This window comes from Pseudomonas sp. B3(2017) (genome assembly GCF_002113595.1).
Classification (GTDB): domain Bacteria; phylum Pseudomonadota; class Gammaproteobacteria; order Pseudomonadales; family Pseudomonadaceae; genus Aquipseudomonas; species Aquipseudomonas ekonensis.
Genome location: NZ_NEIU01000032.1, coordinates 1 through 42,035 on the forward strand (window position 1 = coordinate 1; position 42,035 = coordinate 42,035).

The window sequence follows — 42,035 nt, forward strand, 5'->3', positions numbered from 1 at the left end:
GAAATCTCCCACGGGTCTGTACTGCGTCAACAGTCAGAATCCAGCCTAGTCCCTCCTCCTCCCTTCAAGTACCAGCATACAAGCCAGCCTGCTGGCGATGGCGACAGCCAAGGCACCGCCTCCCCCCAACGAAAAAGGCCCGTCGTGTTCAACGACGGGCCTTTTTCATTCAGCGCAGATGCAGCAGCGAATCAGAACGGAATGTCGTCATCGAAGCTGTCGAAGTCCGGAGCCGGCTGCGGTGCGGCCTGCTGCGGCGCCGGGCGCTGCTGCGGAGCCGACTGCTGAGGACGCGGAGCCTGCTGGCGCGGGGCCGACTGCTGGTAGTTGTTGCCGCCGCCCTGCTGGTAGTTGTTCTGGTCGCCCTGCTGCGGACGGCCACCCAGCAGCTGCATGGTGCCCTGCATGTCGACGATGATTTCGGTGGTGTAGCGCTTGATGCCGTCCTTTTCCCACTCGCGGGTCTGCAGCTTGCCTTCGATGTAGACCTGCGAACCTTTGCGCAGATACTCGCCGGCGATCTCGGCGACCTTGCCGAACATCGACACGCGGTGCCACTCGGTGCGCTCGACCTTCTGGCCGGTCTGCTTGTCGGTCCACTGCTCGCTGGTCGCCAGACTCAGGTTGGTCACGGCGTTACCGTTGGGCAGGTAGCGTACTTCGGGATCCTGGCCGCAAGTGCCGACCAAGATGACTTTGTTAACCCCACGGGCCATAACGTTCTCCTAGGCTTCGCAAGCCGCCTCGGCCGGGTTGTTCACCAGGCGTTCGAGGGTGGTGCGATCCACTAATTCTTTATCCAGTTTGATGTAGACCGCCGCTTCGTCGGCGACGATCACTGCATCTGTTACCCCTACGAGGGCCTTGAGGCGCTCGACCAGACCCGCTTCGCGGATCGCCTCGGGCGACAACGGCAAGCGCAGGCTCGTCACGTAGGGTGGTTCGCGCATGGTAACAGCAAAGGCCAGCCAAAGTGCAGCGAGGCCGGCACATCCGAGGAAGACAACCGACAGACCGCCATGCTGGAACAGCCAGCCGCCGAGGATCCCGCCCAGGGCGGAACCCAGGAACTGGCTGGTGGAGTACACGCCCATGGCCGTGCCCTTGCCGCCCGCCGGCGACACCTTGCTGATCAGCGACGGCAAGGACGCCTCCAGCAGGTTGAACGCGGTGAAGAACACCACCGTGCCGATCACCAGCGCCCGCAGGCTGTCGCCGAACTGCCAGAAGAATAGCTCAGTGAGCATCAGCGTCAGCACGGCGCCGAGCAAAACTCGTTTCATTTTGCGTCGCTTCTCGCCGTAGATGATGAACGGGATCATGGCGAAGAACGAGATCAGTAGCGCGGTGAGGTAGACCCACCAGTGCTGTTCCTTGGGCAGCCCGGCCTTTTCCACCAGGGCCAGGGGCAAGGCGACGAAGCTCGACATCAGCATCGCGTGCAGCACGAAGATGCCAAGGTCCAGGCGCAGCAGGTCCGGATGCTTGAGCGTCGGCAGCAGCGCCTGGCGGGCCACGCCGGACTCGCGGTGGCTCAACGGCCCGGTGGAGCGCGGCACCATGAACAGGATGATCGCGATGCCGACCAGCGCCATCGCGCCGGTGGCCAGGAACAGCCCGGACAGGCCGAACGCGCGGGTCAGCAGCGGCCCGACCACCATGGCCACGGCGAACGACAGGCCGATGGTCATGCCGATCATGGCCATGGCCTTGGTGCGGTGCTGTTCGCGGGTCAGGTCGGAGAGCAGCGCCATGACCGCCGCGGAAATCGCCCCGGCGCCCTGCAGGATCCGCCCGGCGATCACGCCCCAGATCGAATCGGCCTGGGCGGCCAGCACGCTGCCGAGGGCGAAGACCACCAGCCCCAGGTAGATCACCGGCCGGCGGCCGATGCGGTCGGAAATGATCCCGAACGGGATCTGGAAAAGCGCCTGGGTCAGGCCGTAAGCGCCGATCGCCAGCCCGATCAGGGCCGGGGTCGCTCCCGCCAGGTCCATGCCATAGGTCGCCAGCACCGGCAGCACCATGAACATGCCGAGCATACGGAAGGCGAACACCAGGGCCAGACCGCTCGCCGCGCGGGTCTCGCTGCCACTCATGCGTTCGCTGTGGGGATCGTGCATGGAAAAACCTCGTGTGAACCGGCGGCGATTCTACCAGTCCCACCGATTGACGGGATATATCGCGACGCTATGACGCGTGCAGATGAAATTCTCTTCATGCAAGGGAAAAATCCCTTCGCCCGATAGTGTGCATCCATCCAGTATTTAGCCTTATACTCCTGTGTTTTCGACGCCCGCCGAGCGAGGCCACTTTGGACAAGATCCTGATTCGTGGGGCCCGTACCCACAACCTGAAGAACATCGACCTGACCCTGCCGCGGGACAAGCTGATCGTCATCACCGGCCTGTCCGGATCCGGCAAGTCGTCCCTGGCCTTCGACACGCTGTACGCCGAAGGCCAGCGCCGCTATGTCGAGTCCCTGTCGGCCTACGCCCGGCAGTTCCTGTCGATGATGGAAAAACCCGACGTCGACACCATCGAAGGCCTGTCGCCGGCGATCTCCATCGAACAGAAGTCGACCTCGCACAACCCGCGCTCCACGGTCGGCACCATCACCGAAATCTACGACTACCTGCGCCTGCTCTACGCCCGTGTCGGCACGCCGCGCTGCCCGGACCACGACATCCCGCTGGAGGCGCAGACCGTCAGCCAGATGGTCGACCTGGTGCTGGCCGAGCCCGAAGGCAGCAAGCTGATGCTGCTGGCCCCGGTGATCCGCGAGCGCAAGGGCGAGCACCTGTCGGTGTTCGAAGAACTGCGCGCCCAGGGCTTCGTCCGGGCCCGGGTCAACGGCAAGCTCTTCGAGCTCGACGAGTTGCCGAAGCTGGACAAACAGAAGAAGCACACGATCGAGGTCGTGGTCGACCGCTTCAAGGTGCGCGCCGACCTGCAGCAGCGCCTGGCCGAGTCGTTCGAGACCGCACTGAAGCTCGCGGACGGCATCGCCCTGGTGGCGCCGATGGACGACGAACCGGGCGAGGAGATGATCTTCTCCGCGCGCTTCGCCTGCCCGGTCTGCGGCCACGCCATCAGCGAGCTGGAGCCGAAGCTGTTCTCCTTCAACAACCCGGCCGGCGCCTGCCCGACCTGCGACGGCCTGGGCGTGAAGCAGTTCTTCGACATCAAGCGCCTGGTCAACGGCGAACTGACCCTGGCCGAAGGCGCCATCCGCGGCTGGGACCGGCGCAACGTCTATTACTTCCAGATGCTGGGTTCCCTGGCGTCCCATTACGGGTTCAGCCTGGAGCAGCCGTTCAACCAGCTGTCCGCCGAGCACCAGAAGTACATCCTGCACGGCAGCGGCTCGCAGAACGTCGACTTCAAGTACCTCAACGACCGCGGCGACATCGTCAAGCGCTCGCACCCGTTCGAAGGCATCGTGCCGAACCTGGAGCGCCGCTACCGCGAGACCGAGTCGGCCAGCGTGCGCGAGGAGCTCGCCAAGTTCCTCAGCACCCAGGCTTGCCCGGATTGCCGCGGCACCCGCCTGCGCCGCGAAGCGCGGCACGTGTGGGTCGGCGAGAAGACCCTGCCGGCGGTGACCAACCTGCCGATCGGCGACGCCTGCGACTATTTCGGCGACCTGAAGATGACCGGCCGCCGCGGCGAGATCGCCGACAAGATCCTCAAGGAGATCCGCGAGCGCCTGCAGTTCCTGGTCAACGTCGGCCTCGACTACCTGTCGCTGGACCGCAGCGCCGACACCCTGTCCGGCGGCGAGGCCCAGCGGATCCGCCTGGCCAGCCAGATCGGCGCGGGCCTGGTCGGCGTCCTGTACATCCTCGACGAGCCGTCCATCGGCCTGCACCAGCGCGACAACGACCGGCTGCTGGGCACCCTCAAGCACCTGCGCGACATCGGCAACACGGTGATCGTGGTCGAACACGACGAAGACGCGATCCGCCTGGCCGACTACGTGGTGGACATCGGCCCGGGCGCCGGCGTCCATGGCGGGCAGATCGTGGCCGAGGGTTCGCCGGACGAAGTCATGGCGCATCCGGAGTCCCTGACCGGCAAGTACCTGTCGGGCCGGGTCAAGATTGAAGTGCCGGCCAAGCGCACACCGCGCAACAAGAAGCAGGTGCTGTCGCTCAAGGGCGCCCGCGGCAACAACCTGCGCAACGTCGACCTGGAAATCCCGATCGGCCTGCTGACCTGCGTGACCGGCGTGTCCGGCTCGGGCAAATCGACGCTGATCAACAACACGCTGTTCCCGCTGAGCGCCACCGCGCTGAACGGCGCCACCACCCTGGAAGCGGCGCCGCACGACAGCATCAAGGGCCTGGATCACCTCGACAAGGTGGTCGACATCGACCAGAGCCCCATCGGCCGGACGCCGCGCTCCAACCCGGCGACCTACACCGGGCTGTTCACGCCGATCCGCGAACTGTTCGCCGGCGTCCCCGAGTCCCGCTCCCGGGGCTACGGGCCGGGGCGCTTCTCGTTCAACGTCAAGGGCGGGCGCTGCGAGGCCTGCCAGGGCGACGGCCTGATCAAGGTGGAGATGCACTTCCTGCCGGACATCTACGTGCCGTGCGACGTGTGCAAGAGCAAGCGCTACAACCGCGAGACCCTTGAGATCAAATACAAGGGCAAGAGCATCCACGAAACCCTCGAAATGACCATCGAGGAAGCGCGGGAGTTCTTCGACGCGGTGCCGGCCCTGGCGCGCAAGCTGCAGACGCTGATGGACGTGGGGCTGTCGTACATCAAGCTCGGACAGTCGGCGACGACCCTGTCCGGCGGCGAGGCGCAACGGGTCAAGCTGTCCCGCGAGCTGTCCAAGCGCGACACCGGCAAGACCCTGTACATCCTCGACGAGCCGACCACAGGCCTGCACTTCGCCGACATCCAGCAACTGCTCGACGTGCTCCATCGCCTGCGCGACCACGGCAACACCGTGGTGGTGATCGAGCACAACCTGGATGTGATCAAGACGGCCGACTGGCTGGTGGACCTGGGGCCGGAAGGCGGATCGAAGGGCGGACAGATCATCGCCACCGGCACGCCGGAAGAAGTCGCCGAGATGCCGCAGTCGCACACCGGCCACTACCTCAAACCGTTGCTGATCCGCGACCGGGCCTGATCCCCGGGCATGAAAAAGCCCCGGTCACCGTGAGGTGGCCGGGGCTTTTTTACATCGCAACCCTCAAGCGTGGGATTGCAGGTAGTTCTCGAGACCGATCAGCTTGATCAGGCCCAACTGCTTTTCGAGCCAGTAGGTGTGGTCTTCTTCGGTGTCGTTGAGCTGAACCCGCAGGATCTCGCGGCTGACGTAGTCCTTGTGCTGCTCGCAGAGTTCGATGCCTTTGCACAGCGCGGCGCGAACCTTGTACTCCAGGCGCAGATCCGCTTCGAGCATTTCCGGCACGGTGGTGCCGACATCCAGGTCATCCGGGCGCATACGCGGAGTGCCTTCAAGCATCAGGATCCGGCGCATCAGCGCGTCTGCGTGACCGGCCTCTTCTTCCATCTCGTGGTTGATCCGTTCGTAGAGCTTGGTGAATCCCCAGTCCTCATACATCCGCGAGTGAACGAAATATTGGTCACGCGCGGCCAGTTCGCCGGTCAGCAACGTGTTGAGGTAATCGATAACGTCTGGGTGGCCTTGCATCGCCCTACATCTCCCTTCCTGAAAGTCTGTAGTTTGAACCAACCTGACTGGAAGGTCACCCGCTTCGCGCAATAAAAGCGAAGATATTCTTAGAAAACCAGCCTAAATAACGCAAAAACCGCCCTAATGAGGGCGGTTCTGCTTCTCGTTTAGACTTCGCTCAGCTGTACGTTGAGCAGCTTTGCGATCGCTTCTCCATACGCCGGGTCGGCCTTGAAGAAATGCTGCAGCTGGCGGTCGACGACATCGCTCGACACACCGGCCATTGCACCGGCGATGTTGCGGGTCAGCAACGCCTTCTGCTCGTCGCTCATCAGCCGGAACAGCGCACCGGCATGGCTGTAGTAGTCGGTGTCCTCACGGTGATCGTAGCGATCCGCAGCCCCACTGAGGACCAATGCCGGCTCCGCATAATGTGGTGCCTGCTTCGGCGACTCCACGTAGCTGTTCGGCTCGTAGTTGGGCGCAGCCCCGCCATTGCTGCCGAAGGCCATGGAACCGTCGCGCTGATAGGTGTTCACCGGGCTGCGCGGCGCATTCACCGGCAGTTGCTGGTGATTGGTGCCGACACGATAGCGGTGCGCATCAGCGTAGGCGAATACGCGACCTTGCAGCATGCGATCCGGCGACAGGCCGACGCCGGGCACCATGTTGCTTGGGCCGAACGCCGCTTGCTCGACCTCGGCGAAGTAGTTCAGCGGGTTGCGGTTAAGCTCGAGCTCGCCGACCTCGATCAACGGAAACTCCTTCTGCGACCAGGTCTTGGTGACATCGAACGGGTTCTCGTAATGCGCGGAGGCCTGGGCCTCGGTCATGATCTGAATGCACACGCGCCATTTCGGGAAATCACCGCGCTCGATGGCTTCGAACAGGTCACGCTGGGCGTAATCAGGATCGGTGCCGGCCAAACGGGCCGCGTCCGCCGGCGCCAGGTTCTTGATGCCTTGCAGGGTCTTGTAGTGCCACTTCACCCAATGACGCTCGCCGTTGGCATTGATCAAGCTGTAGGTGTGGCTGCCGAAACCGTGCATGTGACGGTATCCGTCAGGAATGCCGCGGTCGGAAAACAGGATCGTGACCTGGTGCAGCGCCTCCGGGGAATGCGACCAGAAATCCCACATGGCCTGTGCACTTTTCAGGTTGCTCTGCGGCAGGCGCTTTTGGGTGTGGATGAAGTCCGGGAACTTCAATGGGTCGCGAATGAAGAACACCGGCGTGTTGTTGCCGACGATGTCCCAGTTGCCTTCCTCGGTGTAGAACTTCAACGCGAAGCCGCGGGGATCGCGCTCGGTGTCCGCCGATCCGCGTTCACCGCCGACAGTGGAGAAGCGCAGGAATGTCGGGGTTTGCTTGCCGACCGCCGAGAACAGACTGGCCCGGGTGTACTGGGTGATGTCACGCGTGACCGTGAAGGTACCGTAAGCCCCCGAGCCTTTGGCGTGCACACGACGCTCCGGAATGTTTTCGCGGTTGAAGTGGGCAAGCTTCTCGATCAGATGAAAGTCATCCAACAGCAATGGGCCGCGCGGCCCGGCGGAACGGGAGTTCTGGTTGTCGGCGACAGGTGCGCCACTGGCGGTCGTAAGCGTCTTGCTCTGGCTCATGCGATCTTCTTCCTCTGTCAGTCTGGAACTGCCGGCTAATCGGCTTGGTGGGGAGTATTGACCATCACTTTGATAGCTACAAATTCATAAACTCGCAGGCAGCAATAGATATTTGCAATTACAAATCCCACGCCATAGTGACAACGGAAAGCAGCCATTGGCTTGTACGCAAGACGCATTTCTTGCGGGCACAAAAAAACCGGGCACCAGGCCCGGTTTTCTTGTTTCAGACTGACGTCTTACTCAGCGGATACAGCTTCGCCGCCGACAGCGCGATCAACCAGCTCGACGTACGCCATAGGAGCGTTGTCGCCAGCGCGGAAACCGCACTTGAGGATGCGCAGGTAGCCACCCTCACGGGTAGCGTAACGCTTGCCCAGATCGTTGAAGAGCTTGCCGACGATCGCTTTCGAACGAGTACGGTCGAAAGCCAGACGACGGTTAGCAACGCTGTCTGTCTTGGCCAGAGTGATCAGCGGCTCGGCAACGCGGCGCAGTTCTTTGGCTTTTGGCAGAGTAGTTTTGATCAGCTCGTGCTCGAACAGCGACACCGCCATGTTCTGGAACATAGCCTTACGGTGGGAGCTGGTGCGGCTCAGGTGACGACCACTTTTACGATGACGCATGGTTCATTCCTTACCAAACACAACGTTCGGTGATTACGACGATCAGGCAGTCGCCTTGTCGTCCTTCTTAAGACTTGCAGGCGGCCAGTTGTCGAGGCGCATGCCGAGGGACAGACCGCGGGAGGCCAGAACGTCCTTGATTTCGGTCAAGGATTTCTTGCCCAGGTTCGGAGTCTTCAACAGCTCTACTTCGGTGCGCTGAATCAGGTCGCCGATGTAGTAGATGTTTTCCGCCTTAAGGCAGTTGGCCGAACGTACAGTCAGTTCCAGATCGTCAACCGGGCGAAGCAGGATCGGATCGATCTCGTCTTCCTGCTCGACAACCACTGGCTCACTGTCACCTTTGAGGTCGACGAACGCAGCCAACTGCTGTTGCAGGATGGTTGCAGCACGACGGATGGCCTCTTCAGGATCCAGGGTACCGTTGGTTTCCAGATCAATAACCAGCTTGTCCAGGTTGGTGCGCTGCTCGACACGGGCGTTTTCCACCACGTATGCGATACGGCGAACCGGGCTGAACGAAGAGTCGAGCTGCAAGCGACCGATGCTGCGGCTTTCGTCTTCATCGCTTTGACGCGAGTCGGCCGGCTCATAACCACGACCACGAGCTACGGTGAGCTTCATGTTCAGGGCGCCGTTGGACGCCAGGTTAGCGATTACGTGATCGGGGTTAACGATCTCGACATCATGATCCAGCTGAATATCGGCAGCGGTAACCACCCCCGAACCCTTCTTCGACAAGGTCAGCGTAACTTCGTCACGGCCATGCAGCTTGATAGCCAGACCTTTAAGGTTCAACAGGATTTCAATTACGTCTTCCTGTACACCTTCGATGGCGCTGTACTCGTGGAGCACACCGTCAATCTCGGCCTCGACTACTGCGCAGCCGGGCATTGAGGACAACAGGATGCGGCGCAGCGCGTTGCCCAGGGTGTGGCCAAAACCACGCTCGAGAGGCTCGAGGGTGATCTTGGCGCGGGTTGGACTGACAACCTGCACATCAATATGGCGGGGTGTCAGGAACTCATTTACCGAAATCTGCATGGATGCACCTATTTTCTAGCCCTTACTTGGAGTAGAGCTCGACAATCAGGCTTTCGTTGATGTCGGCGGACAGATCACTGCGAGCTGGAACGTTCTTGAAAACGCCCGACTTCTTCTCAGTGTCTACTTCTACCCACTCTACGCGGCCACGTTGAGCACACAGATCGAGAGCTTGGACAATGCGAAGTTGGTTTTTTGCTTTCTCGCGAACAGCGACCACGTCACCAGCACGAACCTGGTAGGACGGAACGTTTACGGTCTGACCGTTAACGCTGATCGACTTGTGCGATACCAGCTGACGGGATTCGGCACGGGTGGAGCCGAAGCCCATACGGTATACGACGTTGTCCAGACGGCATTCGAGCAGTTGCAGCAGGTTTTCACCGGTTGCACCTTTCTTGCCAGCGGCTTGCTTGTAGTAGCCGCTGAACTGACGCTCGAGAACGCCGTAGATACGACGAACCTTCTGCTTCTCACGCAGTTGGGTGCCGTAGTCGGACTGGCGACCGCGGCGCTGGCCGTGGATACCAGGTGCTGCTTCAATGTTGCACTTCGATTCGATCGCGCGCACGCCGCTCTTCAGGAAGAGATCGGTGCCTTCGCGACGAGCCAGTTTGCATTTTGGACCAATGTAACGAGCCATTCTTTACAATCTCCTGGATTACACGCGGCGCTTCTTCGGCGGACGGCACCCGTTGTGCGGGATTGGCGTCACGTCGGTGATGCTGGCGATCTTGTAGCCACAGCCGTTCAGAGCGCGGACTGCGGATTCACGACCTGGACCTGGGCCCTTGACGTTCACGTCGAGGTTTTTCAGGCCGTATTCCAGCGCAGCTTGACCAGCACGCTCAGCAGCTACTTGAGCCGCGAACGGGGTGGACTTGCGGGAACCGCGGAAACCCGAACCACCGGAGGTAGCCCAGGAAAGAGCGTTACCTTGACGGTCGGTGATGGTCACGATGGTGTTGTTAAAAGAGGCATGGATGTGGGCGATGCCATCAACCACTGTCTTTTTAACTTTTTTACGAGGACGAGCAGCAGGTTTTGCCATGATTAAATTCCTGTCGATTCGCTGGGGCGATTACTTGCGGATCGGCTTACGCGGACCTTTACGGGTACGCGCGTTGGTCTTGGTACGCTGACCGCGTACTGGCAGACCACGACGATGACGCAGACCGCGATAGCAACCGAGGTCCATCAAGCGCTTGATTTTCATGTTGATTTCGCGACGCAGGTCACCTTCAGTGGTGAACTTCGCGACTTCGCCACGCAGCTGTTCAATTTGCTCGTCGCTCAGATCCTTGATCTTTGCTGCTGGGTTTACCCCAGTCACCGCACAGATTTTCTGCGCGGTAGTGCGACCGACACCATAGATGTAGGTCAGCGAGATAACAGTATGCTTGTTATCTGGAATGTTAACGCCTGCAATACGGGCCATTCAGTGGGACTCCAATTGACAGCTACCTACGCCCCGGAAGCCAAGAAATAGGGCGCGAGATAATATCGCTGTAATAACAAATAATCAACCCGGCAGCACACTAGCTGCCGGGCTTGAAGCACGATCACACTCAGCCTTGGCGCTGCTTGTGACGCGGTTCCGCGCTGCAAATTACTCGAACAACACCTTCGCGGCGAATAATCTTGCAGTTACGGCACAGCTTTTTCACCGATGCACGAACTTTCATCACCAACTCCTCGAACCTTATGGGTACTCAGCGCAACATGCCGCTGCCGTAACCCTTCAGGTTGGCTTTCTTCATCAGGGATTCGTACTGGTGCGAAACGAGGTGCGATTGTACTTGGGACATAAAGTCCATCACAACCACGACCACGATCAGCAACGAGGTCCCGCCAAGGTAGAACGGAACGTTTGCCGCAACCACCAGGAACTGGGGCAGCAGGCACACGGCCGTCATGTAAAGAGCACCGAACATGGTCAAGCGAGTCAGAACGCCATCAATGTAGCGCGCAGACTGCTCACCTGGACGGATGCCCGGAATAAAGGCACCGGACTTCTTCAGGTTTTCCGCTACGTCTTTCGGATTGAACATCAACGCCGTATAGAAGAAGCAGAAGAAAATAATCCCTGCACTAAACAGCAGAATATTCAACGGCTGACCAGGAGCGATCGACTGCGAGATGTCCTGCAACCAGCCCATACCTTCAGACTGACCGAACCAGGCACCCAACGAAGCCGGAAACAGCAGAATGCTGCTTGCGAAAATAGCCGGAATGACACCGGCCATGTTCACTTTCAGCGGCAAGTGGCTGGTCTGCGCAGCAAAGACCTTGCGGCCCTGCTGACGCTTGGCGTAGTGAACGGCGATACGACGCTGACCACGCTCAATGAACACCACGAAACCGATAATCGCTACTGCCAGCAGACCGATGGCAACCAGGGCGAAAATGTTGATGTCACCCTGACGCGCAGACTCGAAAGACTGCCCGATCGCTCTCGGAAGACCGGCGACGATACCCGAAAAAATCAGCATCGAGATACCGTTGCCTACACCACGCTCAGTAATCTGCTCACCCAGCCACATCATGAACATCGCGCCAGCCACAAACGTGGATACCGCGACGAAATGGAAGCCGAAGTCACCAGTGAACGCAACGCCCTGCCCCGCCAGGCCAATGGACATGCCAATGGCCTGAACGAGAGCTAGGACGACGGTGCCGTAGCGGGTGTACTGGCTGATCTTGCGACGGCCAGCTTCACCTTCCTTCTTCAACTGCTCCAGCTGCGGGCTGACGGCGGTCATCAGCTGCATGATGATCGATGCCGAAATGTACGGCATGATCCCCAGTGCAAAGATGCTCATCCGCTCCAGCGCGCCGCCGGAAAACATGTTGAACAAGCTAAGAATGGTCCCCTCATTCTGTCGAAACAGGTCTGCGAGACGGTCCGGGTTGATACCTGGAACCGGGATGTGTGCGCCTATTCGGTAGACGATGATCGCCAGGAACAGAAAACGCAGACGAGCCCAGAGTTCAGACATACCGCCTTTGCCGAGCGCAGAGAGAGCACCTTGCTTAGCCATTTATTCCTCGAACTTGCCGCCAGCTGCTTCGATAGCCGCGTGCGCACCTTTGGTGGCGCCGATTCCCTTGCCGATAGTGACAGCGCGAGTCACTTCACCGGACAGCATGATTTTCACGCGCTGTACGTTGACGTTGATCACGTTGGCATCTTTCAGGGACTGCACGGTGACGATGTCGCCTTCCACTTTGGCCAGCTCGGACAGACGCACTTCTGCGCGGTCCATGGCATTCAGGGAAACGAAACCGAACTTCGGCAGGCGACGGTGCAGCGGCTGTTGACCGCCTTCAAAGCCTGGAGCGATGGTGCCACCGGAACGGGAGGTCTGACCTTTGTGACCACGGCCACCAGTCTTACCCAAACCGCTACCGATACCACGGCCCGGACGATGCTTTTCGCGACGGGAACCCGGCGCTGGACTCAGATCATTGAGTTTCATCGATTAACCCTCGACACGCAGCATGTAGTAGGCCTTGTTGATCATCCCGCGATTCTCGGGAGTATCCTGGACTTCTACAGTGTGACCGATGCGACGCAGACCCAGACCCTTCACGCACAGTTTGTGGCTAGGGATGCGGCCGCTGGTGCTTTTGATCAGCGTTACTTTTACGGTAGCCATGATCAGACGATCTCCTCAACGCGCTTGCCACGCTTGGCGGCAATGGATTCAGGAGACTGCATGGCCTTCAGACCCTTGAAAGTGGCGTGAACCACGTTTACAGGGTTGGTCGAGCCGTAGCACTTGGCCAGAACGTTCTGAACGCCAGCAACTTCGAGAACGGCACGCATTGCGCCGCCAGCGATGATACCGGTACCTTCAGAAGCAGGCTGCATGTACACCTTCGACGCGCCGTGGGCGGACTTGGTGGCGTACTGCAGGGTGGTGCCGTTCAGATCAACCTGGATCATGTTGCGGCGAGCAGCTTCCATTGCCTTCTGGATCGCAGCAGGCACTTCACGCGACTTGCCACGGCCGAAGCCAACGCGACCCTTGCCATCACCCACCACGGTCAGCGCGGTGAAAGTGAAGATACGGCCGCCTTTAACGGTTTTGGCTACGCGGTTAACTTGAACCAGCTTCTCGATGTAGCCTTCGTCGCGCTTTTGGTCGTTATTTGACATAACTTAGAACTCCAGCCCAGCTTCACGAGCAGCATCAGCCAGCGCCTTAACGCGGCCGTGGTACTTGAAGCCAGAGCGGTCGAAAGCCACCTGCGAGACGCCCACGGCCTTAGCACGCGTAGCGACCAGCTGGCCAACCTTAGTGGCCGCGTCGATGTTGCCGGTGGCACCATCACGCAGTTCTTTATCCAAAGTCGAGGCGCTGGCCAGGACTTTGTTGCCGTCGGCCGAAATGACCTGGGCGTAGATGTGCTGCGAAGAGCGGAACACGCAGAGACGCACGACTTCGAGTTCGTGCATTTTCAGGCGTGCTTTGCGAGCGCGACGCAGTCGAGTAACTTTTTTGTCGGTCATTTGCTATGCCCTACTTCTTCTTGGCTTCTTTACGACGGACGACTTCGTCCGCGTAGCGCACACCTTTACCTTTGTAAGGCTCTGGTGGACGGAAGTCGCGGATCTCGGCGGCCACTTGACCTACCAGCTGCTTGTCGATGCCCTTGATCAGGATATCGGTCTGGCTAGGAGTCTCAGCAGTGATGCCTGCCGGCAGTTCGTAATCCACAGGGTGCGAGAAGCCAAGAGCCAGGTTCAGAACCTGACCTTTTGCTTGCGCCTTGTAACCAACACCGACCAGCTGGAGCTTGCGCTCGAAGCCTTGGCTTACGCCTTGGACCATGTTGTTTACCAACGCACGAGTGGTACCGGCCATTGCGCGGGTCTGTTGATCGCCATTGCGAGCAGCGAAACGCAGCTCACCGGCTTCTTCAACGATCTCAACGGACGAATGGACGTTCAGTTCGAGAGTGCCCTTGGCACCCTTCACCGAAAGCTGTTGGCCTACGAATTTGATTTCGACGCCGGCCGGCAGCTTAACGGGGTTCTTAGCGACGCGAGACATGCTTATCCCCCCTTAGAACACTGTGCAAAGAACTTCGCCGCCGACACCGGCAGCGCGCGCAGCACGATCAGTCATCACACCTTTGTTGGTGGAGACGATAGACACGCCGAGGCCGCCACGTACTTTTGGCAGATCTTCGACGGACTTGTACTGGCGCAGGCCTGGACGGCTGACGCGCTTGACTTCCTCGATGACCGGACGGCCTTCGAAGTACTTCAGCTCGATGGACAGCAGAGGTTTGGTTTCGCTGCTGATCTGATAACCCGCGATGTAACCTTCGTCCTTCAGGACTTTTGCTACAGCCACCTTCAGCGTGGAAGACGGCATGCTTACGACGGACTTTTCAGCCATCTGGGCATTACGGATTCGAGTTAGCATGTCCGCTAACGGGTCCTGCATACTCATGGGCTAGACGCTCCTAAAACAGAAAAATTAGCCTTGCGGCTACTACTTGTCGCCGAGAAACTCCGGGCACAAAAAACACGGGCTCAGGCGAGCCGGTCATTCTAGACACCCCCCGGAAATGAATCAAGCCCCAAAAGGGGCTTGATTCAAGTTCAAGACCACCGGCGGTCAGACTCTTTCGAGCGAACCACCGGGGTTTTGAAGGCGCTTACCAGCTGGCTTTCACCAGACCTGGCACGTCACCACGCATGGCAGCTTCACGCAGCTTGTTACGGCCCAGGCCGAACTTGCGGTAAACGCCGTGCGGACGACCGGTCAGGCGGCAACGGTTACGCATGCGCGAGGCGCTTGCGTCACGTGGTTGCTTCTGCAGGGCTACGGTAGCTTCCCAACGCGCTTCTGGACTTGCGTTCAGATCGACGATGATAGCTTTCAGCGCTGCACGCTTGGCGGCGTACTTGGCAACGGTGAGCTGACGCTTCAGCTCACGGTTCTTCATGCTCTTCTTGGCCATTTTCCTACTCCAATCAGTTGCGGAACGGGAATTTGAAAGCACGCAGCAGAGCGCGGCCTTCGTCATCGTTCTTGGCAGTGGTGGTCAGGGTAATGTCCAGACCGCGCAGAGCATCGATCTTGTCGTAGTCGATTTCCGGGAAGATGATCTGCTCTTTCACGCCCATGCTGTAGTTGCCACGACCGTCAAAGGACTTGGCATTCAGGCCGCGGAAGTCGCGAACCCGAGGCAGGGAGATCGACAGCAGACGATCCAGGAACTCGTACATACGCTCACGGCGCAGGGTCACTTTGACACCGATCGGCCAACCTTCGCGGACTTTGAAGCCTGCGATGGATTTACGAGCGTGAGTCACAACGACTTTTTGGCCGGTGATCTTTTCCAGGTCAGCTACCGCGTGCTCGATGACTTTCTTGTCACCGATCGCTTCGCCCAGACCCATGTTCAGAGTGATTTTGGTAACGCGCGGAACTTCCATCACGTTCGAAAGCTTAAGTTCTTCCTTAAGTTTCGGTGCGATTTCCTTCCGGTAAATCTCTTGGAGTCGTGCCATGGTCTTCTACCTAGCAGTGTTCAAGCATCAACCGCTTTTTGGGTCGACTTGAAGACACGAATTTTCTTACCGTCTTCTACTTTGAAACCAACGCGGTCAGCCTTGTTGGTTTCGCCGTTGAAGATGGCGACGTTGGAAGCGTGCAGTGGCGCTTCTTTCTCGACGATACCGCCCTGTACGCCCGACATCGGGTTAGGCTTGGTATGACGCTTGACCAGGTTCAGACCACCGACAACCAGACGGTTGTCAGCGAGAACCTTCAGCACCTTACCGCGCTTACCTTTGTCTTTGCCGGCGATCACGATGATCTCGTCGTCACGACGAATCTTTTGCATGTCGGATCTCCTTACAGCACTTCTGGGGCGAGCGAGACGATCTTCATGAACTTCTCGGTACGAAGTTCACGGGTCACTGGCCCAAAGATACGGGTGCCGATCGGCTCTTGCTTGTTGTTCAGCAGAACAGCAGCGTTGCCATCAAAGCGGATAATGGAGCCATCAGCACGACGTACGCCGTGACGGGTACGGACTACGACAGCAGTCATTACCTGGCCTTTTTTCACTTTACCGCGAGGAATCGCTTCCTTCACGGTAACCTTGATGATGTCGCCAATGGCAGCGTAACGACGATGGGAGCCACCCAGCACCTTGATGCACATAACGCGGCGAGCGCCGCTGTTATCGGCCACATCGAGCATGGATTGAGTCTGAATCATATAATTTCTCCGACCCCTAGCCCTTAGACTTCCACAGCGCGTTCGAGAACATCAACCAGCGCCCAAGACTTGGTCTTGGCCATCGGACGAGTTTCACGAATAGTGACTTTGTCGCCGATGTGGCACTGATTGGTTTCGTCGTGCGCGTGCAGCTTAGTCGAACGCTTAACGTATTTACCGTAGATCGGGTGCTTAACGCGACGCTCGATCAGAACGGTGATGGTTTTGTCCATCTTGTCGCTGACAACACGGCCAGTCAGCGTACGGACAGTTTTTTCGGCTTCAGCCATGATCACTTACCTGCCTGCTGGTTGAGCACAGTTTTCACGCGAGCGATGTCACGCTTAACTTGCGAGAGCAGATGAGACTGCCCCAACTGGCCAGTTGCCTTCTGCATGCGCAGATTGAACTGGTCGCGCAGCAGGCCGAGCAGTTGCTCGTTCAGCTGCTGTGCGGATTTTTCACGAAGTTCATTCGCTTTCATCACATCACCGTCCGTTTAACAAAGGAGGTGGCGAGCGGCAGCTTTGCAGCAGCCAGGGCGAAAGCCTCACGCGCCAGCTCTTCAGAAACACCCTCGATTTCATACAGGACTTTGCCTGGCTGAATCTGGGCAACCCAGTATTCGACGTTACCCTTACCTTTACCCATCCGAACTTCGAGTGGTTTTTTGGAGATAGGCTTGTCCGGGAATACACGGATCCAGATCTTGCCGCCACGTTTTACGTGACGGGTCAGGGCACGACGTGCCGACTCGATCTGACGAGCGGTGAGACGACCACGAGCAACAGACTTCAGCGCGAACTCGCCGAAGCTGACTTTGCTACCGCGCAGTGCCAGACCACGGTTGTGGCCGGTCATTTGCTTGCGGAACTTCGTACGCTTTGGTTGCAACATTTGGCGTACCCCTTACTTAGCAGCTTTTTTACGAGGCGCTGGTGCTTGCGGCTTCAGCTCTTCCTGGCGACCACCAATCACTTCGCCTTTGAAGATCCAAACCTTTACACCGATCACACCGTAGGTGGTGTGAGCTTCGTAGTTGGCATAGTCGATGTCGGCACGCAGGGTGTGCAGAGGCACACGACCTTCGCGATACCATTCAGTACGTGCGATTTCAGCACCGCCGAGACGACCGCTCACTTGGATTTTGATGCCTTTGGCACCAATGCGCATGGCGTTCTGTACGGCGCGCTTCATGGCGCGACGGAACATCACACGACGCTCCAGCTGCTGAGCTACGCTCTGGGCAACCAGCATACCGTCGAGCTCCGGCTTGCGGATCTCTTCGATATTGATGTGCACAGGCACACCCATTTGCTTGGTCAGGTCCTGACGCAGTTTTTCAACATCTTCACCTTTCTTCCCGATAACGATACCTGGACGAGCGGTGTGGATGGTGATGCGTGCAGTTTGAGCCGGACGATGAATATCGATACGGCTTACGGACGCGCTTTTTAGTTTGTCTTGGAGGTACTCACGCACCTTCAGATCAGCGAACAGGTAGTCCGCATAAGTCCGACCGTCTGCGTACCAGACGGAGGTGTGCTCCTTGACGATTCCCAGGCGAATGCCAATGGGATGTACTTTCTGACCCATCTCTTCGACTCCGTTACTTGTCAGCAACCTTGACAGTGATATGGCAAGACCGCTTGACGATGCGATCAGCACGGCCTTTGGCACGCGGCATGATGCGCTTCAGCGAACGCCCTTCGTTGACGAACACGGTGCTGACCTTCAGGTCATCAACGTCTGCGCCTTCGTTATGCTCGGCGTTGGCTACGGCCGACTCCAGCACTTTCTTCATGATCTCGGCGGCTTTCTTACTGCTGAAAGCCAGCAGGTTGAGCGCATCGCCCACCTTCTTCCCGCGGATCTGGTCGGCGACCAAGCGGGCTTTCTGGGCGGAGATTCGAGCGCCCGACAACTTAGCGGCTACTTCCATTTCCTTACCCCTTAACGCTTGGCTTTCTTGTCTGCCACGTGCCCGCGATAGTTGCGGGTACCGGCGAACTCGCCCAGTTTGTGGCCGACCATGTCTTCGTTGACGAGAACTGGGACGTGCTGACGACCGTTGTGTACTGCGATGGTCAGACCGACCATTTGTGGCAGGATCATCGAACGACGCGACCAGGTCTTAACTGGTTTGCGATCGTTCTTTTCCGCCGCCACTTCGATCTTCTTCAGTAGGTGAAGATCAATAAATGGACCTTTTTTCAGAGAACGTGGCACTGTCGTATCCCTCTATTTACTTGCGACGACGGACGATCATTTTGTCGGTACGCTTATTACCACGAGTCTTCGCGCCCTTAGTCGGGAAGCCCCATGGCGATACCGGATGACGACCACCAGAGGTACGACCTTCACCACCACCATGTGGGTGGTCAACCGGGTTCATGGCAACACCACGAACGGTTGGGCGAACGCCACGCCAGCGTTTGGCACCGGCTTTACCCAGCGAACGCAGGCTGTGCTCGGAGTTCGAGACTTCGCCCAGGGTCGCACGGCATTCAGCCAGGACTTTACGCATTTCACCGGAACGCAGACGCAGGGTTACATAAACGCCTTCACGAGCGACCAGCTGAGCCGAAGCACCAGCGGAACGTGCGATCTGTGCGCCTTTACCTGGCTTCAGTTCGATGCCGTGTACGGTGCTACCAACTGGAATGTTGCGCAGCTGCAGAGCGTTGCCCGGCTTGATCGGTGCCAGGGCACCTGCGATCAGCTGGTCGCCAGCGCTCACGCCTTTAGGGGCGATGATGTAGCGACGCTCGCCATCTGCGTACAGCAGCAGGGCGATGTGAGCGGTACGGTTTGGATCGTATTCGATACGCTCGACAGTGGCAGCGATGCCATCTTTGTCGTTGCGACGGAAGTCGACCAGACGGTAATGCTGCTTATGACCACCACCAACGTGACGAGTGGTGATGCGGCCATTGTTGTTACGACCACCAGACTTCGATTTTTTCTCGAGCAGCGGTGCGTGAGGAGCGCCTTTGTGCAGCTCCTGGTTGACCACCTTGACCACAAAACGGCGGCCAGGGGAAGTCGGTTTGCATTTAACGATTGCCATGATGCACCCCTTCCTTACTCAGCACTGCTGCTGAAATCGAGATCTTGGCCTGGCTGAAGGGAGATAACTGCCTTCTTCCAGTCATTACGCTTGCCCAGACCGCGAGCGGTACGCTTGCTCTTACCCAGAACGTTCAGGGTAGTCACGCGTTCTACTTTCACGCTGAACAGGCTTTCGACGGCCTTCTTGATTTCCAGCTTGGTTGCGTCAGTGGCAACCTTGAAAACGAACTGGCCTTTCTTGTCTGCCAGAACCGTAGCCTTCTCGGAAACGTGCGGGCCAAGCAGAACTTTAAATACGCGTTCCTGGTTCATCCCAGCAGCTCCTCGAATTTCTTCACGGCCGACACGGTGATCAACACCTTGTCGTATGCGATCAGACTAACTGGATCGGAACCTTGCACGTCACGTACATCTACGTGCGGCAGGTTGCGAGCAGCCAGGTACAGGTTCTGGTCAACAGCGTCCGACACGATCAGAACGTCGGTCAGGCTCATGTTGTTCAGCTTACCCAGCAGATCTTTGGTTTTCGGAGTTTCAACAGCGAAATCCTGAACCACGACCAGACGATCAGTACGCACCAGCTCAGCAAGAATGGAACGCATTGCTGCGCGATACATCTTCTTGTTCAGCTTCTGGGAGTGATCTTGTGGACGAGCTGCGAAGGTGGTGCCGCCGCCGCGCCAGATTGGGCTACGGATAGTACCGGCACGAGCACGGCCAGTACCTTTCTGACGCCATGGGCGCTTGCCGCCACCGGAAACGTCGGAACGGGTCTTCTGCTGCTTGCTACCTTGACGGCCGCCAGCCATGTAGGCCACGACTGCTTGGTGAACCAGCGTCTCGTTGAACTCGCCGCCAAATGTCAGTTCGGAAACTTCGATCGCTTGAGCGTCATTTACATTTAATTGCATGTCAGCTTCCCCTTAACCGCGAGCCTTGGCTGCTGGACGTACAACCACGTTGCCGCCAGTAGCGCCAGGAACAGCGCCCTTGACCAACAACAGATTGCGTTCAGCGTCCACGCGCACTACTTCGAGGGACTGTACGGTCACGCGCTCAGCGCCCATATGACCGGACATTTTCTTGCCCTTGAATACACGACCAGGAGTCTGGCACTGGCCGATAGAGCCTGGGACGCGGTGGGATACGGAGTTACCGTGGGTGTTATCTTGCCCGCGGAAATTCCAGCGCTTGATCGTACCCTGGAAGCCTTTACCCTTGGACTGACCGGTCACGTCGACCAGTTGACCAGCGGCGAAGATTTCAGCGTTGATCAGGTCGCCGGCCTTGTATTCGCCTTCTTCAAGACGGAATTCCAGGACGGTACGACCGGCAGCAACGTTCGCCTTGGCGAAGTGGCCTGCCTGAGCAGCTGTTACGCGCGAAGCACGACGCTCGCCGACAGTGACTTGCACTGCACGATAGCCATCGGTCTCTTCAGTTTTGAACTGGGTGACGCGATTCGGCTCGATCTCGATGACCGTGACCGGAATGGAGACACCTTCTTCGGTGAAAATACGGGTCATACCGCATTTACGACCGACTACACCAATAGTCATGTTGTAAACCTCATGAGTGTACGGGGCTTTCACCCGCTATGGCCGCCCATTTCAGAGCGTTACACGACCAAGACCAAGTCTTAGCCGAGGCTGATCTGCACTTCCACACCGGCCGCAAGATCCAGCTTCATAAGCGCGTCAACGGTTTTATCCGTTGGCTGGACGATGTCCAGTACACGCTTGTGAGTGCGGATTTCGTACTGGTCACGCGCGTCTTTGTTGACGTGCGGGGAAACCAGAACGGTAAACCGCTCTTTACGGGTAGGCAGTGGAATAGGACCACGCACTTGAGCACCAGTACGTTTCGCGGTTTCCACGATTTCCTGGGTTGATTGGTCGATCAGGCGATGGTCAAAAGCCTTCAACCTGATACGGATTTGCTGATTTTGCATTGGATTTCAGACTCCGGCTGCTATTCCCACCGGGCGCAATACGCCCGTTAAAAGGAGGCGCAATTCTATAGACGCCCCATATAGGTGTCAACCCAATAAAAAAGCCCCCGCTGAGCGGAGGCTTTTTCATTTCATCAAGCTGACTCTAAAAGAGACTTACTCGATGACTTTGGCTACGACGCCGGCGCCGACGGTACGACCGCCTTCACGGATAGCGAAGCGCAGACCGTCTTCCATTGCGATGGTCTTGATCAGGGTAACAGTCATCTGAATGTTGTCACCTGGCATTACCATTTCAACGCCTTCCGGCAGTTCGCAGTTACCGGTCACGTCAGTGGTACGGAAGTAGAACTGTGGACGGTAGCCTTTGAAGAACGGAGTGTGACGACCGCCTTCTTCCTTGCTCAGCACGTAGACTTCTGCGGTGAACTTGGTGTGCGGCTTGACCGAACCTGGCTTGACCAGAACCTGGCCACGCTCAACGTCGTCACGCTTGGTGCCACGCAGCAGAACGCCGCAGTTCTCGCCAGCACGACCTTCGTCGAGCAGCTTGCGGAACATTTCAACGCCGGTGCAGGTAGTTTTCTGAGTGTCGCGCAGGCCGACGATCTCAACTTCTTCCTGGATGCGGACAACGCCACGCTCAACACGACCGGTCACAACAGTACCGCGACCCGAGATCGAGAACACGTCTTCGATCGGCATCAGGAACGGCTTGTCGATGGCACGCTCAGGCTCTGGGATGTAGCTGTCCAGAGTCTCAACCAGCTTCTTGACAGCGGTGGTGCCCATTTCGTTGTCGTCTTTGCCTTCCAGCGCCATACGGGCCGAACCAACGATGATCGGGGTGTCGTCGCCTGGGAAGTCGTAGGTGGACAGCAGGTCGCGAACTTCCATCTCAACCAGTTCCAGCAGCTCAGCGTCGTCTACCAGGTCAGCCTTGTTCAGGAAAACCACGATGTACGGAACACCTACCTGACGGGACAGCAGGATGTGCTCACGGGTTTGCGGCATCGGACCATCGGCGGCCGAGCAAACCAGGATCGCGCCGTCCATCTGGGCAGCACCGGTGATCATGTTCTTGACGTAGTCGGCGTGACCTGGGCAGTCAACGTGCGCGTAGTGACGAATGTTCGAATCGTACTCTACGTGAGCGGTGTTGATGGTGATACCACGAGCCTTCTCTTCCGGGGCGCTGTCGATCTTGTCGAAGTCAACAACGGCCGAACCGAAAACCTCGGAGCAAACACGGGTCAGAGCAGCGGTCAGAGTGGTTTTACCGTGGTCAACGTGACCGATGGTGCCAACGTTGACGTGCGGTTTGCTACGTTCAAATTTTTCTTTAGCCACGACAATAAACTCCTAGCCTAAAGGGCTGAATCAGCCTTGTTTTTTAACGAGAGCTTCGACGATGTTCGACGGAGCTTCGGAGTATTTGGAGAATTCCATGGAGTAGCTCGCGCGACCCTGAGACATGGAACGGACGTCGGTCGCATAACCGAACATCTCACCCAGTGGAACTTCAGCACGGATTACCTTACCGGACACCGAGTCTTCCATACCCTGAATCAGACCACGACGACGGTTCAGGTCACCCATCACGTCACCCATGTAGTCTTCTGGGGTTACTACTTCAACCTTCATGATCGGCTCAAGCACAACACCGCCGCCCTTCTGGGCCAGCTGCTTGGTCGCCATGGAGGCCGCCACCTTGAACGCCATCTCGTTGGAGTCGACGTCGTGGTAGGAACCATCGAACACGGTAGCCTTCAGGCCGATCAGCGGATAGCCGGCAACGACGCCGTTCTTCATCTGCTCTTCGATACCCTTCTGGATAGCCGGGATGTATTCCTTCGGAACCACACCACCCACAACTTCGTTGGTGAAGACCAGGCCTTCGGTGATGTTGCCCTTCTCGTCAACGTCTGGCTCCGAGAAACGGATCCAGCAGTGACCGAATTGACCGCGACCGCCGGACTGACGAACGAACTTGCCTTCGATCTCAACGTTGCTCTTGCTGATCTTCTCGCGGTACGAAACCTGCGGCTTGCCGATGTTGGCCTCGACGTTGAACTCGCGCTTCATGCGGTCAACGAGGATGTCCAGGTGCAGCTCACCCATACCGGAGATGATGGTCTGGCCAGTCTCTTCGTCGGTCTTGACGCGGAACGACGGGTCTTCCTGAGCCAGCTTGCCCAGTGCGATGCCCATCTTTTCCTGGTCCTGCTTGGTTTTCGGCTCTACAGCCACCGAAATCACAGGCTCAGGGAAATCCATACGCTCAAGGATCACTTGCTTCTCGAGATCGCACAGGGTGTCACCGGTGGTGACGTCCTTCATGCCGATCAGAGCGGCGATGTCGCCTGCGCGCACTTCCTTGATCTCTTCACGCTGGTTGGCGTGCATCTGCACCATACGACCAACGCGCTCTTTCTTGCCCTTGACCGAGTTGATGACGGAGTCACCGGAGGTCAGGAAGCCCGAGTAGACGCGGACGAAGGTCAGAGTGCCCACGAACGGGTCGGTGGCAATCTTGAACGCCAGGGCCGAGAACGGCTCGGCGTCGTCGGCGTGACGCTCGATCTTCGGAGCGTTTTCGTCTTCGACGTTGTCCGGGTGGATGCCCTGGATTGCAGGAATCTCGGTCGGAGCAGGCAGGAAGTCGATAACGGCGTCGAGAACCAGGGGAACGCCCTTGTTCTTGAACGAAGAACCGCAGACCGCAGGAACGATCTCGCTCGCCAGGGTACGGGCGCGCAGACCAGCCTTGATCTCTTCGACGGACAGGTCACCTTCTTCAAGGTACTTGTTCATCAGCTCTTCGTTGGCTTCGGCCGCAGCCTCGACCATGTTGTTGCGCCATTCGTTGGCCAGCTCAACCATATCGGCAGGAATCTCTTCCTCGCGATAGGTGGTGCCTTTGTCGTCTTCGTTCCAGTAGATAGCCTTCATCTTGATCAGGTCGACCTGACCCTGGAAGTTATCTTCTGCACCGATGGCCAGCTGAACCGGAACCGGGGTGTGGCCCAGACGGTTCTTGATCTGGCCGACAACGCGCAGGAAGTTCGCGCCGGCACGGTCCATCTTGTTCACGTAAACAACACGTGGAACGCCGTACTTGTTGGCTTGACGCCATACGGTTTCGGACTGAGGTTCAACACCGGAGGTGCCGCAGAAAACAACGACCGCGCCGTCGAGTACGCGCAGCGAACGTTCTACTTCAATGGTGAAGTCTACGTGGCCGGGGGTATCGATGACGTTTACGCGGTAGTTGTCGTACTGACCACGGGAACCTTTCCAGAAAGTGGTAACGGCAGCGGAGGTAATGGTGATACCCCGCTCCTGCTCCTGCACCATCCAGTCGGTGGTCGCGGCGCCGTCGTGCACCTCGCCCATCTTGTGGCTCAGACCTGTGTAGAACAGGATCCGCTCGGTAGTGGTAGTCTTGCCCGCGTCAACGTGGGCGCAAATACCAATGTTACGGTAGCGGTTGATTGCTGTAGTACGAGCCATAAAGCCCTCGCAAAATGAATGATGCTGATATTAGAAGCGGTAGTGCGAGAAAGCCTTGTTGGCTTCGGCCATACGGTGCACGTCTTCACGCTTCTTAACTGCTGCACCTTTACCTTCAGCAGCATCCAGCAGCTCGCCAGCCAAACGCAGGGCCATGGACTTCTCGCCACGCTTGCGGGCGAAGTCTACCAACCAGCGCATTGCCAGAGCGTTACGACGGGAAGGACGAACCTCGACCGGAACCTGGTAAGTAGCACCACCAACGCGGCGCGACTTCACTTCGACCAGCGGAGCGATGGCGTCGAGTGCTTTTTCGAAGAGTTCCAGGGGATCGGTGCCAGCCTTACGGGCCGCAACGGTTTCCAGGGCACCATAAACGATACGCTCGGCAACGGCTTTCTTGCCGCTTTCCATAACGTGGTTCATGAATTTGGCGAGGATTTGGCTTCCGTATTTCGGATCGTCCAGAATCTCACGCTTGGCTGCTACGCGACGTCTTGGCATTGATAAGCCCTCAAACGGTCTTCAGGTTAGCTCGGGACAGATCCTTCGGATGCGTGCCCGACCTTACTCTTATCGACTCAATAAAATGAATAACTGCAAAGCGGCCGATTACTTCGGACGCTTGGTACCGTACTTCGAACGACCTTGGTTACGGCCTTTAACGCCGGAAGTATCCAAGGAGCCGCGAACGGTGTGGTAGCGAACACCTGGCAAGTCTTTTACACGACCGCCACGGATCAGAACCACGCTGTGTTCTTGCAGGTTGTGGCCTTCACCGCCGATGTACGAGGAAACCTCGAAACCGTTGGTCAGACGCACACGGCATACTTTACGCAGTGCCGAGTTAGGTTTTTTCGGCGTAGTGGTGTACACGCGGGTGCACACGCCACGACGTTGCGGGCAGTTCTGCAGCGCAGGCACGTCGGATTTCTCGACGATACGCTTACGCGGCTGACGTACCAGCTGGTTGATAGTTGCCATCTACTAGCTCCACTGTTGTCTTGCGACGCTATTGTCTTGCAAGAAAAGCAAAATGGCGGGAACGGATTCCCGCCAAATTTAGGGGATCAAGAGTCTAAAGAGGATCTTGTCCCCAGTCAAGGCAAGGCCCCGGCCTCCCCGCCCACCGAAACTCGACAAAATGTCTCGATTCGATGAACGGAGCGGTCAGGGCCTTACGCTCATTTACCGCAGAACTCAGTTACCGCTCGAGTTCAGCGCTTCGGTCAGTGCAGCTTCCACTTCACTGGCGCTTACGCGCAACGGTTTGTCCGCATCACGGCGACGCTTGCGCTCGCTGTGGTAGGCCAGACCGGTACCGGCCGGGATCAAACGACCCACGACCACGTTTTCTTTCAGGCCGCGCAGGTAATCGCGCTTGCCGGTGACGGCCGCTTCGGTCAGCACCCGGGTGGTTTCCTGGAAGGAAGCCGCCGAGATGAACGATTCGGTCGACAACGACGCCTTGGTGATACCCAGCAGAACACGGGTGAACTTGGAGACGAACTTGTCTTCCGCGTTCAGACGCTCGTTCTCCACCAGCACCTGGGTCAGTTCCATCTGGTCGCCCTTGATGAAGCTGGAATCGCCCGACTCGGAGATCTCAACCTTGCGCAGCATCTGACGCAGGATGGTCTCGATGTGCTTGTCGTTGATCTTCACGCCTTGCAGACGGTAAACGTCCTGGATCTCGTTGACGATGTACTTGGCCAGCGCGCTCACACCCAGCAGACGCAGGATGTCGTGCGGATCGCTCGGACCGTCGGAGATAACTTCGCCGCGGTTCACCTGTTCGCCTTCGAACACGTTCAGGTGACGCCACTTCGGAATCAGCTCCTCGTACGGATCGCTGCCGTCGTTCGGGGTGATGACCAGACGGCGCTTGCCCTTGGTCTCCTTACCGAACGCGATGGTGCCGCTGACTTCTGCCAGGATCGACGCCTCTTTCGGACGACGGGCTTCGAACAGGTCGGCAACACGCGGCAGACCACCGGTGATGTCACGGGTCTTCGAAGTCTCTTGCGGGATACGCGCGATAACGTCACCGATCGCGATCTTCGCACCGTCCGCAACACCGACCAGGGCGTTCGCCGGCAGGAAGTACTGAGCGATAACGTCAGTGCCTGGCAGCAACAGATCCTTGCCGTTGTCGTCGACCATCTTCACCGCAGGACGGATGTCCTTGCCGGCAGCCGGACGGTCTTTGACGTCGAGCACTTCGATGTTGGTCATACCGGTCAATTCGTCGGTCTGACGCTTAATCGTGATGCCTTCTTCCATGCCCACGTAGGTCACGTTACCTTTCATTTCAGTAACGATCGGGTGCGTGTGCGGATCCCACTTCGCCACGATGGCGCCAGCGTCGACCTTGTCACCTTCCTTGACCGAGAGCACGGCACCGTACGGCAGCTTGTAGCGCTCGCGCTCACGACCGAAGTCGTCGGCGATCGCCAGCTCACCGGAACGGGACACGGCAACCAGGTTGCCGTCCACACGCTCAACGTGCTTCAGGTTGTGCAGACGGACGGTACCGCCGTTCTTCACCTGAACGCTGTCGGCAGCGGAAGTACGGCTTGCCGCACCACCGATGTGGAACGTACGCATCGTCAGCTGGGTACCCGGCTCACCGATGGACTGGGCAGCGATGACGCCGACCGCTTCACCGATGTTCACCTGGTGACCACGGGCCAGATCGCGGCCGTAGCACTTGGCGCAGATGCCGTAACGGGTTTCGCAGCTGATCGGCGAACGCACGACCACTTCGTCGATGCTGTTCAGCTCGATGAACTCGACCCACTTCTCGTCGACCAGGGTGCCGGCAGGAACGATGACGTCCTCGGTGCCCGGCTTGAACACGTCACGGGCAACCACACGACCCAGTACGCGCTCACCCAACGGTTCAACAACGTCGCCGCCTTCAATGTGCGGCGTCATCAGCAGACCGTGTTCGGTGCCGCAGTCGATCTCGGTCACGACCAGATCCTGTGCCACGTCAACCAGACGACGGGTCAGGTAACCGGAGTTCGCTGTCTTCAACGCGGTATCCGCCAGACCTTTACGAGCACCGTGGGTCGAGATGAAGTACTGGAGTACGCTCAAACCTTCACGGAAGTTCGCGGTGATCGGCGTCTCGATGATGGAGCCGTCCGGCTTGGCCATCAGGCCACGCATACCGGCGAGCTGACGAATCTGTGCTGCGGAACCCCGCGCACCCGAGTCGGCCATCATGTACATCGAGTTGAACGATTCCTGCTCGACTTCGTCGCCGTGACGGTCGATGACTTTCTCTTTCGAGAGGTTGGCCATCATCGCCTTGGAGACTTCGTCGTTCGCTTTCGACCAAAGGTCGATCACTTTGTTGTACTTCTCGCCCTGGGTCACCAGGCCGGAGGCGTACTGGCTCTCGATCTCTTTCACTTCGTCGGTGGCGGCACCGATGATGCGCGCTTTCTCATCCGGGATAACGAAGTCGTTAACGCCGATGGAAACGCCGGAAATGGTCGAGTAGGCAAAACCGGTGTACATCAACTGGTCGGCGAAGATCACGGTCTCTTTCAGACCCACAACGCGATAGCACTGGTTGATCAGCTTGGAGATCGCCTTCTTCTTCATCGGCAGGTTGACGACGTCGAACGACAGGCCTTTCGGCACAACCTGGAACAGCAGCGCACGGCCGACGGTGGTGTCGACGATACGGGTGTTGTTCACGCTGTTGCCGTCACGGTCGTTCACGGTTTCGTTGATACGAACCTTGATCTTGGCGTGCAGCGCGGCTTCGCCGGCGCGGAACACGCGGTCGACTTCCTGCAGATCCGCGAACACACGACCTTCGCCCTTGGCGTTGATCGCTTCACGGGTCATGTAGTACAGACCCAGTACCACGTCCTGCGACGGAACGATGATCGGCTCACCGTTGGCTGGCGACAGGATGTTGTTGGTCGACATCATCAGCGCGCGCGCTTCCAGCTGGGCTTCCAGCGTCAGCGGCACGTGCACGGCCATTTGGTCACCGTCGAAGTCGGCGTTGTACGCGGCGCAGACCAGAGGGTGCAGCTGGATGGCCTTACCTTCGATCAGTACCGGTTCAAACGCCTGGATGCCCAGACGGTGAAGGGTCGGTGCACGGTTGAGCAGGACCGGGTGTTCGCGGATCACTTCAGCGAGAACGTCCCAAACCTCCGGCAGCTCGCGCTCGACCATTTTCTTGGCGGCTTTGATGGTGGTCGCCAGACCGCGCATTTCCAGCTTGCCGAAAATGAACGGTTTGAACAGCTCCAGAGCCATCTTCTTCGGCAGACCGCACTGGTGCAGGCGCAGGGTCGGACCTACGGTGATCACCGAACGGCCCGAGTAGTCAACGCGCTTACCGAGCAAGTTCTGACGGAAACGACCTTGCTTACCCTTGATCATGTCGGCCAGGGATTTCAGAGGACGCTTGTTCGAGCCGGTGATGGCGCGACCGCGACGGCCGTTGTCGAGCAGTGCATCGACAGCTTCCTGCAGCATGCGCTTTTCGTTGCGCACGATGATGTCCGGAGCGGACAGGTCGAGCAGGCGCTTCAGACGGTTGTTACGGTTGATCACCCGACGATACAGATCGTTGAGGTCGGAAGTCGCGAAGCGACCGCCGTCCAGCGGAACCAGCGGACGCAGGTCCGGCGGCAGAACCGGCAGAACGGTCAGCACCATCCACTCAGGCAGGTTGCCGGAGCCCTGGAAGGCTTCCATCAGCTTCAGGCGCTTGGACAGCTTCTTGATCTTGGTTTCGGAGTTGGTTTGCGGAATCTCTTCGCGCAGACGGCCAATCTCGTGTTCCAGGTCGATAGCGTGCAGCAGCTCGCGGACGGCTTCGGCACCCATGCGGGCGTCGAAATCGTCACCGAACTCTTCCAGCGCTTCGAAATACTGCTCGTCGTTCAGCAGCTGACCCTTTTCAAGGGTGGTCATGCCCGGGTCGATGACGACATAGCTCTCGAAGTAGAGAACGCGCTCGATATCACGCAGGGTCATGTCCATCAGCAGGCCGATACGGGACGGCAGCGACTTCAGGAACCAGATGTGGGCAACCGGCGAAGCCAGTTCGATGTGCGCCATGCGCTCACGACGAACCTTGGCCAGCGCGACTTCAACGCCGCACTTCTCGCAGATCACACCACGATGCTTCAAGCGCTTGTACTTACCGCACAGGCACTCGTAATCCTTTACCGGGCCAAAGATCTTGGCGCAGAACAGGCCGTCACGCTCAGGCTTGAACGTACGGTAGTTGATGGTTTCCGGCTTTTTAACTTCACCGAACGACCACGAACGGATCATCTCAGGCGAGGCCAATCCGATGCGGATGGCGTCGAACTCTTCGACTTGACCCTGGTTTTTCAGCAAATTCAGTAGGTCTTTCAAGGCCTTTCCTCCTGGCGGAGCAGAGAGCGGGCAATCCTGCCCCGCTCTCGATCGCGTCACGTGTTATTCGGTTTCCAGATCGATATCGATGCCGAGGGAACGAATTTCCTTGATCAACACGTTGAAGGACTCGGGCATGCCCGGCTCCATACGGTGATCGCCGTCCACGATGTTCTTGTACATCTTGGTCCGGCCGTTCACATCGTCCGACTTCACTGTGAGCATTTCTTGCAGGGTGTAGGCAGCACCGTAAGCTTCCAGTGCCCAGACCTCCATCTCCCCGAAACGCTGACCACCGAACTGCGCCTTACCACCCAGCGGCTGCTGAGTAACCAGGCTGTACGAACCGGTAGAACGCGCGTGCATCTTGTCGTCTACCAAGTGGTTCAGTTTCAGCATGTACATGTAGCCAACGGTGACCGGGCGCTCGAACTTGTTGCCGGTACGCCCGTCGGTCAGCTGCATCTGGCCGCTTTCTGGCAGGTCCGCCAGTTTCAGCATGGCCTTGATCTCGCGTTCCTTGGCACCGTCGAACACCGGGGTGGCCATTGGTACGCCGCCACGCAGGTTCTTCGCCAGATCCAGGATCTCCTGATCGGAGAAGCTGTCGAGGTCTTCGTTGCGACCGCCGATCTGGTTGTAGATCTCGTCCAGGAAGGTACGCAGCTCAGCGACCTTGCGCTGCTCTTCGACCATCCGGTTGATCTTCTCGCCCAGGCCCTTGGCCGCGAGGCCCAGGTGGGTTTCGAGGATCTGACCGACGTTCATACGCGAAGGTACGCCCAACGGGTTGAGGACGACGTCGACCGGGGTGCCGTTGGCATCGTGCGGCATGTCTTCAACCGGCATGATCACGGAGACCACACCCTTGTTACCGTGACGGCCGGCCATCTTGTCGCCCGGCTGGATGCGACGGCGGATAGCCAGGTACACCTTGACGATCTTCAGCACGCCCGGCGCCAGGTCGTCGCCCTGTTGCAGCTTGCGCTTCTTGTCTTCGAACTTGTCGTCCAGCAGACGGCGACGGTCGACGATGTAGGCCTGGGCCTTCTCGAGCTGCTCGTTCAGAGCGTCTTCAGCCATGCGCAGCTTGAACCACTGGCCATGCTCAAGACCGTCCAGCACTTCGTCGGTGATGTCCTGGCCTTTCTTCAGACCGGCACCGCCTTCGACCTTGTGACCGACCAGAGCGGCACGCAGACGCTCGAAGGTCGCGCCTTCGACGATGCGGAACTCTTCGTTCAGATCCTTGCGGATCTCGTCGAGCTGGCTCTTCTCGATCGACAGGGCACGGCTGTCACGCTCGACGCCATCACGGGTGAAGACCTGAACGTCGATGACGGTACCCTTGGTGCCGGTCGGCACGCGCAGGGAGGTGTCCTTAACGTCGCTGGCCTTCTCACCGAAGATCGCGCGCAGCAGTTTCTCTTCCGGAGTCAGCTGGGTCTCGCCTTTCGGAGTGACCTTGCCGACCAGGATGTCGCCAGGGCCGACTTCGGCGCCGACATAGACGATACCGGCTTCGTCCAGCTTGTTCAGTGCGGCTTCACCCACGTTCGGGATGTCCGCAGTGATTTCCTCTGGGCCAAGCTTGGTGTCACGAGCCACGCAGGTCAGTTCCTGGATGTGGATCGTGGTGAAGCGGTCTTCCTGAACCACACGCTCGGACAGGCAGATGGAGTCTTCGAAGTTGAAGCCGTTCCACGCCATGAACGCGATGCGCATGTTCTGACCCAGCGCCAGTTCACCCATGTCGGTGGACGGGCCGTCGGCCATGATGTCGCCACGCTGAACCTTGTCACCCTTGCTCACCAGCGGACGCTGGTTGATGCAGGTGTTCTGGTTGGAGCGGGTGTACTTGGTCAGGTTGTAGATGTCGACACCGGCTTCACCGGTTTCGACTTCGTCATCGGCAACGCGAACCACGATACGGCTGGCATCGACGGAGTCGATCACGCCGCCGCGGCGGGCCACGACGCAAACGCCGGAGTCACGGGCAACGTTGCGCTCCATGCCGGTACCCACCAGCGGCTTGTCGGCACGCAGGGTCGGTACAGCCTGACGCTGCATGTTGGAACCCATCAACGCACGGTTGGCGTCGTCGTGCTCGAGGAACGGAATCAGCGACGCCGCGACCGAAACTACCTGCTTCGGCGAAACGTCCATCAAGGTGACGTCTTCCGGCGCCTTGACGGTGAATTCGTTCAGGTGACGTACGGCCACCAGTTCGTCGATCAGGACTTTCTGCTCGTTCATGGTCGCCGAAGCCTGCGCGATCACGTGATCGGCTTCTTCGATGGCGGACAGGAACACGATGTCGTCGGTGACCACACCCTCTTTCACCACACGGTACGGGCTCTCGAGGAAGCCGTACTGGTTGGTGCGAGCGTAAGCAGCCAGGGAGTTGATCAGACCGATGTTCGGACCTTCCGGCGTTTCGATCGGGCAGACACGACCGTAGTGAGTCGGGTGTACGTCACGGACTTCGAAGCCTGCGCGCTCACGAGTCAGACCGCCCGGGCCGAGTGCGGACACACGACGCTTGTGGGTGATCTCGGAGAGCGGGTTGTTCTGGTCCATGAACTGCGACAGCTGGCTGGAACCGAAGAACTCCTTCACCGCCGCAGCCACTGGCTTGGCGTTGATCAGGTCTTGCGGCATCAGGCCTTCGCTTTCGGCCATCGACAGACGCTCTTTGACCGCACGCTCAACACGTACCAGGCCAACGCGGAACTGGTTCTCGGCCATTTCGCCGACGCAGCGAACGCGACGGTTACCCAGGTGGTCGATGTCGTCGACGATGCCTTTGCCGTTACGGATGTCGACCAGGGTCTTCAGGACCGCAACGATGTCTTCCTTGCACAGCACGCCCGAACCTTCGATCTCGGTGCGACCGATACGACGGTTGAACTTCATCCGGCCGACCGCAGACAGGTCATAGCGCTCAGGGCTGAAGAACAGGTTGTTGAACAGGGTCTCGGCAGCGTCTTTGGTCGGCGGCTCGCCCGGACGCATCATGCGATAGATCTCGACCAGCGCTTCCAGTTGGTTGCTGGTGGAGTCGATCTTCAGCGTGTCGGAGACGAACGGACCGCAGTCGATGTCGTTGGTGTACAGAGTCTCGATGCGAACGACGCCGGCCTTGGCGATCTTCACCAGGAGGTCGGTCGACAGTTCGGTGTTGCACTCTGCCAGGATCTCGCCGGTGGCCGGATGAACGATGGCCTTGGCGGTGGTGCGGCCCAGGACGTAGTCCAGCGGCACGTCCAGCTCTTTGATCCCGGCCTTTTCCAGCTGGTTGATGTGGCGGGCGGTAATACGACGGCCCTGCTCTACGATCACCTTGCCTTTGTCGTCCTGGATGTCGAGGACGGCGACTTCACCACGCAGGCGCTGAGGCACCAGCTCCAGGCTCAGGCCTTCGCTCTTCACATGGAATACGTTGGTGGTGTAGAACGCGTCGAGCACTTCTTCGGTGGTATAGCCGAGCGCGCGCAGCAGCACGGAAGCCGGCAGCTTGCGACGACGGTCGATACGCACGAATACGCAGTCTTTCGGGTCGAACTCGAAGTCCAACCACGAACCGCGGTAAGGAATGATGCGCGCGGAATACAGCAGTTTGCCGGAGCTGTGCGTTTTGCCACGGTCGTGGTCGAAGAACACGCCCGGGGAACGGTGCAGCTGGGAAACGATCACACGCTCGGTACCGTTGATCACGAAGGTACCGTTCTCAGTCATCAGGGGGATTTCACCCATGTAGACTTCTTGCTCTTTGATGTCCTTGATCGCTTTGTTCGACGATTCTTTGTCGAAAATGATCAGGCGCACTTTTACCCGCAAAGGTACGGCGAAAGTCACACCGCGCAATACGCATTCTTTGACATCAAATGCCGGCTCGCCCAAGCGATAGCCGACGTACTCCAGCGCAGCATTGCCGGAGTAGCTGATGATCGGGAAAACGGATTTGAAGGCCGCATGCAGGCCCACGTCGCGGAACTGATCTTTAGTCGCTCCCGCTTGCAAGAATTCACGATACGAATCCAGCTGGATGGCCAGGAGGTACGGCACATCCATGACGTCCGGCAACTTGCTAAAGTCCTTGCGGATACGTTTTTTCTCAGTATATGAGTAAGCCATCAGCGTTCCCCAGCTTGGTCACCTGCTTGTTTGGCCCCTCCCGGCGGGAGCAGCCAGAAAATCGTGCAAACCCCTTGGTTTGCGCCACCGCATCGGGTGGTGGATCCGCTATCGGCGCCGGCCTGGCCGGCTGCCAATAACGGAAAAAGGCCGGTGGCATAAGCCACCAGCCATCAGCCTTTCGCTTGACGCTCGGGCTGGAGGAGCAAAGTCGATGCTTACTTCAGCTCGACTTTAGCGCCTGCTTCTTCCAGCTTCTTCTTAGCGTCTTCAGCGGCTTCTTTCGAAACGCCTTCAGCTACAACCTGAGGAGCGCCGTCGACTTTCTCTTTGGCTTCTTTCAGGCCCAGACCGGTCAGTTCACGAACTGCCTTGATCACGTTCACTTTCTTGTCGCCGGCTTCAACCAGGACAACGTTGAACTCGGTTTGCTCTTCAACGGCAGCAGCAGCGCCAGCAGCTGGACCAGCGGCAACAGCGGCAGCAGCGGTAACGCCGAAGGTTTCTTCCATCGCTTTGATCAGCTCAACGATTTCCAGAACGGTTTTCTGGCCGATTGCTTCGATGATTTGTTCGTTAGTCAGAGACATGACTATGAATTCCTGTATTGGGGTGACAGCCTACGCGGCCATCAAATTAAACGTTTGATTTCGAAAGGATCTACGCCGCCTTAGGCAGCAGCAGCTTCTTTCTGGTCGCGCAGAGCTGCCAGGGTACGAGCCAGCTTGCTGGTAGCACCTTGGATAACGCTCATCAGCTGTGCGATAGCCTCGTCGCGAGTTGGCAGGGTTGCCAGCACGTCGATCTGGTTGGCGGCAAGGAACTTGCCGTCGAACGCAGCTGCCTTGATCTCGAACTTGTCCTGACCCTTGGCGAATTCCTTGAACAGACGAGCAGCAGCGCCCGGGTGTTCGTTGGAGAACGCGATCAGGGTCGGGCCAGCGAGCACGTCGTTGAGGACACTGAATTCAGTGTCGGCAACAGCGCGCTTGAGCAGGGTGTTACGTACGACACGTACGTATACGCCAGCTTCGCGAGCCTCTTTACGGAGTCCGGTCATTGCGCCTACAGTCACACCACGGGCATCAGCCACGACAGCGGACAGAGCGACTTTGGCAGCCTCGTTGACTTCAGCGACGATGGCCTTCTTGTCTTCGAGTTTAATTGCCACGGGTAAAACTCCTGCTTGTTACCGTTTCATCTGGCCGAAGCCGGATGTCGTTTTGGTGTCTGATTCGGTAAGGAACCGGGAGCACCATCTGCGTAGGCTTGAGGTTTAAGACTTGCGCCGCCTACGGTCTTGGATAGCCCCCGCCAGGCAGGGACCCCAATCTTCAAGTGGCGCGATCGCTCGCGCCGCTTATTGTCTTACGCGTCCAGCGAGCTTTGGTCGATGACCAGACCTGGGCCCATGGTGGTGCTCAGGGTAACGCGCTTGACGTAGATGCCTTTCGAGGAAGCCGGCTTGATACGCTTCAGGTCAGCGATCAAGGCTTCAACGTTTTCCTTCAGCTTGACGGCGTCGAAGCCGATCTTGCCAACGGAAGTGTGGATGATGCCGTTTTTGTCGGTGCGGTAGCGAACCTGACCAGCCTTGGCGTTCTTGACAGCGCCAGCGACGTCTGGAGTCACGGTACCGACTTTAGGGTTAGGCATCAGGCCGCGAGGACCGAGAACCTGACCCAGCTGACCCACAACGCGCATGGCATCCGGGGATGCGATCACTACGTCGTAGTTCAGGTCGCCGGCTTTCATTTCTGCAGCCAGATCGTCCATGCCTACGCGGTCAGCGCCGGCAGCCAGAGCGGCTTCAGCAGCCGGGCCCTGGGTGAACACAGCAACGCGAACGGTTTTGCCGGTGCCGTGCGGCAGCACGGTAGCGCTACGAACAACCTGGTCGGATTTACGTGGGTCTACGCCCAGGTTTACAGCAACGTCGAACGACTCGCTGAACTTGACAGTCGACAGCTCGGCCAGCAGAGCGGCGGCGTCTACAATGTTGTAGGCCTTGCCTGCTTCGATTTTGCCGGCGATAGCCTTTTGACGCTTGGTCAGCTTAGCCATTACACACCCTCCACGTTAAGGCCCATGCTACGAGCAGAACCGGCGATAGTACGCACGGCTGCATCCATATCAGCTGCAGTCAGATCCGCGTTTTTGGTTTTCGCGATCTCTTCCAGCTGAGCACGGGTAACAGTGCCAACCTTAACGGTGTTCGGACGAGCGGAGCCGCTGGTCAGACCGGCCGCCTTCTTCAGCAGAACCGAAGCAGGGGTGGATTTGGTTTCGAAAGTGAAGCTACGGTCGCTGTAGACAGTGATGATCACTGGAGTCGGCAGACCTGGCTCAAGACCCTGGGTACGGGCGTTGAAAGCCTTGCAGAACTCCATGATGTTCACGCCGTGCTGACCCAGAGCTGGGCCGACGGGTGGGCTTGGGTTAGCCTGAGCGGCCTTCACTTGCAGCTTGATGTAAGCGGTAATCTTCTTGGCCATGAGGCACTCCAATTACGGGTTCGAACGCCTCGAAAGGCTCCCCGGTTACTTGCGCGTTTATCCCAGTGACGACAAAACCCCACAGCCTACGGCTGCGGGGTTGGGATGCTTGCCCAGTTAGACCTTCTCGACCTGACTGAACTCCAGCTCCACCGGAGTAGAGCGTCCGAAAATGAGCACCGCGACCTGGATCCGGCTCTTTTCGTAGTTAACTTCTTCAACAACGCCGTTGAAATCAGCGAAAGGACCGTCATTGACACGAACAGTCTCGCCCGGCTCGAACAGAGTCTTCGGCTTAGGCTTGTCGCTGCCGTCGGCAACACGACGCAGAATGGCTTCCGCCTCTTTGTCAGTGATTGGCGCAGGCTTGTCGGCAGTACCACCGATAAAACCCATCACCCGAGGAGTATCCTTGACCAAGTGCCAAGTACCCTCGTTCATATCCATTTGAACCAGCACATAGCCTGGGAAGAACTTACGTTCGCTTTTGCGTTTCTGGCCGTTACGCATTTCAACCACTTCTTCAGTGGGAACCAGAATTTCGCCGAAGCCATCTTCCATGCCAGCCAGCTTCACACGCTCGATCAAGGAGCGCATTACATGCTTCTCGTAACCCGAGTAAGCATGCACAACGTACCAACGCTTAGCCACGGGACACCCTTAGCCTACAATCAGGGAAACAAGCCAACCGAGGAGGGAATCAAGCCCCCACAGCAGCAACGCCATAACCAGAACAACAGCTACGACAATCAGCGTAGTCTGCGTGGTTTCCTGACGAGTTGGCCATACGACTTTACGAATCTCGGTACGAGCTTCCTTTGCCAGCGCGAAGAACGACTTGCCTTTTGCAGTTTGCAGACCCACATAGGCAGCAACAGCAGCGATGGCAAGCAGAGCAAGCACGCGGTACAGGATCGGCGAAGCGGAGAAATAATGATTGCCGACAACACCAACAACCACCAAGGCAACCACTACAAGCCACTTGATCAGATCAAAGCGAGAGCTTTGGGCTTCAGCTTTAGGAGTCATCTGTGAAGATCCTGTGAAAAGAAAGCCAGACACACCGAGTGAATCTGGCAGGTCAGGAGGGAATCGAACCCCCAACCTACGGTTTTGGAGACCGTCGCTCTGCCAATTGAGCTACTGACCTAAAACAAAATCAGGCCGACCATTATGCCGGCCCGAAAAAGACATTACAACCGTTTACTCGATAACTTTAGCTACGACGCCGGCGCCGACGGTACGACCGCCTTCACGGATAGCGAAGCGCAGACCGTCTTCCATTGCGATGGTCTTGATCAGGGTAACAGTCATTTGAATGTTGTCACCTGGCATTACCATTTCAACGCCTTCCGGCAGTTCGCAGTTACCGGTCACGTCAGTGGTACGGAAGTAGAACTGTGGACGGTAGCCTTTGAAGAACGGAGTGTGACGACCGCCTTCTTCCTTGCTCAGCACGTAGACTTCTGCGGTGAACTTGGTGTGCGGCTTGACCGAACCTGGCTTGACCAGAACCTGGCCACGCTCAACGTCGTCACGCTTGGTGCCGCGCAGCAGAACGCCGCAGTTCTCGCCAGCACGACCTTCGTCGAGCAGCTTGCGGAACATTTCAACGCCGGTGCAGGTAGTTTTCTGAGTGTCGCGCAGGCCGACGATCTCAACTTCTTCCTGGATGCGGACAACGCCACGCTCAACACGACCGGTCACAACAGTACCGCGACCCGAGATCGAGAACACGTCTTCGATCGGCATCAGGAACGGCTTGTCGATGGCACGCTCAGGCTCTGGGATGTAGCTGTCCAGAGTCTCAACCAGCTTCTTGACAGCGGTGGTGCCCATTTCGTTGTCGTCTTTGCCTTCCAGCGCCATACGGGCCGAACCAACGATGATCGGGGTGTCGTCGCCTGGGAAGTCGTAGGTGGACAGCAGGTCGCGAACTTCCATCTCAACCAGTTCCAGCAGCTCAGCGTCGTCTACCAGGTCAGCCTTATTCAGGAAAACCACGATGTACGGAACGCCTACCTGACGGGACAGCAGGATGTGCTCACGGGTTTGCGGCATCGGACCATCGGCGGCCGAGCAAACCAGGATCGCGCCGTCCATCTGGGCAGCACCGGTGATCATGTTCTTGACGTAGTCGGCGTGACCCGGGCAGTCAACGTGCGCGTAGTGACGAATGTTCGAATCGTACTCTACGTGCGCAGTGTTGATGGTGATACCACGAGCCTTCTCTTCCGGGGCGCTGTCGATCTTGTCGAAGTCAACAACAGCCGAACCGAAAACCTCGGAGCAAACGCGAGTCAACGCAGCGGTCAGAGTGGTTTTACCGTGGTCAACGTGACCAATGGTACCGACGTTGACGTGCGGCTTACTACGTTCGAACTTTTCCTTAGCCATCGAAATCACCCTAGGAGTAGAATTAAGCGAACTACGCAGACCATTAAAACAAAGGCAGATATTTTCATATCTGCCTTGTCATATGGAGCTCTTGAGCGGATTTGAACCGCTGACCTCACCCTTACCAAGGGTGTGCTCTACCAACTGAGCTACAAGAGCGTAACACTTTGCACAACCTGCAAACTTGGAGCGGGTAGCGGGAATCGAACCCGCATCATCAGCTTGGAAGGCTGAGGTTCTACCACTAAACTATACCCGCGGAGCTTGCAGCTCACGCTAAAATCTGGTGGAGGGGGAAGGATTCGAACCTTCGAAGTCGTAGACGTCAGATTTACAGTCTGATCCCTTTGGCCGCTCGGGAACCCCTCCTAAGCGAGCCGGCATTCTATACTATGCCAGCCTTCTGTCAAGCATTTTCTCATTTAAAATCTTGAGGTTAGCTGCTTTGACATCACCCCACTTCTTCAACCTCTTCAGGTCTTCGCTGTGGAGCGGGCGCCATTCTATGCAAACTATTCGGAGGGCGCAACCCCCTCACACATCATTATTTTATGTTTTAACTCATTGAATTCCTTGGAAAGGTTTTGCAGCTGCCCTTCGTCCAGCAAACCCTGGCTTTCAGCTGGGATACGGAACCAATAGGCAGCCTCGGAGGACTCTTTCTGGAGCTGCTGGGCCTTGATGCCCAACTCACCTAGACGCCGACCGAGAAGCTGTGCCTCTTCAGACCTGCCAACGACACCCACGTACAGGCACTCACCATTGGCCGACGTGACATTCTTTTTCTCGCGAGAGACACCCTTGGCCTCGCTGAGCAAACGGATATCCTGCTGCGCCCCTCGATAGAGGCTCAGAGTCGTGACGTCCTTTGCGCGCAAAGGTGCTTCCTGCTGATGCCAGACGTAATAAAACACATTGAGAACCAAAAGCAGCAGGAACAACCAACGCATACGTACCTCAGGAAAAAGGACAGGCCATCGCCAAGCCCACGAACACCAAATCGGGAACGACCTTTGCCTCCGGCACTACTCCCGATACTAGGCCAGCATCGCCCCCCGTCACAAATACCGTGAAGTCTTCCCCCCAGTAGGCGCGGGCCAGCTCGATCTGAGTCAATACAAACCCCCTCAGCATCAATGAGCAACCGCGCTCCACCGCCTCCACCGTGCTGCGCCCCGGCGCATGGCTGACCAATGCGCGCTCGGCCGCCTGATCTCCATAACGAATCTTTCGGGTGTGAGTCCTCAACTGGTTGCGCATGAGCGGCATGCCGGGACAAATGAAGCCCCCCAAGTGTTCACCGTCCGCCGCAACGAAGTCGGCGGTCACCGCTGTACCGAAATCGAGCACCAGACATGCGCCCGAGGCCAGGCGAAAGCCTCCAAGCATCGCTAACCAACGGTCGAGCCCCAGACGCTCATAGTCTTCATATCCATTTCTGACTCCGGACATTTCACGCGCCGGCGCCGCGCACACAACAGGCAAACGGAAATCACGCTCCAGAAGCTTGATGAGATCGCTCGTCTCCTCCGCGGTTCTGACGCTAACCAGGCGGCACCGCTGCAGCGAAATACCATCCAGCTCGCGCAAAGCGTCGAGCAGCGCCTGGTCAGAGTCGACAACCCCCTCCTGGATCACCGCGTCGGCCGGGACGGACAACACTCGCCACTTTATAAAGCTGTTACCGCAATCGAGCTCAAGAATCATCACGCAACCTCAAACTGAGCTCACCACCGCTATAAGTCTTTTCCACACCATCCACCTTCAGACGCAATGCACCATGACTGTCAATGCCAAGTGCCACGCCGTCCGTTCGATTGACGCCGGCAGTGAGAGAAACCGGCTGATCCTGCCACAGGTGATTGCTTTCCCACTCTGCCTGGAGCACAGAGAACCCTTCAACCTGATGACGCCGCAGATAAGCCTGAAGCTGATGGCTCAACTCAACCACAAGCAGGTTCCGGTCATGGCTTTTGCCTGACTCAAGCCGCATAGACGTCCATTGCTGATCCACCTCGTTCGTGGCCTGCATATTGACGTTGATACCGATGCCTAGCACTACATGGCAGACATCAGCCGGATCACCGACAATTTCGAGCAAGATGCCGGCAATTTTCTTTCGTCCAACCAGGACGTCATTAGGCCACTTCAACCCCAATCCAGGCACACCCAGCTTGCGCAAGGCCTGCAGAACCGCCAAGCCCACAACAAGACTCAGCCCCTCCAGCTGACGCATGCCGCCATCAATGCGCAAGACGAGGCTGTAATAGAGATTTTCGGCAAACGGACTCACCCACTTGCGACCACGGCGACCGCGGCCCGCCAGTTGCCGCTCGGCCAGCACCAAAAATGGCGCAGGCCGCCCCTCGTCAATCGCACGCAATGCTTGCGCGTTGGTCGAGTCAGTTGAGTCAAGTATGAAAGACGGCCAGTCCTTTAGCTCCTCCGCTATCTTGTGAGGATCAAGCAACGTCAAGGGAGCCGCCAATTGATAGCCCCGCCCCCGGACTTTATGAATGGACAGCCCAAGCTCGCTCTCCAGATGCTGGAGCTGCTTCCATACGGCACTTCGGCTGATGCCTAGTGCGGCTCCCAGGGCCTGACCGGAATGGAACTGGCCATCCTTCAGGAGATTCAACAACGTCAGCATGCGGATCTCGCCTCGTAATGAGGCCCGAATGATAGCCATGCCCTGCACCGTTGCATAGAAACTCGACGTAGGAACTTTCCTGCGGGCAAAACAAAACCCCAACCGCTTTCGCAGTTGGGGTTTCGGAATTTAATCTTGACGATGACCTACTCTCACATGGGGAAACCCCACACTACCATCGGCGATGCATCGTTTCACTTCTGAGTTCGGGATGGGATCAGG

49 protein-coding genes, 4 tRNA genes and 1 rRNA gene are annotated in these 42,035 nt (G+C 58.1%); 1 reads left to right on the forward strand and 53 read right to left on the reverse strand.

Annotated features, from left to right (window positions below):
- Positions 1-191 precede the first annotated feature (191 nt).
- Positions 192-716 (reverse strand): single-stranded DNA-binding protein, encoded by a 525-nt coding sequence (locus tag CAG33_RS27280; RefSeq protein ID WP_085585822.1) that lies wholly within the window; start codon positions 714-716, stop codon positions 192-194.
- Between the two features lie 9 nt (positions 717-725).
- Positions 726-2,123: an MFS transporter gene (locus CAG33_RS27285; RefSeq protein WP_085585820.1), complete on the reverse strand. Its 1,398-nt coding sequence runs from the start codon at positions 2,121-2,123 to the stop codon at positions 726-728.
- A 191-nt stretch (positions 2,124-2,314) separates the two neighbouring features.
- Between CAG33_RS27285 and uvrA the strand changes: the two genes are divergently transcribed.
- Entirely contained in the window at positions 2,315-5,149 is a 2,835-nt protein-coding gene (gene uvrA, locus CAG33_RS27290; RefSeq protein WP_085585818.1) for an excinuclease ABC subunit UvrA, read from the forward strand.
- Between the two features lie 63 nt (positions 5,150-5,212).
- Here the strand turns inward: uvrA and bfr are convergent, their stop codons facing one another.
- From bfr to rrf, 51 genes are all read right to left on the reverse strand, one after another.
- Complete coding sequence (gene bfr / locus CAG33_RS27295; RefSeq protein ID WP_085585816.1) at positions 5,213-5,677, reverse strand: bacterioferritin; 465 nt, start codon at positions 5,675-5,677, stop codon at positions 5,213-5,215.
- Between the two features lie 149 nt (positions 5,678-5,826).
- The gene (locus CAG33_RS27300; protein ID WP_085585814.1) at positions 5,827-7,281 is read right to left on the reverse strand and encodes a catalase; all 1,455 of its coding nucleotides are present in this window, start codon (positions 7,279-7,281) and stop codon (positions 5,827-5,829) included.
- Between the two features lie 239 nt (positions 7,282-7,520).
- Complete coding sequence (rplQ, locus tag CAG33_RS27305) at positions 7,521-7,907, reverse strand: 50S ribosomal protein L17 (protein ID WP_007955635.1); 387 nt, start codon at positions 7,905-7,907, stop codon at positions 7,521-7,523.
- Positions 7,908-7,949: 42 nt separating this feature from the next.
- Positions 7,950-8,951 carry a DNA-directed RNA polymerase subunit alpha gene (gene rpoA, locus CAG33_RS27310; protein ID WP_003186012.1) on the reverse strand — a complete coding sequence of 334 codons (1,002 nt, stop codon included), beginning with the start codon at positions 8,949-8,951 and terminating at the stop codon, positions 7,950-7,952.
- A gap of 22 nt (positions 8,952-8,973) precedes the next feature.
- Positions 8,974-9,594 (reverse strand): 30S ribosomal protein S4, encoded by a 621-nt coding sequence (gene rpsD / locus CAG33_RS27315; RefSeq protein ID WP_011063772.1) that lies wholly within the window; start codon positions 9,592-9,594, stop codon positions 8,974-8,976.
- A gap of 18 nt (positions 9,595-9,612) precedes the next feature.
- On the reverse strand, positions 9,613-10,002 hold the full coding sequence (gene rpsK, locus CAG33_RS27320; RefSeq protein ID WP_002555466.1) for a 30S ribosomal protein S11: 390 nt from the start codon (positions 10,000-10,002) through the stop codon (positions 9,613-9,615).
- A 30-nt stretch (positions 10,003-10,032) separates the two neighbouring features.
- A complete protein-coding gene (gene rpsM / locus CAG33_RS27325) occupies positions 10,033-10,389 on the reverse strand; it encodes a 30S ribosomal protein S13 (protein ID WP_003186020.1) in 357 nt (118 codons plus the stop codon).
- 130 nt (positions 10,390-10,519) lie between these two features.
- Positions 10,520-10,636, reverse strand: coding sequence for a 50S ribosomal protein L36 (rpmJ, locus tag CAG33_RS27330; RefSeq protein ID WP_002555468.1), 117 nt, complete (start codon positions 10,634-10,636; stop codon positions 10,520-10,522).
- 27 nt (positions 10,637-10,663) lie between these two features.
- Entirely contained in the window at positions 10,664-11,992 is a 1,329-nt protein-coding gene (secY, locus tag CAG33_RS27335; RefSeq protein ID WP_003228718.1) for a preprotein translocase subunit SecY, read from the reverse strand.
- Positions 11,993-12,430, reverse strand: a complete 438-nt coding sequence (rplO, locus tag CAG33_RS27340; protein ID WP_085641218.1) for a 50S ribosomal protein L15 — start codon at positions 12,428-12,430, stop codon at positions 11,993-11,995.
- Positions 12,431-12,433: 3 nt separating this feature from the next.
- Positions 12,434-12,610: a 50S ribosomal protein L30 gene (gene rpmD / locus CAG33_RS27345; protein WP_026144795.1), complete on the reverse strand. Its 177-nt coding sequence runs from the start codon at positions 12,608-12,610 to the stop codon at positions 12,434-12,436.
- 2 nt (positions 12,611-12,612) lie between these two features.
- Complete coding sequence (gene rpsE / locus CAG33_RS27350; RefSeq protein ID WP_085585812.1) at positions 12,613-13,113, reverse strand: 30S ribosomal protein S5; 501 nt, start codon at positions 13,111-13,113, stop codon at positions 12,613-12,615.
- Positions 13,114-13,116: 3 nt separating this feature from the next.
- Positions 13,117-13,467, reverse strand: a complete 351-nt coding sequence (gene rplR / locus CAG33_RS27355) for a 50S ribosomal protein L18 (RefSeq protein ID WP_085585810.1) — start codon at positions 13,465-13,467, stop codon at positions 13,117-13,119.
- Between the two features lie 10 nt (positions 13,468-13,477).
- Positions 13,478-14,011, reverse strand: coding sequence for a 50S ribosomal protein L6 (rplF, locus tag CAG33_RS27360; RefSeq protein ID WP_085585808.1), 534 nt, complete (start codon positions 14,009-14,011; stop codon positions 13,478-13,480).
- A 12-nt stretch (positions 14,012-14,023) separates the two neighbouring features.
- Positions 14,024-14,416 carry a 30S ribosomal protein S8 gene (gene rpsH, locus CAG33_RS27365; protein ID WP_003228724.1) on the reverse strand — a complete coding sequence of 131 codons (393 nt, stop codon included), beginning with the start codon at positions 14,414-14,416 and terminating at the stop codon, positions 14,024-14,026.
- 208 nt (positions 14,417-14,624) lie between these two features.
- A complete protein-coding gene (gene rpsN, locus CAG33_RS27370) occupies positions 14,625-14,930 on the reverse strand; it encodes a 30S ribosomal protein S14 (protein ID WP_022641375.1) in 306 nt (101 codons plus the stop codon).
- A gap of 13 nt (positions 14,931-14,943) precedes the next feature.
- The gene (gene rplE, locus CAG33_RS27375; RefSeq protein WP_022641376.1) at positions 14,944-15,483 is read right to left on the reverse strand and encodes a 50S ribosomal protein L5; all 540 of its coding nucleotides are present in this window, start codon (positions 15,481-15,483) and stop codon (positions 14,944-14,946) included.
- A 20-nt stretch (positions 15,484-15,503) separates the two neighbouring features.
- The gene (gene rplX / locus CAG33_RS27380) at positions 15,504-15,818 is read right to left on the reverse strand and encodes a 50S ribosomal protein L24 (RefSeq protein ID WP_003186046.1); all 315 of its coding nucleotides are present in this window, start codon (positions 15,816-15,818) and stop codon (positions 15,504-15,506) included.
- An 11-nt stretch (positions 15,819-15,829) separates the two neighbouring features.
- Positions 15,830-16,198, reverse strand: coding sequence for a 50S ribosomal protein L14 (gene rplN / locus CAG33_RS27385; protein ID WP_024778329.1), 369 nt, complete (start codon positions 16,196-16,198; stop codon positions 15,830-15,832).
- Positions 16,199-16,221: 23 nt separating this feature from the next.
- Complete coding sequence (gene rpsQ, locus CAG33_RS27390) at positions 16,222-16,488, reverse strand: 30S ribosomal protein S17 (protein WP_003194644.1); 267 nt, start codon at positions 16,486-16,488, stop codon at positions 16,222-16,224.
- Positions 16,489-16,490: 2 nt separating this feature from the next.
- Complete coding sequence (rpmC, locus tag CAG33_RS27395) at positions 16,491-16,682, reverse strand: 50S ribosomal protein L29 (RefSeq protein WP_002555481.1); 192 nt, start codon at positions 16,680-16,682, stop codon at positions 16,491-16,493.
- Complete coding sequence (gene rplP, locus CAG33_RS27400; RefSeq protein ID WP_003228729.1) at positions 16,682-17,095, reverse strand: 50S ribosomal protein L16; 414 nt, start codon at positions 17,093-17,095, stop codon at positions 16,682-16,684. The genes rpmC and rplP overlap by 1 nt, the downstream gene beginning before the upstream one ends.
- A gap of 12 nt (positions 17,096-17,107) precedes the next feature.
- On the reverse strand, positions 17,108-17,794 hold the full coding sequence (rpsC, locus tag CAG33_RS27405; protein WP_003176422.1) for a 30S ribosomal protein S3: 687 nt from the start codon (positions 17,792-17,794) through the stop codon (positions 17,108-17,110).
- Between the two features lie 13 nt (positions 17,795-17,807).
- On the reverse strand, positions 17,808-18,140 hold the full coding sequence (gene rplV, locus CAG33_RS27410) for a 50S ribosomal protein L22 (RefSeq protein ID WP_003304070.1): 333 nt from the start codon (positions 18,138-18,140) through the stop codon (positions 17,808-17,810).
- A gap of 11 nt (positions 18,141-18,151) precedes the next feature.
- The gene (gene rpsS, locus CAG33_RS27415) at positions 18,152-18,427 is read right to left on the reverse strand and encodes a 30S ribosomal protein S19 (RefSeq protein ID WP_085585806.1); all 276 of its coding nucleotides are present in this window, start codon (positions 18,425-18,427) and stop codon (positions 18,152-18,154) included.
- Positions 18,428-18,443: 16 nt separating this feature from the next.
- Positions 18,444-19,268, reverse strand: coding sequence for a 50S ribosomal protein L2 (rplB, locus tag CAG33_RS27420; protein ID WP_011063775.1), 825 nt, complete (start codon positions 19,266-19,268; stop codon positions 18,444-18,446).
- A gap of 14 nt (positions 19,269-19,282) precedes the next feature.
- Complete coding sequence (rplW, locus tag CAG33_RS27425; protein WP_002555488.1) at positions 19,283-19,582, reverse strand: 50S ribosomal protein L23; 300 nt, start codon at positions 19,580-19,582, stop codon at positions 19,283-19,285.
- Entirely contained in the window at positions 19,579-20,181 is a 603-nt protein-coding gene (rplD, locus tag CAG33_RS27430) for a 50S ribosomal protein L4 (protein ID WP_007924200.1), read from the reverse strand. Before rplD ends, rplW begins: the two co-directional genes overlap by 4 nt.
- Before the next feature lie 12 nt (positions 20,182-20,193).
- Positions 20,194-20,829, reverse strand: coding sequence for a 50S ribosomal protein L3 (gene rplC, locus CAG33_RS27435; protein WP_085585804.1), 636 nt, complete (start codon positions 20,827-20,829; stop codon positions 20,194-20,196).
- Between the two features lie 80 nt (positions 20,830-20,909).
- Positions 20,910-21,221 carry a 30S ribosomal protein S10 gene (gene rpsJ / locus CAG33_RS27440; RefSeq protein WP_003186070.1) on the reverse strand — a complete coding sequence of 104 codons (312 nt, stop codon included), beginning with the start codon at positions 21,219-21,221 and terminating at the stop codon, positions 20,910-20,912.
- A 156-nt stretch (positions 21,222-21,377) separates the two neighbouring features.
- Entirely contained in the window at positions 21,378-22,571 is a 1,194-nt protein-coding gene (tuf, locus tag CAG33_RS27445) for an elongation factor Tu (protein WP_085585788.1), read from the reverse strand.
- A 30-nt stretch (positions 22,572-22,601) separates the two neighbouring features.
- Entirely contained in the window at positions 22,602-24,734 is a 2,133-nt protein-coding gene (fusA, locus tag CAG33_RS27450) for an elongation factor G (protein WP_085585802.1), read from the reverse strand.
- A gap of 30 nt (positions 24,735-24,764) precedes the next feature.
- Complete coding sequence (rpsG, locus tag CAG33_RS27455; protein WP_016772941.1) at positions 24,765-25,238, reverse strand: 30S ribosomal protein S7; 474 nt, start codon at positions 25,236-25,238, stop codon at positions 24,765-24,767.
- Between the two features lie 108 nt (positions 25,239-25,346).
- The gene (rpsL, locus tag CAG33_RS27460; RefSeq protein WP_003186084.1) at positions 25,347-25,718 is read right to left on the reverse strand and encodes a 30S ribosomal protein S12; all 372 of its coding nucleotides are present in this window, start codon (positions 25,716-25,718) and stop codon (positions 25,347-25,349) included.
- Between the two features lie 216 nt (positions 25,719-25,934).
- The gene (gene rpoC, locus CAG33_RS27465) at positions 25,935-30,134 is read right to left on the reverse strand and encodes a DNA-directed RNA polymerase subunit beta' (RefSeq protein WP_085585800.1); all 4,200 of its coding nucleotides are present in this window, start codon (positions 30,132-30,134) and stop codon (positions 25,935-25,937) included.
- A gap of 63 nt (positions 30,135-30,197) precedes the next feature.
- A complete protein-coding gene (gene rpoB, locus CAG33_RS27470) occupies positions 30,198-34,271 on the reverse strand; it encodes a DNA-directed RNA polymerase subunit beta (protein WP_085585798.1) in 4,074 nt (1,357 codons plus the stop codon).
- 218 nt (positions 34,272-34,489) lie between these two features.
- The gene (rplL, locus tag CAG33_RS27475) at positions 34,490-34,861 is read right to left on the reverse strand and encodes a 50S ribosomal protein L7/L12 (RefSeq protein ID WP_085585796.1); all 372 of its coding nucleotides are present in this window, start codon (positions 34,859-34,861) and stop codon (positions 34,490-34,492) included.
- Positions 34,862-34,941: 80 nt separating this feature from the next.
- Positions 34,942-35,442 (reverse strand): 50S ribosomal protein L10, encoded by a 501-nt coding sequence (gene rplJ, locus CAG33_RS27480; protein ID WP_085585794.1) that lies wholly within the window; start codon positions 35,440-35,442, stop codon positions 34,942-34,944.
- Between the two features lie 197 nt (positions 35,443-35,639).
- Positions 35,640-36,335 carry a 50S ribosomal protein L1 gene (gene rplA / locus CAG33_RS27485; RefSeq protein ID WP_085585792.1) on the reverse strand — a complete coding sequence of 232 codons (696 nt, stop codon included), beginning with the start codon at positions 36,333-36,335 and terminating at the stop codon, positions 35,640-35,642.
- The gene (gene rplK / locus CAG33_RS27490; protein ID WP_003176435.1) at positions 36,335-36,766 is read right to left on the reverse strand and encodes a 50S ribosomal protein L11; all 432 of its coding nucleotides are present in this window, start codon (positions 36,764-36,766) and stop codon (positions 36,335-36,337) included. The genes rplA and rplK overlap by 1 nt, the downstream gene beginning before the upstream one ends.
- Positions 36,767-36,883: 117 nt before the next feature.
- Positions 36,884-37,417, reverse strand: coding sequence for a transcription termination/antitermination protein NusG (gene nusG, locus CAG33_RS27495; RefSeq protein WP_007957598.1), 534 nt, complete (start codon positions 37,415-37,417; stop codon positions 36,884-36,886).
- Positions 37,418-37,426: 9 nt separating this feature from the next.
- Positions 37,427-37,795 carry a preprotein translocase subunit SecE gene (gene secE / locus CAG33_RS27500; RefSeq protein WP_085585790.1) on the reverse strand — a complete coding sequence of 123 codons (369 nt, stop codon included), beginning with the start codon at positions 37,793-37,795 and terminating at the stop codon, positions 37,427-37,429.
- Between the two features lie 45 nt (positions 37,796-37,840).
- A tRNA-Trp gene (locus CAG33_RS27505) sits at positions 37,841-37,916 on the reverse strand.
- 53 nt (positions 37,917-37,969) lie between these two features.
- A complete protein-coding gene (gene tuf / locus CAG33_RS27510) occupies positions 37,970-39,163 on the reverse strand; it encodes an elongation factor Tu (protein WP_085585788.1) in 1,194 nt (397 codons plus the stop codon).
- A gap of 83 nt (positions 39,164-39,246) precedes the next feature.
- Positions 39,247-39,322 (reverse strand) — tRNA-Thr (locus CAG33_RS27515).
- A 26-nt stretch (positions 39,323-39,348) separates the two neighbouring features.
- Positions 39,349-39,422, reverse strand: a tRNA-Gly gene (locus CAG33_RS27520).
- Between the two features lie 25 nt (positions 39,423-39,447).
- Positions 39,448-39,532: transfer RNA gene (locus tag CAG33_RS27525), tRNA-Tyr, on the reverse strand.
- A gap of 143 nt (positions 39,533-39,675) precedes the next feature.
- Complete coding sequence (locus tag CAG33_RS27530; protein ID WP_085585786.1) at positions 39,676-40,113, reverse strand: hypothetical protein; 438 nt, start codon at positions 40,111-40,113, stop codon at positions 39,676-39,678.
- A 7-nt stretch (positions 40,114-40,120) separates the two neighbouring features.
- Positions 40,121-40,870, reverse strand: coding sequence for a pantothenate kinase (locus CAG33_RS27535; protein WP_085641220.1), 750 nt, complete (start codon positions 40,868-40,870; stop codon positions 40,121-40,123).
- A complete protein-coding gene (gene birA / locus CAG33_RS27540; RefSeq protein WP_085586008.1) occupies positions 40,860-41,813 on the reverse strand; it encodes a bifunctional biotin--[acetyl-CoA-carboxylase] ligase/biotin operon repressor BirA in 954 nt (317 codons plus the stop codon). Before birA ends, CAG33_RS27535 begins: the two co-directional genes overlap by 11 nt.
- Before the next feature lie 133 nt (positions 41,814-41,946).
- Positions 41,947-42,035 (reverse strand): 5S ribosomal RNA (gene rrf / locus CAG33_RS27545); the annotation flags it as partial.

Bases quoted from the DNA above. Each gene is read 5' to 3' on its own strand.
- CAG33_RS27280 (WP_085585822.1), bottom strand. From the start codon at position 716: ATGGCCCGTGGGGTTAACAAAGTCATCTTGGTCGGCACTTGCGGCCAG.
- CAG33_RS27285 (WP_085585820.1), bottom strand. From the start codon at position 2,123: ATGCACGATCCCCACAGCGAACGCATGAGTGGCAGCGAGACCCGCGCG.
- bfr (WP_085585816.1), bottom strand. From the start codon at position 5,677: ATGCAAGGCCACCCAGACGTTATCGATTACCTCAACACGTTGCTGACC.
- CAG33_RS27300 (WP_085585814.1), bottom strand. From the start codon at position 7,281: ATGAGCCAGAGCAAGACGCTTACGACCGCCAGTGGCGCACCTGTCGCC.
- rplQ (WP_007955635.1), bottom strand. From the start codon at position 7,907: ATGCGTCATCGTAAAAGTGGTCGTCACCTGAGCCGCACCAGCTCCCAC.
- rpoA (WP_003186012.1), bottom strand. From the start codon at position 8,951: ATGCAGATTTCGGTAAATGAGTTCCTGACACCCCGCCATATTGATGTG.
- rpsD (WP_011063772.1), bottom strand. From the start codon at position 9,594: ATGGCTCGTTACATTGGTCCAAAATGCAAACTGGCTCGTCGCGAAGGC.
- rpsK (WP_002555466.1), bottom strand. From the start codon at position 10,002: ATGGCAAAACCTGCTGCTCGTCCTCGTAAAAAAGTTAAAAAGACAGTG.
- rpsM (WP_003186020.1), bottom strand. From the start codon at position 10,389: ATGGCCCGTATTGCAGGCGTTAACATTCCAGATAACAAGCATACTGTT.
- rpmJ (WP_002555468.1), bottom strand. From the start codon at position 10,636: ATGAAAGTTCGTGCATCGGTGAAAAAGCTGTGCCGTAACTGCAAGATT.
- secY (WP_003228718.1), bottom strand. From the start codon at position 11,992: ATGGCTAAGCAAGGTGCTCTCTCTGCGCTCGGCAAAGGCGGTATGTCT.
- rplO (WP_085641218.1), bottom strand. From the start codon at position 12,430: ATGAAACTCAATGATCTGAGTCCAGCGCCGGGTTCCCGTCGCGAAAAG.
- rpmD (WP_026144795.1), bottom strand. From the start codon at position 12,610: ATGGCTACCGTAAAAGTAACGCTGATCAAAAGCACCAGCGGCCGCATC.
- rpsE (WP_085585812.1), bottom strand. From the start codon at position 13,113: ATGTCAAATAACGACCAAAAGCGCGACGAAGGCTACATCGAGAAGCTG.
- rplR (WP_085585810.1), bottom strand. From the start codon at position 13,467: ATGACCGACAAAAAAGTTACTCGACTGCGTCGCGCTCGCAAAGCACGC.
- rplF (WP_085585808.1), bottom strand. From the start codon at position 14,011: ATGTCTCGCGTCGCTAAGAACCCCGTTAAGCTGCCGGCCGGCGTCGAA.
- rpsH (WP_003228724.1), bottom strand. From the start codon at position 14,416: ATGAGTATGCAGGACCCGTTAGCGGACATGCTAACTCGAATCCGTAAT.
- rpsN (WP_022641375.1), bottom strand. From the start codon at position 14,930: ATGGCCAAGAAGAGCATGAAGAACCGTGAGCTGAAGCGTCAGCTCACC.
- rplE (WP_022641376.1), bottom strand. From the start codon at position 15,483: ATGGCACGACTCCAAGAGATTTACCGGAAGGAAATCGCACCGAAACTT.
- rplX (WP_003186046.1), bottom strand. From the start codon at position 15,818: ATGCAAAAGATTCGTCGTGACGACGAGATCATCGTGATCGCCGGCAAA.
- rplN (WP_024778329.1), bottom strand. From the start codon at position 16,198: ATGATTCAGACTCAATCCATGCTCGATGTGGCCGATAACAGCGGCGCT.
- rpsQ (WP_003194644.1), bottom strand. From the start codon at position 16,488: ATGGCTGAAGCCGAAAAAACTGTCCGTACGCTGACTGGCCGTGTTGTC.
- rpmC (WP_002555481.1), bottom strand. From the start codon at position 16,682: ATGAAAGCGAATGAACTTCGTGAAAAATCCGCACAGCAGCTGAACGAG.
- rplP (WP_003228729.1), bottom strand. From the start codon at position 17,095: ATGTTGCAACCAAAGCGTACGAAGTTCCGCAAGCAAATGACCGGCCAC.
- rpsC (WP_003176422.1), bottom strand. From the start codon at position 17,794: ATGGGTCAGAAAGTACATCCCATTGGCATTCGCCTGGGAATCGTCAAG.
- rplV (WP_003304070.1), bottom strand. From the start codon at position 18,140: ATGGAAGTAGCCGCTAAGTTGTCGGGCGCTCGAATCTCCGCCCAGAAA.
- rplB (WP_011063775.1), bottom strand. From the start codon at position 19,268: ATGGCAATCGTTAAATGCAAACCGACTTCCCCTGGCCGCCGTTTTGTG.
- rplW (WP_002555488.1), bottom strand. From the start codon at position 19,582: ATGAACCAGGAACGCGTATTTAAAGTTCTGCTTGGCCCGCACGTTTCC.
- rplD (WP_007924200.1), bottom strand. From the start codon at position 20,181: ATGCAATTAAATGTAAATGACGCTCAAGCGATCGAAGTTTCCGAACTG.
- rplC (WP_085585804.1), bottom strand. From the start codon at position 20,829: ATGACTATTGGTGTAGTCGGTCGTAAATGCGGTATGACCCGTATTTTC.
- rpsJ (WP_003186070.1), bottom strand. From the start codon at position 21,221: ATGCAAAATCAGCAAATCCGTATCAGGTTGAAGGCTTTTGACCATCGC.
- fusA (WP_085585802.1), bottom strand. From the start codon at position 24,734: ATGGCTCGTACTACAGCAATCAACCGCTACCGTAACATTGGTATTTGC.
- rpsG (WP_016772941.1), bottom strand. From the start codon at position 25,238: ATGCCAAGACGTCGCGTAGCAGCCAAGCGTGAGATTCTGGACGATCCG.
- rpsL (WP_003186084.1), bottom strand. From the start codon at position 25,718: ATGGCAACTATCAACCAGCTGGTACGTCAGCCGCGTAAGCGTATCGTC.
- rpoB (WP_085585798.1), bottom strand. From the start codon at position 34,271: ATGGCTTACTCATATACTGAGAAAAAACGTATCCGCAAGGACTTTAGC.
- rplL (WP_085585796.1), bottom strand. From the start codon at position 34,861: ATGTCTCTGACTAACGAACAAATCATCGAAGCAATCGGCCAGAAAACC.
- rplA (WP_085585792.1), bottom strand. From the start codon at position 36,335: ATGGCTAAGCTGACCAAGCGTCAAAAGGCTATCGCCGGCAAAATCGAA.
- rplK (WP_003176435.1), bottom strand. From the start codon at position 36,766: ATGGCCAAGAAGATTACCGCTTACATCAAGCTGCAAGTGAAGGCCGCT.
- secE (WP_085585790.1), bottom strand. From the start codon at position 37,795: ATGACTCCTAAAGCTGAAGCCCAAAGCTCTCGCTTTGATCTGATCAAG.
- tuf (WP_085585788.1), bottom strand. From the start codon at position 39,163: ATGGCTAAGGAAAAGTTCGAACGTAGTAAGCCGCACGTCAACGTCGGT.
- CAG33_RS27530 (WP_085585786.1), bottom strand. From the start codon at position 40,113: ATGCGTTGGTTGTTCCTGCTGCTTTTGGTTCTCAATGTGTTTTATTAC.
- CAG33_RS27535 (WP_085641220.1), bottom strand. From the start codon at position 40,870: ATGATTCTTGAGCTCGATTGCGGTAACAGCTTTATAAAGTGGCGAGTG.
- birA (WP_085586008.1), bottom strand. From the start codon at position 41,813: ATGCTGACGTTGTTGAATCTCCTGAAGGATGGCCAGTTCCATTCCGGT.